The 51595-nt window shown below is 43.1% G+C and carries 86 protein-coding genes; 15 read left to right on the top strand and 71 right to left on the bottom strand.

Translation table 11 applies throughout. The features are described 5' to 3' along the window. Positions 1 to 6 precede the first annotated feature (6 nt). From NIE88_RS19000 to NIE88_RS22885, 4 genes are all read left to right on the top strand, one after another. Positions 7 to 456: a helix-turn-helix domain-containing protein gene (locus NIE88_RS19000; RefSeq protein WP_253064763.1), complete on the top strand. Its 450-nt coding sequence runs from the start codon at positions 7 to 9 to the stop codon at positions 454 to 456. Continuing rightward, a complete protein-coding gene (locus tag NIE88_RS18995) occupies positions 453 to 1124 on the top strand; it encodes an AP2/ERF family transcription factor (protein WP_253064761.1) in 672 nt (223 codons plus the stop codon). Before NIE88_RS19000 ends, NIE88_RS18995 begins: the two co-directional genes overlap by 4 nt. Then, the gene (locus tag NIE88_RS18990; protein ID WP_253064759.1) at positions 1121 to 1423 is read left to right on the top strand and encodes a hypothetical protein; all 303 of its coding nucleotides are present in this window, start codon (positions 1121 to 1123) and stop codon (positions 1421 to 1423) included. Before NIE88_RS18995 ends, NIE88_RS18990 begins: the two co-directional genes overlap by 4 nt. Positions 1424 to 1600: 177 nt before the next feature. Continuing rightward, positions 1601 to 1798 (top strand): helix-turn-helix domain-containing protein, encoded by a 198-nt coding sequence (locus tag NIE88_RS22885; RefSeq protein ID WP_373689461.1) that lies wholly within the window; start codon positions 1601 to 1603, stop codon positions 1796 to 1798. A gap of 41 nt (positions 1799 to 1839) precedes the next feature. Here NIE88_RS22885 and NIE88_RS18985 read toward each other — a convergent pair whose 3' ends face one another. From NIE88_RS18985 to NIE88_RS18765, 45 genes are all read right to left on the bottom strand, one after another. After that, positions 1840 to 2007 (bottom strand): hypothetical protein, encoded by a 168-nt coding sequence (locus NIE88_RS18985; RefSeq protein WP_253064750.1) that lies wholly within the window; start codon positions 2005 to 2007, stop codon positions 1840 to 1842. Positions 2008 to 2032: 25 nt separating this feature from the next. Continuing rightward, positions 2033 to 2848, bottom strand: a complete 816-nt coding sequence (locus NIE88_RS18980; protein WP_253064748.1) for a hypothetical protein — start codon at positions 2846 to 2848, stop codon at positions 2033 to 2035. Between the two features lie 146 nt (positions 2849 to 2994). Beyond that, on the bottom strand, positions 2995 to 3258 hold the full coding sequence (locus NIE88_RS18975) for a DUF6275 family protein (RefSeq protein ID WP_253064746.1): 264 nt from the start codon (positions 3256 to 3258) through the stop codon (positions 2995 to 2997). Further along, positions 3258 to 3647 carry a phage holin, LLH family gene (locus NIE88_RS18970; RefSeq protein ID WP_253064744.1) on the bottom strand — a complete coding sequence of 130 codons (390 nt, stop codon included), beginning with the start codon at positions 3645 to 3647 and terminating at the stop codon, positions 3258 to 3260. The genes NIE88_RS18975 and NIE88_RS18970 overlap by 1 nt, the downstream gene beginning before the upstream one ends. Before the next feature lie 9 nt (positions 3648 to 3656). After that, entirely contained in the window at positions 3657 to 4937 is a 1281-nt protein-coding gene (locus NIE88_RS18965) for a GH25 family lysozyme (protein ID WP_253064742.1), read from the bottom strand. 50 nt (positions 4938 to 4987) lie between these two features. Next, positions 4988 to 5296: a hypothetical protein gene (locus NIE88_RS18960; protein WP_253064740.1), complete on the bottom strand. Its 309-nt coding sequence runs from the start codon at positions 5294 to 5296 to the stop codon at positions 4988 to 4990. Positions 5297 to 5373: 77 nt separating this feature from the next. After that, positions 5374 to 5565, bottom strand: coding sequence for a hypothetical protein (locus NIE88_RS18955; RefSeq protein ID WP_253064733.1), 192 nt, complete (start codon positions 5563 to 5565; stop codon positions 5374 to 5376). Positions 5566 to 5576: 11 nt separating this feature from the next. Beyond that, positions 5577 to 5711, bottom strand: coding sequence for an XkdX family protein (locus NIE88_RS18950; RefSeq protein WP_253064731.1), 135 nt, complete (start codon positions 5709 to 5711; stop codon positions 5577 to 5579). Continuing rightward, the gene (locus NIE88_RS18945; protein WP_253064729.1) at positions 5711 to 6073 is read right to left on the bottom strand and encodes a hypothetical protein; all 363 of its coding nucleotides are present in this window, start codon (positions 6071 to 6073) and stop codon (positions 5711 to 5713) included. Before NIE88_RS18945 ends, NIE88_RS18950 begins: the two co-directional genes overlap by 1 nt. A gap of 16 nt (positions 6074 to 6089) precedes the next feature. Further along, complete coding sequence (locus NIE88_RS18940; protein ID WP_253064727.1) at positions 6090 to 6869, bottom strand: pyocin knob domain-containing protein; 780 nt, start codon at positions 6867 to 6869, stop codon at positions 6090 to 6092. A 14-nt stretch (positions 6870 to 6883) separates the two neighbouring features. Then, on the bottom strand, positions 6884 to 7513 hold the full coding sequence (locus NIE88_RS18935) for a hypothetical protein (protein ID WP_253064725.1): 630 nt from the start codon (positions 7511 to 7513) through the stop codon (positions 6884 to 6886). Further along, positions 7510 to 8658 carry a baseplate J/gp47 family protein gene (locus tag NIE88_RS18930; protein ID WP_253064723.1) on the bottom strand — a complete coding sequence of 383 codons (1149 nt, stop codon included), beginning with the start codon at positions 8656 to 8658 and terminating at the stop codon, positions 7510 to 7512. The genes NIE88_RS18935 and NIE88_RS18930 overlap by 4 nt, the downstream gene beginning before the upstream one ends. Before the next feature lie 11 nt (positions 8659 to 8669). After that, complete coding sequence (locus NIE88_RS18925) at positions 8670 to 9035, bottom strand: DUF2634 domain-containing protein (RefSeq protein ID WP_253064721.1); 366 nt, start codon at positions 9033 to 9035, stop codon at positions 8670 to 8672. Further along, on the bottom strand, positions 9032 to 9379 hold the full coding sequence (locus tag NIE88_RS18920) for a Gp138 family membrane-puncturing spike protein (RefSeq protein WP_253064719.1): 348 nt from the start codon (positions 9377 to 9379) through the stop codon (positions 9032 to 9034). The genes NIE88_RS18925 and NIE88_RS18920 overlap by 4 nt, the downstream gene beginning before the upstream one ends. Next, positions 9379 to 10350 carry a phage protein gene (locus NIE88_RS18915; RefSeq protein WP_253064717.1) on the bottom strand — a complete coding sequence of 324 codons (972 nt, stop codon included), beginning with the start codon at positions 10348 to 10350 and terminating at the stop codon, positions 9379 to 9381. Before NIE88_RS18915 ends, NIE88_RS18920 begins: the two co-directional genes overlap by 1 nt. Continuing rightward, positions 10331 to 10747 carry a phage baseplate plug family protein gene (locus NIE88_RS18910; protein WP_253064715.1) on the bottom strand — a complete coding sequence of 139 codons (417 nt, stop codon included), beginning with the start codon at positions 10745 to 10747 and terminating at the stop codon, positions 10331 to 10333. The genes NIE88_RS18915 and NIE88_RS18910 overlap by 20 nt, the downstream gene beginning before the upstream one ends. A gap of 4 nt (positions 10748 to 10751) precedes the next feature. After that, entirely contained in the window at positions 10752 to 11324 is a 573-nt protein-coding gene (locus tag NIE88_RS18905; RefSeq protein WP_253064713.1) for a phage baseplate protein, read from the bottom strand. Beyond that, entirely contained in the window at positions 11324 to 14827 is a 3504-nt protein-coding gene (locus tag NIE88_RS18900) for a phage tail tape measure protein (RefSeq protein WP_253064711.1), read from the bottom strand. The genes NIE88_RS18905 and NIE88_RS18900 overlap by 1 nt, the downstream gene beginning before the upstream one ends. A gap of 235 nt (positions 14828 to 15062) precedes the next feature. Beyond that, positions 15063 to 15317: a hypothetical protein gene (locus tag NIE88_RS18895; RefSeq protein WP_253064709.1), complete on the bottom strand. Its 255-nt coding sequence runs from the start codon at positions 15315 to 15317 to the stop codon at positions 15063 to 15065. An 83-nt stretch (positions 15318 to 15400) separates the two neighbouring features. Next, positions 15401 to 15805, bottom strand: coding sequence for a phage structural protein (locus NIE88_RS18890; RefSeq protein WP_253064707.1), 405 nt, complete (start codon positions 15803 to 15805; stop codon positions 15401 to 15403). A gap of 23 nt (positions 15806 to 15828) precedes the next feature. Further along, complete coding sequence (locus NIE88_RS18885) at positions 15829 to 16614, bottom strand: fibronectin type III domain-containing protein (RefSeq protein ID WP_253064705.1); 786 nt, start codon at positions 16612 to 16614, stop codon at positions 15829 to 15831. A gap of 167 nt (positions 16615 to 16781) precedes the next feature. After that, complete coding sequence (locus tag NIE88_RS18880; RefSeq protein ID WP_253064703.1) at positions 16782 to 17846, bottom strand: DUF3383 family protein; 1065 nt, start codon at positions 17844 to 17846, stop codon at positions 16782 to 16784. 12 nt (positions 17847 to 17858) lie between these two features. Then, on the bottom strand, positions 17859 to 18335 hold the full coding sequence (locus NIE88_RS18875) for a phage neck terminator protein (protein WP_253064701.1): 477 nt from the start codon (positions 18333 to 18335) through the stop codon (positions 17859 to 17861). Then, complete coding sequence (locus tag NIE88_RS18870; RefSeq protein WP_253064699.1) at positions 18332 to 18691, bottom strand: hypothetical protein; 360 nt, start codon at positions 18689 to 18691, stop codon at positions 18332 to 18334. The genes NIE88_RS18875 and NIE88_RS18870 overlap by 4 nt, the downstream gene beginning before the upstream one ends. 1 nt (position 18692) lies before the next feature. Next, on the bottom strand, positions 18693 to 19217 hold the full coding sequence (locus NIE88_RS18865; protein ID WP_253064697.1) for a hypothetical protein: 525 nt from the start codon (positions 19215 to 19217) through the stop codon (positions 18693 to 18695). Next, on the bottom strand, positions 19217 to 19576 hold the full coding sequence (locus tag NIE88_RS18860) for a phage head-tail connector protein (RefSeq protein ID WP_253064695.1): 360 nt from the start codon (positions 19574 to 19576) through the stop codon (positions 19217 to 19219). The genes NIE88_RS18865 and NIE88_RS18860 overlap by 1 nt, the downstream gene beginning before the upstream one ends. Further along, the gene (locus tag NIE88_RS18855) at positions 19569 to 20513 is read right to left on the bottom strand and encodes a phage minor head protein (RefSeq protein ID WP_253064693.1); all 945 of its coding nucleotides are present in this window, start codon (positions 20511 to 20513) and stop codon (positions 19569 to 19571) included. Before NIE88_RS18855 ends, NIE88_RS18860 begins: the two co-directional genes overlap by 8 nt. 15 nt (positions 20514 to 20528) lie before the next feature. Continuing rightward, positions 20529 to 20756 carry a hypothetical protein gene (locus NIE88_RS18850; RefSeq protein WP_253064691.1) on the bottom strand — a complete coding sequence of 76 codons (228 nt, stop codon included), beginning with the start codon at positions 20754 to 20756 and terminating at the stop codon, positions 20529 to 20531. Between the two features lie 105 nt (positions 20757 to 20861). Further along, positions 20862 to 21731, bottom strand: a complete 870-nt coding sequence (locus NIE88_RS18845) for a phage major capsid protein (protein ID WP_253064689.1) — start codon at positions 21729 to 21731, stop codon at positions 20862 to 20864. A gap of 16 nt (positions 21732 to 21747) precedes the next feature. Beyond that, on the bottom strand, positions 21748 to 22446 hold the full coding sequence (locus NIE88_RS18840; RefSeq protein ID WP_253064687.1) for a DUF4355 domain-containing protein: 699 nt from the start codon (positions 22444 to 22446) through the stop codon (positions 21748 to 21750). 102 nt (positions 22447 to 22548) lie between these two features. Further along, positions 22549 to 22932 carry a hypothetical protein gene (locus NIE88_RS18835; protein WP_253064685.1) on the bottom strand — a complete coding sequence of 128 codons (384 nt, stop codon included), beginning with the start codon at positions 22930 to 22932 and terminating at the stop codon, positions 22549 to 22551. Beyond that, complete coding sequence (locus NIE88_RS18830) at positions 22932 to 23195, bottom strand: PGDYG domain-containing protein (protein WP_253064683.1); 264 nt, start codon at positions 23193 to 23195, stop codon at positions 22932 to 22934. Before NIE88_RS18830 ends, NIE88_RS18835 begins: the two co-directional genes overlap by 1 nt. A gap of 4 nt (positions 23196 to 23199) precedes the next feature. Further along, a complete protein-coding gene (locus NIE88_RS18825; RefSeq protein WP_253064681.1) occupies positions 23200 to 23367 on the bottom strand; it encodes a hypothetical protein in 168 nt (55 codons plus the stop codon). Continuing rightward, complete coding sequence (locus tag NIE88_RS18820) at positions 23367 to 23729, bottom strand: hypothetical protein (protein WP_253064670.1); 363 nt, start codon at positions 23727 to 23729, stop codon at positions 23367 to 23369. The genes NIE88_RS18825 and NIE88_RS18820 overlap by 1 nt, the downstream gene beginning before the upstream one ends. An 11-nt stretch (positions 23730 to 23740) precedes the next feature. Continuing rightward, positions 23741 to 23920 (bottom strand): hypothetical protein, encoded by a 180-nt coding sequence (locus NIE88_RS18815; RefSeq protein ID WP_253064668.1) that lies wholly within the window; start codon positions 23918 to 23920, stop codon positions 23741 to 23743. Next, positions 23880 to 25337 (bottom strand): phage portal protein, encoded by a 1458-nt coding sequence (locus tag NIE88_RS18810; RefSeq protein ID WP_253064666.1) that lies wholly within the window; start codon positions 25335 to 25337, stop codon positions 23880 to 23882. Before NIE88_RS18810 ends, NIE88_RS18815 begins: the two co-directional genes overlap by 41 nt. A gap of 9 nt (positions 25338 to 25346) precedes the next feature. Further along, positions 25347 to 26603: a PBSX family phage terminase large subunit gene (locus tag NIE88_RS18805; RefSeq protein WP_253064664.1), complete on the bottom strand. Its 1257-nt coding sequence runs from the start codon at positions 26601 to 26603 to the stop codon at positions 25347 to 25349. Next, positions 26590 to 27306, bottom strand: coding sequence for a phage terminase small subunit (gene terS, locus NIE88_RS18800; RefSeq protein WP_253064781.1), 717 nt, complete (start codon positions 27304 to 27306; stop codon positions 26590 to 26592). The genes NIE88_RS18805 and terS overlap by 14 nt, the downstream gene beginning before the upstream one ends. 119 nt (positions 27307 to 27425) lie before the next feature. Then, the gene (locus NIE88_RS18795; protein ID WP_253064653.1) at positions 27426 to 27770 is read right to left on the bottom strand and encodes a hypothetical protein; all 345 of its coding nucleotides are present in this window, start codon (positions 27768 to 27770) and stop codon (positions 27426 to 27428) included. Positions 27771 to 27810: 40 nt separating this feature from the next. Next, positions 27811 to 28161, bottom strand: a complete 351-nt coding sequence (locus tag NIE88_RS18790; RefSeq protein ID WP_253064651.1) for a type II toxin-antitoxin system PemK/MazF family toxin — start codon at positions 28159 to 28161, stop codon at positions 27811 to 27813. 66 nt (positions 28162 to 28227) lie between these two features. Then, complete coding sequence (locus NIE88_RS18785; RefSeq protein ID WP_253064649.1) at positions 28228 to 28542, bottom strand: IDEAL domain-containing protein; 315 nt, start codon at positions 28540 to 28542, stop codon at positions 28228 to 28230. 188 nt (positions 28543 to 28730) lie between these two features. Further along, entirely contained in the window at positions 28731 to 29156 is a 426-nt protein-coding gene (locus NIE88_RS18780) for a hypothetical protein (protein WP_253064647.1), read from the bottom strand. Between the two features lies 1 nt (position 29157). Continuing rightward, positions 29158 to 29328, bottom strand: a complete 171-nt coding sequence (locus NIE88_RS18775; RefSeq protein ID WP_253064645.1) for a hypothetical protein — start codon at positions 29326 to 29328, stop codon at positions 29158 to 29160. A gap of 101 nt (positions 29329 to 29429) precedes the next feature. Beyond that, positions 29430 to 29666 carry a hypothetical protein gene (locus NIE88_RS18770; RefSeq protein ID WP_253064643.1) on the bottom strand — a complete coding sequence of 79 codons (237 nt, stop codon included), beginning with the start codon at positions 29664 to 29666 and terminating at the stop codon, positions 29430 to 29432. A 27-nt stretch (positions 29667 to 29693) separates the two neighbouring features. Next, the gene (locus tag NIE88_RS18765) at positions 29694 to 29897 is read right to left on the bottom strand and encodes an XtrA/YqaO family protein (RefSeq protein ID WP_309247057.1); all 204 of its coding nucleotides are present in this window, start codon (positions 29895 to 29897) and stop codon (positions 29694 to 29696) included. An 84-nt stretch (positions 29898 to 29981) separates the two neighbouring features. Here NIE88_RS18765 and NIE88_RS18760 point away from each other — a divergent pair, with 84 nt between their 5' ends. Next, positions 29982 to 30293 (top strand): hypothetical protein, encoded by a 312-nt coding sequence (locus NIE88_RS18760; protein ID WP_253064641.1) that lies wholly within the window; start codon positions 29982 to 29984, stop codon positions 30291 to 30293. Positions 30294 to 30313: 20 nt separating this feature from the next. Here NIE88_RS18760 and NIE88_RS18755 read toward each other — a convergent pair whose 3' ends face one another. The 26 genes from NIE88_RS18755 to NIE88_RS18630 form a co-directional block, all read right to left on the bottom strand. Next, on the bottom strand, positions 30314 to 30616 hold the full coding sequence (locus NIE88_RS18755) for a hypothetical protein (protein WP_253064639.1): 303 nt from the start codon (positions 30614 to 30616) through the stop codon (positions 30314 to 30316). 37 nt (positions 30617 to 30653) lie between these two features. Continuing rightward, positions 30654 to 30821 (bottom strand): hypothetical protein, encoded by a 168-nt coding sequence (locus NIE88_RS18750; protein ID WP_253064637.1) that lies wholly within the window; start codon positions 30819 to 30821, stop codon positions 30654 to 30656. A 29-nt stretch (positions 30822 to 30850) separates the two neighbouring features. Then, on the bottom strand, positions 30851 to 32227 hold the full coding sequence (locus NIE88_RS18745) for a DNA cytosine methyltransferase (RefSeq protein ID WP_253064635.1): 1377 nt from the start codon (positions 32225 to 32227) through the stop codon (positions 30851 to 30853). A gap of 15 nt (positions 32228 to 32242) precedes the next feature. Then, positions 32243 to 32503, bottom strand: coding sequence for a hypothetical protein (locus NIE88_RS18740; protein WP_253064633.1), 261 nt, complete (start codon positions 32501 to 32503; stop codon positions 32243 to 32245). A gap of 112 nt (positions 32504 to 32615) precedes the next feature. After that, positions 32616 to 33074 carry a Holliday junction resolvase RecU gene (locus NIE88_RS18735; protein WP_309247059.1) on the bottom strand — a complete coding sequence of 153 codons (459 nt, stop codon included), beginning with the start codon at positions 33072 to 33074 and terminating at the stop codon, positions 32616 to 32618. A gap of 38 nt (positions 33075 to 33112) precedes the next feature. After that, a complete protein-coding gene (locus tag NIE88_RS18730) occupies positions 33113 to 33364 on the bottom strand; it encodes a hypothetical protein (RefSeq protein ID WP_253064623.1) in 252 nt (83 codons plus the stop codon). After that, complete coding sequence (locus tag NIE88_RS18725) at positions 33361 to 33618, bottom strand: hypothetical protein (protein WP_253064621.1); 258 nt, start codon at positions 33616 to 33618, stop codon at positions 33361 to 33363. The genes NIE88_RS18730 and NIE88_RS18725 overlap by 4 nt, the downstream gene beginning before the upstream one ends. A gap of 4 nt (positions 33619 to 33622) precedes the next feature. After that, on the bottom strand, positions 33623 to 33967 hold the full coding sequence (locus NIE88_RS18720; protein WP_253064619.1) for a hypothetical protein: 345 nt from the start codon (positions 33965 to 33967) through the stop codon (positions 33623 to 33625). Next, positions 33960 to 34190, bottom strand: a complete 231-nt coding sequence (locus NIE88_RS18715; RefSeq protein ID WP_253064617.1) for a hypothetical protein — start codon at positions 34188 to 34190, stop codon at positions 33960 to 33962. The genes NIE88_RS18720 and NIE88_RS18715 overlap by 8 nt, the downstream gene beginning before the upstream one ends. Before the next feature lie 150 nt (positions 34191 to 34340). Further along, entirely contained in the window at positions 34341 to 34775 is a 435-nt protein-coding gene (locus tag NIE88_RS18710) for a YopX family phage-derived protein (RefSeq protein WP_253064607.1), read from the bottom strand. A 13-nt stretch (positions 34776 to 34788) separates the two neighbouring features. Further along, entirely contained in the window at positions 34789 to 35016 is a 228-nt protein-coding gene (locus tag NIE88_RS18705; protein WP_290446594.1) for a DUF3850 domain-containing protein, read from the bottom strand. Beyond that, on the bottom strand, positions 34985 to 35134 hold the full coding sequence (locus tag NIE88_RS18700; protein WP_253064605.1) for a hypothetical protein: 150 nt from the start codon (positions 35132 to 35134) through the stop codon (positions 34985 to 34987). Before NIE88_RS18700 ends, NIE88_RS18705 begins: the two co-directional genes overlap by 32 nt. 178 nt (positions 35135 to 35312) lie before the next feature. After that, positions 35313 to 36170 carry a helix-turn-helix domain-containing protein gene (locus NIE88_RS18695; protein ID WP_253064603.1) on the bottom strand — a complete coding sequence of 286 codons (858 nt, stop codon included), beginning with the start codon at positions 36168 to 36170 and terminating at the stop codon, positions 35313 to 35315. A 159-nt stretch (positions 36171 to 36329) separates the two neighbouring features. Continuing rightward, positions 36330 to 36869, bottom strand: coding sequence for an endonuclease domain-containing protein (locus NIE88_RS18690; RefSeq protein ID WP_253064601.1), 540 nt, complete (start codon positions 36867 to 36869; stop codon positions 36330 to 36332). Between the two features lie 15 nt (positions 36870 to 36884). Then, entirely contained in the window at positions 36885 to 37361 is a 477-nt protein-coding gene (ssb, locus tag NIE88_RS18685) for a single-stranded DNA-binding protein (RefSeq protein WP_253064599.1), read from the bottom strand. 11 nt (positions 37362 to 37372) lie between these two features. Beyond that, entirely contained in the window at positions 37373 to 38074 is a 702-nt protein-coding gene (locus tag NIE88_RS18680) for an MBL fold metallo-hydrolase (protein WP_253064597.1), read from the bottom strand. Next, positions 38071 to 39018 (bottom strand): recombinase RecT, encoded by a 948-nt coding sequence (locus NIE88_RS18675; RefSeq protein WP_253064595.1) that lies wholly within the window; start codon positions 39016 to 39018, stop codon positions 38071 to 38073. Before NIE88_RS18675 ends, NIE88_RS18680 begins: the two co-directional genes overlap by 4 nt. Further along, positions 39015 to 39209: a hypothetical protein gene (locus NIE88_RS18670; protein ID WP_253064593.1), complete on the bottom strand. Its 195-nt coding sequence runs from the start codon at positions 39207 to 39209 to the stop codon at positions 39015 to 39017. Before NIE88_RS18670 ends, NIE88_RS18675 begins: the two co-directional genes overlap by 4 nt. Beyond that, entirely contained in the window at positions 39209 to 41197 is a 1989-nt protein-coding gene (locus tag NIE88_RS18665; RefSeq protein ID WP_253064591.1) for an AAA family ATPase, read from the bottom strand. The genes NIE88_RS18670 and NIE88_RS18665 overlap by 1 nt, the downstream gene beginning before the upstream one ends. A 73-nt stretch (positions 41198 to 41270) precedes the next feature. Continuing rightward, on the bottom strand, positions 41271 to 41495 hold the full coding sequence (locus tag NIE88_RS18660; protein ID WP_253064589.1) for a hypothetical protein: 225 nt from the start codon (positions 41493 to 41495) through the stop codon (positions 41271 to 41273). Continuing rightward, complete coding sequence (locus NIE88_RS18655; protein ID WP_253064587.1) at positions 41492 to 41785, bottom strand: hypothetical protein; 294 nt, start codon at positions 41783 to 41785, stop codon at positions 41492 to 41494. The genes NIE88_RS18660 and NIE88_RS18655 overlap by 4 nt, the downstream gene beginning before the upstream one ends. A 163-nt stretch (positions 41786 to 41948) precedes the next feature. After that, positions 41949 to 42218, bottom strand: coding sequence for a hypothetical protein (locus NIE88_RS18650; RefSeq protein ID WP_253064585.1), 270 nt, complete (start codon positions 42216 to 42218; stop codon positions 41949 to 41951). Then, positions 42215 to 42712, bottom strand: a complete 498-nt coding sequence (locus tag NIE88_RS18645; RefSeq protein WP_253064583.1) for a hypothetical protein — start codon at positions 42710 to 42712, stop codon at positions 42215 to 42217. The genes NIE88_RS18650 and NIE88_RS18645 overlap by 4 nt, the downstream gene beginning before the upstream one ends. Before the next feature lie 134 nt (positions 42713 to 42846). Continuing rightward, positions 42847 to 43137 carry a hypothetical protein gene (locus NIE88_RS18640; RefSeq protein WP_253064571.1) on the bottom strand — a complete coding sequence of 97 codons (291 nt, stop codon included), beginning with the start codon at positions 43135 to 43137 and terminating at the stop codon, positions 42847 to 42849. A 37-nt stretch (positions 43138 to 43174) separates the two neighbouring features. After that, the gene (locus NIE88_RS18635) at positions 43175 to 43891 is read right to left on the bottom strand and encodes an ORF6C domain-containing protein (protein WP_253064569.1); all 717 of its coding nucleotides are present in this window, start codon (positions 43889 to 43891) and stop codon (positions 43175 to 43177) included. After that, positions 43891 to 44124, bottom strand: coding sequence for a helix-turn-helix domain-containing protein (locus tag NIE88_RS18630; RefSeq protein WP_253064558.1), 234 nt, complete (start codon positions 44122 to 44124; stop codon positions 43891 to 43893). Before NIE88_RS18630 ends, NIE88_RS18635 begins: the two co-directional genes overlap by 1 nt. A gap of 148 nt (positions 44125 to 44272) precedes the next feature. Between NIE88_RS18630 and NIE88_RS18625 the strand changes: the two genes are divergently transcribed. The 10 genes from NIE88_RS18625 to NIE88_RS18580 all read left to right on the top strand — a co-directional run bounded on the left by NIE88_RS18625 (position 44273) and on the right by NIE88_RS18580 (position 51430). Further along, positions 44273 to 44614 carry a helix-turn-helix domain-containing protein gene (locus tag NIE88_RS18625; RefSeq protein ID WP_253064556.1) on the top strand — a complete coding sequence of 114 codons (342 nt, stop codon included), beginning with the start codon at positions 44273 to 44275 and terminating at the stop codon, positions 44612 to 44614. Positions 44615 to 44726: 112 nt separating this feature from the next. Further along, positions 44727 to 45611 carry a hypothetical protein gene (locus NIE88_RS18620; protein WP_253064544.1) on the top strand — a complete coding sequence of 295 codons (885 nt, stop codon included), beginning with the start codon at positions 44727 to 44729 and terminating at the stop codon, positions 45609 to 45611. Between the two features lie 15 nt (positions 45612 to 45626). After that, positions 45627 to 46121: an SHOCT domain-containing protein gene (locus tag NIE88_RS18615; protein WP_253064542.1), complete on the top strand. Its 495-nt coding sequence runs from the start codon at positions 45627 to 45629 to the stop codon at positions 46119 to 46121. Between the two features lie 12 nt (positions 46122 to 46133). Further along, complete coding sequence (locus tag NIE88_RS18610; protein ID WP_253064540.1) at positions 46134 to 47303, top strand: DUF4236 domain-containing protein; 1170 nt, start codon at positions 46134 to 46136, stop codon at positions 47301 to 47303. Between the two features lie 118 nt (positions 47304 to 47421). Next, positions 47422 to 47820, top strand: a complete 399-nt coding sequence (locus NIE88_RS18605) for a hypothetical protein (RefSeq protein ID WP_253064530.1) — start codon at positions 47422 to 47424, stop codon at positions 47818 to 47820. Between the two features lie 48 nt (positions 47821 to 47868). Beyond that, positions 47869 to 48348, top strand: coding sequence for a DUF6978 family protein (locus tag NIE88_RS18600; protein WP_253064529.1), 480 nt, complete (start codon positions 47869 to 47871; stop codon positions 48346 to 48348). A gap of 33 nt (positions 48349 to 48381) precedes the next feature. Further along, complete coding sequence (locus tag NIE88_RS18595; RefSeq protein WP_253064527.1) at positions 48382 to 49179, top strand: DUF1828 domain-containing protein; 798 nt, start codon at positions 48382 to 48384, stop codon at positions 49177 to 49179. 107 nt (positions 49180 to 49286) lie between these two features. Further along, positions 49287 to 49895, top strand: coding sequence for an ImmA/IrrE family metallo-endopeptidase (locus NIE88_RS18590; RefSeq protein ID WP_253064525.1), 609 nt, complete (start codon positions 49287 to 49289; stop codon positions 49893 to 49895). Beyond that, a complete protein-coding gene (locus NIE88_RS18585; protein WP_253064523.1) occupies positions 49873 to 50226 on the top strand; it encodes a hypothetical protein in 354 nt (117 codons plus the stop codon). Before NIE88_RS18590 ends, NIE88_RS18585 begins: the two co-directional genes overlap by 23 nt. Positions 50227 to 50299: 73 nt before the next feature. Further along, a complete protein-coding gene (locus NIE88_RS18580) occupies positions 50300 to 51430 on the top strand; it encodes a site-specific integrase (protein WP_253064521.1) in 1131 nt (376 codons plus the stop codon). Positions 51431 to 51595 lie beyond the last annotated feature (165 nt).

The raw sequence follows: 51595 nt of genomic DNA, 5'->3' as shown, positions 1-51595 counted from the left end.
ATTGATTTGAAACTTGATTTAAACAAATTGCCTATTTATTCCGGATCAGAAGCGTCTCTCTTATGGGGAAAAGATCGCTTTTACGTAAAAACTATAATGCAACAACATCCGGAACGATTTCCGAAAGGAACCATCCGAAAAATCGGTAAGACGTGGATTGTTACCCAAGAAGGAATGGAAGAAGTAACTGGACAAAAATTGGAGGGAATACAAATGGTAAACAAGTTACAAGAATTGGTTGGGAAAACATTCACCCCGCACGAACTGGATGAACAAGCTGTAAGAATAACAGGGCTGCCTGCATTTTTCGACCGTAATGGTTGGGAAACAGCGGTTGAGCAAGAATCGTTTGCTTACGAAAAAGGCGATATTGCTTATAATGTCGTATTTGACTTTGTCAAAAAAGCGGATGAAGATAAAAGTATTTTAAAAGTTGCGGACGTTGAACAGCTTTGAGAAAATCAATAGATATAACCGGCCAGCGTTTTGGTCGGCTTATTGCTATAAAAGAAGTGGAACGAAAAAACGCTATACGACGTTATCTGTGCCACTGTGATTGTGGTAATGAAAAGGTATTAACCGTTAAAGAACTGCGTTCCGGGCATACAAAATCATGCGGTTGTCTCCGGAATCGGCCATCTAAAAACCGCAAAAATTTAATCGGAGTGAAATTTGGAAGATTGACGGTTATTAGCGAAACAAACAAATTAGACAAAAATGGGCGCTTAATTTGGCATTGCCGATGCGCTTGCGGTACCGAATTAGATGTTATCGGACATGATTTAACAACAGGGAATACAACATCTTGCGGTTGCAAAGCGCAAGAACATAGAAACAAAATTAATGATTTTAAAGAAGCACATCGGGTTGAAAATGTACTCGTCCCAACCTTAAAAAGAAAAATTAGAGTAGACAATAAAACGGGTGTAAAAGGCGTCTATTTTAATAAACGGCAACAAAGATATGTCGCTCGTATACAGATAAAAAATAAAAATATTTATCTAGGAACCTTTTCTAAGTTGGAAGATGCAGCAACCGCACGTAAAGCGGCGGAAGAAAAGTATTTTAAACCCTATTTAGACGTAGATAAAAATAATGCCACCCCGAAAGGAGATAAAAAATGAATAAAAAATATCAACTTTTCGTACGAACACTTAATCACAACATTAAGGGTAAAACAATGTATTTTAATGACCTCAGCCAACTAATGTATAAAGAATATGGATTCGACACAACTATAAAAGACGGTTTTGAACTCGTAGACAATTATATTCCCAAAGTCGGAGAAGAATGCTATTTTTGTTGGAGGACTCTTAAAGATAAATATGAAACTATTGACGCTATAATTATTACCTTCTTTATCCTAAACTTAGATGATCCGGATAATCCTAAAATAAAAATAAACAGAATATACGCTGATTAAACTGCCCGGTCAATACCGGGGCTTTATTATGTAAAAAGAAAACGGGGAACCGCCGAATAGCAATCCCCCGTCCTCTATGCAGAGAAGATGTTTCATATTAAATTCCATAAATTACTATAAAATGTTACATAAATATACGTTATAATTTTCTTAACTGACCTGAAAGGATATTCATTCATGACACCAGGGGAAAAGCTAAAACAGTTGAGAGAACAACATGATTTATCATTAAAAGAAATGTCCAAATTATTGCATACCACACCCCGAACTCTGTCCGGTTGGGAACGTGGGCAACGCAAGGCGTCTATTTACGCATATATGAAATGCACAGAACTTTTCGATATAGGCCTATCCTATTTCTATACAGATAATTAAGGAGGAGCCTGCTCAGTGTGGGCTCCTCCTTAATTATGCGTTCAATACGACATCATTAACGTTGTGTTGTTCTGAGAGTCATTGGAATGTTCCTTTTTTAACTGTTCTTGAAACTTAACAAAATTAACTGCTTTCTCAACGGAGTTATTAATCCCACTCACAGGCTTTTCAGCGGTCTTTTTTAATTCATCTTTAGACTTGTTAGCCATAATAATCCCTCCTACATAAATTTTACTACTCATTATATTTTTTATCAAAATATAATTTCCTTTTAATCCATTTAAACCCTTCATGTTTTGTGATGGCAGCAATCTCAATTGGTCCACCTACAGTTTGTGCTCCTGGAGAAAATCTTATGTATTTCTTTGTTGTTTGTATATAAAACTCAGCAAGGTCAATTGCATCCTGAATTGGCATTGCTGGCACGACCATCGGAACTTCAAGATTCTGAGTAAGAAATCCCATTACTTTCCCTACAGTATTATCGTCAATTCCACATATTTTTAAAATGGATGGAAGTTCTGGAGCAAATCCTTTAATAAGTCGTACCATTGCCTCTGGTTGCCCACGCCAAGAAGATCCTGTTTCTTTTTCCCCTTGCCTTAGCCATGGATTAGGTTTGCTTCCACTATCGGGTAATGAAATTTCCCATATTTCTGGATAATCTTTATGTGATCCATAGCCGGCAATTTGAAAACCAAGTGCAGGCTTAACTTGCTTATAACAATTATGGTATTTAGATATAATGAATTCGTTAAATCCTCTAGCCAATTGTTCAACAGTATACTCATTAGTATCTATCTTCACGTCATCATTTTCTGTAATGGTTCTTCTATAATCTTTAATCAACGTTCCGATAGAAGCGTCTCCTATGTTCGCAGCTCCAAAAGTAAAAATACCCACAGGCAACTGCTTATGCAAATGAAATACTTTATTAGCATTCTTATATACATGAACAACTTCGCCGTTTGGACCTTGAGAAAATGTAGTTGCACTGTCTGTTGCAAGAACAATTCCATCATTTATTTTAATGGAAACATCAAGGGTCATATCATCACTCTTTTATTATGTAGTTGAGTAAATTTTAGACCTTTTTTCGGGATAAATAAATAGTGTAAACTGTATTATTTATTTTAACATTTATGTATCCCGGCATAGCCGGGTTTCTTGCGTTATGTTTTATCTAAAAACGGGTATTACTTACCAAATCTGGTGTTTACTATCTTTTTATACGCGTCAAAGTAGTACTCTTCATTGTCGCCATTGTAAGTTACCTCAAAATACAATTCATCGGGAAGCGACGTTGCAAGTAAGGCTTTGGCATTCTGAAGCGTCTTGGCAAGCCACACAACATAAACATCTTTTGGTTCGATGGTGGGCCCATTGGCTACTTCCATGTGCTCATTTGTATATTCAGCAACCATCGCTTTAGCTTTAGAAATAAACTTAGGATCATACATTATTTGTCGCCTTCCTCGGTCGATGCTTCCGTCACTGCTACGGCTTTTGCATCCTCAATCTGCTTTTCAGCCGCACCGAGCGATGCCGGAAGTTCGGCATGCAACTCTGTAACTGCCGCTTCCACGTATGCCCTAAGATGCTCGTCCTTGATAAAATACAGCAGTTTCCGCGCGTATGTGGCTAACTGATCGGCAACATACTGATATTTCTGCGTGCCGGTGCCACCGCCCGGAAACAAGCCCTCTGCCGCTTTAACAAGCGTTGCCGCCTTACTCTTAAGCAGTACATCAATCAGCTTCGGCAGACCGACTTTTAAGCCATATGCAACAGCCGCAGTAACCAGTGTGATAATGGCCGGATCAACAACGTCTTTTAAAAATGTGTCCATGATAACACCTCAGTATTTTAATTTCTGCCCTGGGAAAATAAGGTCAGATTTAAGTTTGTTCTTACTTTTCAATGCCTTCACGGTCGTTTTCTTTACCTTTGCAATCGCCCATAAGCTATCACCTTTTTTAACGGTGTAAGGCTGCTTGGTTGCTTTCTTGACTGTTGCAGCGCCACTCAGTTTGATTACCTGTCCAATACGGATCAGATTGACATTCTTAATGCCATTAAGCTTTGCCAGTTTGCTGACCGTAGTCTTATACTTGCTTGCAATCTTGCCCAGCGTGTCCCCCTTGCGGACGGTGTACGTCTTAGCTGCGCTGACAGTCGCTTTAGGCTTCGGTGCAGGCTTAACGCCACTCTTAAGCTTGGACAGCAAGGCAAGGTTTTGGGCAGCCGTACCACGGTATCCGGTAATGCCGTAAGATGCGGCAAGTTTCGCACGCGAAGCATAAGACCACGCCCTACCCTTGGACTTAAGCCAGTTTACTAGGCTTACGCTACCGATCTTTTTAACGACCTTAGTCGGCGTACTGTTTGGCGCTGTGTTCGTGTTGCTGTACTTGCCGGCATAATCCTGACTTACATCAAAATTGCCGCTGATCCCCGCAAACTTGTACGAAGACGACCACTGCCATGCGCCACGGTTGCCGTTGTACCAAGCAGGCTCTTTAGCGCCGCCGTTATAGCGCGCAAGCCACGGGTCAGAGACTGATAGTTTGCTAGGGTCGAGACTAGACTGATAAAAGCTAGATCCACTGTACACGTCTACTTCCGGATAGCCGAGTTGATGCAACTCCGAGATAAATGCATTGGTGTACTCCGTCAACTTGGCTTTACTTGCCGTCTTAAGCTCCACATCAGCCACTACGATGCCGTCCTTAAGCTTGTCAAAGCCGACATACTGTAATTGCTTATCAAACCAGCGTGCTTCACTCTCGGCGTCTGAGACGCTTGTCAGGCGTGCAAAATGGTACGCATTAACCGACATGCCCGCTTGCTTGGCATTAGCGATGTTAACGGATGCGGCAGGGTCAATGTAACTGCTTCCGTCAGACACTTTAACCACCACGCCATCAATACCGCCTGCTTTTAGCGTCTGGTAAAAGCTGAGTGGCAGTCCGCCTTCTTTGTTCCAATGGCTCACGTCGATAAAGTCCACTCGTGGCGCAGCCTTCGCTGGGGCAATAAAAGAGAGCACCAACGCAATCGTTAGTGCCCCCGCAATAAGTCCGTTCAAAAATCGTTTCAAAAAACTTCGCTTCCTTCTATGATATTTTCCCATTTTCATAGGTTCACCCCCTCTCTAATTATGTATAAAAACAGCGCCCCGAAGGACGCTTATCTAAACCACTTGATCAGGTTTGTGATAATCATACTGATCACGGTGAGCAGCACGCCAATGAGCCATCGCCGCGTCGTCTTACGGTCAGCTACTGACTTCTCGGCACGTGCTTTCTGTGTTTTCTGATGTTCTTCGTACTCACTCTCAAATTCCTGCTGCTTATGCTGCGTCTCAATCGCGATTGCCAGTGCCTTCTGTGACCGCTCGTCTGCCGCTTCTATCTTGGCTAAAGACGAATTAAAGCCCTTGATCTCACCTTTTAACTCGGACAATTCCTGCCGGATCTCCATCAGCATTGACAACACCCGGTCATCCCCCACCTGCACGCCCATCACCTACCTATTTTTTAAGCAAAATAAAAAGACCTCAAAGGTCTTATCACTTATTCATAAATTCCGACGTTTTTAAAAGCGCCATCGGAATCAAAATGAAATTCTGTTAAAAATCCATTATAACCAGTAACATTTTTTGTTTTCGTTTTAATAGTCAAAACGAGTTCTTCCTTTCTTGTCTCGATCTTATGTTCAATGCCAAATCCCTCATACAATGTTTTCAGTTTGCCGATATCCGTCATTTTATCCCTCCTTATGCCGCATAATTTTGCCCCGTGATCGTCTTATAATCCTCTGCCGTGATCCATGTCGCTGTGACAAACACCTTCATCTGATCGTTGGTGTAATAGCCTTTCTGATAATACGTTGTTACCCAAGTCTTCCACATTACGAAGCACCTCCCATCTGTGCCATTTGTAGCATGATCGCAGCATTTTGAGTTTGGAGATCATTAATCATTTGCGCCTGCTGTGCAGACTGCAGAAGTAACTGAGCGTTCTGCTGCTGTAATATTTCAACATCAGACGGTTCTCGTTCAATCGGGTCAGGCATGTATTCTTCAAAAATTTCTTCAAATGTTGCTCCTGATGAATTCTTAACTTTGAACTGTTTGCCCTGAGATTGTTCGGCAAAAAATTGATTATAAATTTCATCTGAAATTACAATATCTGAGTCTAATATATCGTTAATTGCATCGTCCTTGAACCCAAATGATCCATCTTGATTGACAGATAAATATTTTTCCCCCACGATTGAAGATCCCCCCTTAATAACCTATAGCAATATATCTTACATCTCTACTTATTGCGTAATCCTGTACAACGCGAAACTGTGAACCGCTTATTAAATTAACTTCTACTGAGCCAACCTTCCCTGAGTTCATGGCTTCGCCGATGGTTGTTGCTACACAAACCAGAGATGTTGTCGGAAAGGATATCGGAAAGTTAGCAGTCGTAACAGTTGACGGGGGGACAGATCCAATTGCCCCCCATTGTATAACCATTCCAGAAGGAAACTTTTGATAGCCGTTTTGATTTGTACTTGCGGCAAAATCGTTTTCCTTATTAACAAGTCGACACCACGGCGACCATTTGCCTGCATCAACACTCGTTTTCTTTCTACTGAATACTTGGTTATTCGTATAAGGCATACACCACTGATATAATTCCACGCCATTCGCAGTTGCGCAAACCTCGTTACGTATATAGTACCAGGAATCAACACCGGGGCTGTTTATAGGGTTCTTAACAATAAAGCTTCCGGCAACCATTAGAGTATTTAGATTATATCCTTCGTCTAGGAGTCGCCCACCGCCATCGTCTTTAGTGAGTGGAAACTGCTGCATAGTCGCCAACTTCGAGGCAATCTCATCTTTCGTGTAGCCATTTTCCTGCAATTCTTTAATTGCTGCAGGTACTAAAAAGAAAAACCAGTTGAACCAATCGGCAGGTGGCTTTGAACCAGCCTGCCATCCATAATCTTTTACGTTTTGCGGTGGCTCCACTCCCGGAGCATTCCACTCTGGTAAGGGTTTTGTAAAGGGCATTCTTCTCACTCTCCTTAAATCGGTAGTTTATAATCGTTATCAGGCGTCATGACTCCGCCAAAAATTCCACCCGTTGTTTGTTCTATATCCGCAAAACCTTCAGAATCACTCTCAACTTCTCCGCCACTGGCAAAAGCAAAGGTGCCTTCAAAATTTGCCCGGGCTACACTTATTCCTCCGGACACAACGTTATTGATGATTTGCATCATTTGGTTACCACTTAAACCAATTCGATTTAGAGCAGCAAGCGGTGCCTTTTGTATAATGATCGTCGCTGGCTCATCATCCCCAGCTTCTTTTGACGACTGAATAGACAAATCAGTTGGCGAACAATTAAGTGTTTTGCAGATCGCTTGAATGATTCGGTCATAGGTGCCGTCAGATTGTCCTTGGACAATTTTCGCGATAATAATTGACCGATAGATTTCATCCGTCATTTGACCGCGCGGCTGAGAAAAGTTTGCGCCGATCAAATCCAATGTCGTACCTTCAGCCTGCTGCAGATCACGCCACAGTTCAACGGTCCTGATCGTATCGGACAAATCGTCAACTTCACCAGAGATCAGACGCAATACTTTACCAATATTTGAATCCGGATCCTCGGTGTAGCGATCAGTGATTTTAGAAATCCAATCTTTGATCATGCGTGGATCACCTCAATATCAGACGACTTAATCTGAGCCACTTCGTTCGGGCCAATGACAACATTTGTGGTACCGAGTTCTTCGTCGTTGCTCCGACCGACTGTGATCGTCACATCATCAATCCCAACCACTGCATAAGCGCAGCTAAACAGGCGCGAATAAATGACATCCTCTCCCATTTTTAAGCCACTAGTATAATCAACAATGTTCTGCTTGATCTGGTCGTCGCCGTCGATTTCATAAGTTGGATTTGTACTTACCGATACCTGCACGGCAATATCAACCTCAGATGCAAAGTCGAATTTGATGGTGTGGACCGTCCCCGAGTCATCAGTCACATCCACAGATTGACTGCCAACAGTCTCAATTCCGGCTGCCACTGAATTGAGCAGAGTGTCCGCGACATCGGCAGCGGTTCCACCAAGCACATACGCATGAACGGATTTTGGTGGATTGCCTGCGCTGTCCGTTTCCATGGTGCTGTTTGTAATCACGTTTGCGGAGCGTACGCCGCTTGTTTCCAATAACTTCGCCACAATCGATGGAAAGGTCGCATTTCCAGTGCTACTACTTCCAGCCACGAGACGTTGCCGAAACTCAACATCCGTTTCCTGATCTCTGCCGCCAGTCGCCGCTTCGGGGTTCGTGACAGAAGTAATATTTGAATCAGGATTCGCTTGCACGGTAATAGATCCTGCCGCCACGTTCGTATCAACGCCAGTATCCACGGATACCGCGTCGACCGTGCCCTTGCCTTCTGCGTCTAACGTCAACTCGGCAATCGTCTCAAACTGGATACCGCTTTCCGTCGCAAACACGGTGCCTTCCTCAACGACATAATTCGGTTGCCCATTAATCGACAACGTGGCATAACTGCTCGCTGCCGGAATCCGACTTGTGCCCATCAGTGTGCTTAGACGATCTAGCTGCACACCCTCGCTCTTGGTAACGAATCCAGCATTATAGACGCTCTCGGCAAGTTCCCATGCAATGGACAGGAACCAGGCAAACAGGATAATCAAAATGCCAAGGAAAGACTTTTCCGACACGTTAACATCTTCGCCCCAAAGTTGCTTCGCTTTGTCCTGCATGTCCGAAACAAGATCAGCATAGCTTTTTTTCTGAAATCCATTTTCATCAAGCATTCAACCACCTCCTAACTTTCAACATCAACGTCTTCAATGCTGACCGTCTCTCCGTCATCCGCCTTAGTCATCGTTAATGAGACACTCCGTGAACGAGCCACCGGGTCATCATTGAACGTGATCTGATCCACCGTCGCAATCCGCTCTTCCTGTGCAATTGCTTCAACAATATCATCATGCGCATCGTCTTGATTCGCTTGTTTCCCAAGCAGATTATCACGATTAAGCCCGAACTCCGTATTCATAAAAAACTCGCCCTGTCGTGTTTTGAGGATTGATTCAACCGACTGAGCGAGTTCCTCGTCGCCTTCTACCATCACAATCTCACCGTTCTTCATAACGAGATCGCCGTTTTCATCTATAAGTGGTGATTTCATGTTTGGATCACCCCCACAACAAAACAGTCCGTCAGATCATGGCTCCGCGTCGAATCAGGATCAAACTTCGCCGAACCATTCAGTTCATCAAGCGCTCGGTCTGCAAACAGCAGCAACACGACATTCCCCGGGGCTACATCACCCACGTGTTTCAGGACGATGGCATCCTCAATAAGCGGCCATTCATCCGCATTGCCATCGTTATCCACAGACATAAACAGAGGCTCCACATCAGCCGTATGAGCCCCTGAATTGTATTTTTTTACAACTGCCGGCGCCGCAACGTGCAACGACAGTTTAATGTTACGGATCAGCGCATCTGTAAATTTTGTGCTATTGGACATTAGATGACGTTCACCTCCGTGAGAAAATCGGTTCCGTCGGAATAGTGTTTCCCACTCTTTGCGCGATACTTACCGTTGGCAGTCTGGCTTTTCACCGTAATAATGCTTGCCGTCGTGATTCGATGTTGCAGTAAGCACTTAACCGTGTAGCCCTTCCCATTTTCATCATCATCAAACGGTTCGGGACTTTCGACAAGGCCGGAATTGCTGTTTAAAGTAAAATGTTCATCGTCGCCTTCCTCAATTGAGCGGATGACCATCTTACCCCGGCGGTAATACATCGATGCCTTGCAATCCTTCACAACCTCTTCCAAATTGTTCTCGATTAGCCCCGTCACCCGGTAACCTTTCTTATACACTTTATTATAGGGAATGGATAACTTAGCAAGTTTAACGCCTAGATCCTTGCACAGCCGCTTGATGATCGTGGTACCGTGCGTCCCTTTGTTAAAAGTAATGACTTTGGTTCGCTTGCGGTATTTCGCAACCTTGACGGTCTTGTATCGGACAATACTGACATATTTCCGGCCGTTTTTGTATGTCACTTTCTTTTCGGGTTTCGACAATTTCACACGCTGTTTGACATAATATTTTTGTGCCGGATCCGACTGAGCAAGCGTGACCTTTTTATTCGAGTAATCCTCGCCTTCCAAAAAAGAAATAGTCGTGATCTTATCCACACCGTCCTTTTTCGTCAGCACGGTCGAGATTCGCCCGCTGGCAATCACTCCATAATCGCCCCGGTACCCCGCTTGTACAGTACAAAGATCGCCCTTATGGATGCGGCCAATTGTATCCTTGGACAGATTATAAATATCGACAGTCGAGGTGTTTGGCTTGGCGTCATCGTCAAACGGGCACTCGAAATGGATTTCAAGCTTGCTGCCGTCAAATGTGGTCGAGTAGTCCCCACTCACGCTGATTTTTGTCACCCGTCCATAAAGCTGTGCATTAGTCGCCACCACGATCATCTCCATCATCCAAGTCAAAGCCGACCGAATCATCCTTATCATCGTCTGTCGGCCCACTGTCGTCCTCAGAATCGTCGGGAAGATCATCAATACATAAAAACACGGTCACACCGAAGTTTTCCCACGTGATGCGCTGCGCCTGCCCAGATTCATCTAGTGGAGTTATAATCTCCGCAGGCATCGTTTCGGGATCATTAAATTCGCTAAACAGCGGCATATTGAGCACTAGCTTTTCACCGGCAACTAGGACGTTCCCCATGACATCGTAAAGAGTCGCGGTGAAGAAATCATGAGATTCGTTGTATTCGATGTCGATAAAAAAACTGTCGTCCTCGGAATCCCACTCGAATCGGAACGGCAGCTGCGTTTTATCTATGTCGATATAGTCATGCTTCATGCAATCACCTGATTCTCATTTTTTTCTTGGTTGGGTATGGAATTTTGCGAGCCGGCCACGGATTCAATTTTTCCAACGCGGAGACGGTTGTTCCATATTTTCGAGCCGTTGCCCAGTATGTCATCCCACGATAGATTTTCACGTACTTCTTACTCGTTTTCTTTTTTACTGTCTTCTTCTTTTTCCCGACGGTCTTTTTCTTGGCTTTGGCCTTCGCCTTAGTGTTCGACCATTTTTCTTTTACGATTCGGATGAACTGTAGCTGAATGCTTACCGCGGATCCATTTGCCACATTTCCAGTCCGTGTATCATCAATACTTGTGATAATCACGTTTTTACATATTGTTCGGCCCGTATAATTCAGCAACGTTCCTTTTCGCATATTGTCTCTTAAATATTGCAGCTCAGCCTTATAACTGCTGCCTGATAATATCCATCCATCAATAGACAATGTTTGGGGTTGCTGTTGAACGTGATCTGTAATCGGTTCGCCCTGATCAAGCGGATAGGCAGTAGCCGTTACGGAGTTACTCAACTTTTCCGTTTCAATATACAGTTTTACTTTTCCGAGTTTCATCAGTAGGCCACCCCCGGATCGTACAGCCCGGCCATTTCTTTGTAATGATCGTCAAGCGCTTCTTTTACGGCTTTTTTCACATTTCCAGTTGTGCTTCCGTCACCCTTTACGGTCACATGGATTTCCGGATGGTATTCCATGGATCGAGATGACCGGTTGTAGGTTGTGGTCTGCGACGTTTCCGGTGTGTAGGCCGAAGTCTGAGCCTGGGCATTCGCTGTACCAGGAGATTGGATCACGCCAAGCGCTTGCCCCAATCGATTAAATAATCCAAGTGATCGCCTTCGCATGGCCGGTTCGGTTGAAATAACGAATTCGGGATACCTGTGTTCCGCAAGTGCTGCAATCTGCGGTGTTCGCACTTCTCCGCCTGAAGCATACCCTTTGTAACCTCCGCCCGATGCCATTGATTTGATGCCGGGAACATTAAACACAGATCCGTAGCGTGATTTGATATAGCGAATGGACGCTGCCGCATTAGCAACCGGGTTCAAGATTCCGCCAAGATTCGGCAATTTGTAGGCGTTAAATGTGCTGCCAATTGTTTGCATCAGTCCCATGGACGGGTGCCCAGCCTTCGCATTGCTATCCCAACGGTTCACTGCATTCGGATTTCCGCCGGATTCCTTCATGGCGATTGTTGTCAGTGGCTGTAGCCAAGAGAGCGGTGTTCCTGTCGCCCCAAGTGCCGCTGTCAGCCAACCCGTAACGCTTTTACTTCCGCCCGATCCGCCACCAAGCATTCCGGAGAAGAAGGATTTGACGTTGTTCCATCCCTGAACAACACCACCGCCAAAATCTTTTAGAACACTCATGCCTAGACTCTTTAAATTGCCAACAGACAGACCATTAATCAGCCCTTGGACAATGTGACCGCCCATTTTAGTAAACACTGTAGACGGCGAATGAATGCCCAAAATGGAGCGGAATTTTTTAACCAAAGCATTCGCCATATCTTTTATTCCGTCAACAGCATGCACAGCCATGTTTTTAATTCCGTTGCCGATCTTACCAGGCAATGATTTGGCACCATCAACAATGTCATTAAATTTGTTGGTGACAGCTTTCCAGATGTCACCCATCAGACTACCGACAGAACTTTTCATTGTGCGAAAGCCACTGGCTACATTTGAACCGATTTTGGGAATGATGTTGAAGATGAAATTCTTTATTCCGTTCCAAATTGCCGAGACCCCCGTCCTGATTCCCTTAACAATGTTCAAGACAGTATTCTTCATCAAATTGAATCCGGCTTTTGCTCCTCCATAAATGGCTGAAACATAACCACCGATAACCCCTTTGATTCCGCTCCAAATCATTCCTAATGATTTTCGAAGATTGTTAAAGATACCGATTGCATCTGAACGTAGATGTTGGAAATCACCCGTAACAAGGTCGAGAATCAGCAAAACAGGACCGAGTATTACGGTCTTTATGCCCAACCACAGCCCACGCATGATGGTTTTTATTCCATTCATGATCGAAGTCAATCCTGGACTCATTGCTTTGAAAACGGTCATCACTGCCGTGATAAAAGGCTTTACAATCGCAATCGCTGTTGAGCTGATTCCATGCCATACAGTGCTTGATAACGAAGCAATCCCACGCATCGCAGATGAAATGCCGGATCTCGCGCCATTATAAGCCGAAACCGCTGTGCTCGAAATGCCATGCAATGCATTTTTGGTAACGCTGACGGTACCACTCCATAGATTGGAAAAGAATCCTTTAATCGGCCACCAGTTTTTAACGATTAGGTATGCTGCGGCAGCTAGAGCGGCAATGGCAGCCACAACAAGAGTTATAGGCCATACAAGAGCAGCCAATGAAATACCAAAAGCTGAAGTTGCCATACTCAACGCACCAAGTGTCATTGTTAAACCAATAGCTGCTCCGCTTGCCAACAAAATCGCCGCCGCCATTGATGTCAATACAATCACTGCTATTTTTAAAGGTGCGGGCAATCGTGTCATAAAATTGACGACATTAGTCAACAATCCCACAAATTTACCAAATGCCGGAAGAATAAGGTTACCATAGACAATACCCATGGTCTCAAGATTGCCTCTTAACTGCTCAACTGAACCTTTGAACGTATCCATCTTCTGTTTGGCTACGTCTGCGGCCTTGATCTTGGACATGGATTTTGCCATGGAATCAACGCCCTTGGCACCCTCTTTATAAAGAATATTGGCGCCTCGAATAGCATCTGAGCCAAACATGGTGTATAGAGCAGCTTGCCTTTGTTCTCCATTCAAACTGTTCAGATGTGTTTTCAGCAATTGTGCGATTGAAGAGAAACTTTTTACTTGTCCATTTGCTTTAAAGAACGCACTGTGAACAGCGCCCGTACCATTTGCAAGTGCAGTAAATTCTTTGGTCGCTTTTGTTGATCCAACCTTGCTGTTCGTTATTTTCGCTGCGAGTTGTTCCATCTGTCGCATCAGTGTACCGCTGTCGTTGGATAAAGGCTTGACTCCATGATCACGAAGCACCTGCATTGCTTTACTAGCATCAACGGTCGTCAAACCTAATTGCTCAAACATTGCCCACTGATCTTTAGTCATTGGATGGAGCCGTGACATCATTGTTTTTAGAGATGTTCCGGCATCCGAACCTTTGAGACCGTTTTGAGCAAATACTGCTAGCGTGGTACTTGTTCCCTTCAATGTCGCCCCAAGACCAGCTGCCACGGTCGCCGACATGGACAATGAATACTTTAATTCTCCGACATCCGTGGCACTCGCGTTCGCTGCACCAGCAAGAATATCTGCTGCTTTAGAAACTGTCATTCCTCGGTCGTGGAAGGTGTTTAGAGCCGTACTTGCAATCTCAGCAGCATCTTTTAAATTTAGTTCTCCTGCCGTGGCTAAGTTTAGAGAACCGGCCAATGCACCATGCATGATTTGATGGACAGAAACACCTGCTTTTGCCAATTCGCCTTCGGCTTGTGCTGCTTCAACAGCACTATATTTTGTTTTTATACCTTGCTGTATCGCTAGATTTTGCAGCGCACCACTGTACTTATTTACTTCTGCAGGATTCATTACAGATTTCGTATTCGCCATCTCTTGGTTAAAATCAGCAGCAGACTTAACTGTATAGCCAACGGCTTTTGCGACTCCATAACCAGCAGCCGTCAATGAAGCGCTGGCCATCATGAGATCGCCCATATTCTGATGAAGCCTTTCGGACAGTGAAGCCGCTTCATTACCCATGCCATGCATGGAATGAGACATATGGTCCATCTTTGTCCGCGCTTCTGTTGCGGTGTTTCCAAGTCCTGAAATATTGCTCTTTGCCGTATTCGCAGCCTTCTGGACTTCATTGATCGCGCTTGATGCACCATTAGACGATGTTTTGACTCCACCCATAGCTTTATCAAGAATGGCGCCCATTTTATCTGCCGTTTTCATCACGTTATCCATCATTTCGTTGATGCGTTTTAACGGCTCCACGTTGCCAAGAATGTTGACTTCGACATTTGTCTCTCTTAAAGCCACCTAACCACCTCCCCCCGATGACAAATAAAAAAAGAGCCTCAGTTCTGCTGAAACTCAATTTTTTGATTGGTCTTTTACTTGCTCAATAGCAATATCTAGCGCGGCATTGCACTCCATTAAGTCGTCCAGAGACATCCGACAGGCTTCTTCATAGCTGATTTTCTCGCTCATGATCGGTCGCCAGAAATACCATTGTTCCCGTGCTTTCCTTTTGTAATAGCCCTTGCTTTTTGGCTTAGGCGTTAAGAAACGTGGCCGCTTCGACCATCAGATCGTTGAAACCGTCATGTTCATCCCAATACGCCCAATTCACTTTCGGCTGCACAACCACGTGTTCCATGAGTGCGCCGTAATATTTTTCTTCATTCATCTGTCCATTGACATCCTTCGCACGGTCACGAAGCTTAACCGCTTCGCGCACGCCGGGATGTTGCAATGTGTATTCCGTTCCCTCAATTTCAACAACTTTTTGTTCACCAAATTTAGCCATGCTTTTCCGCTCCCTTTGACAATTTTTAATATAATTAAAGACGACCTTCTCAGGCCGCCTTCTTTTATTTCTTCTCCGAGACATCAGATAACCGCATAGTCAAAAACGGAAAACTCAAATTCACGGTCTTCAATGCTTTTTGAAAGTTTAACGTCCGCAGGCTTCTTAATTTTCGCCTTTGTTCCCCCAACTTTCTCTTTAATTTCACTGTTCGAAGTCGCCCAGATCGCAATGGTTTTCTTTGCATTTGCCAACTTGTTCAGATAAGAAACTGACGGAGAAGTCTGCGCCAGCGTAAGCTTAATGGTTCCGAGTGGGTTGTTACTGGTTGCAACGCCAACATCACCTTGTGCGGATACCTTTGTGTCAAAATTATCATTGTCTTGAGACGCTTCGACAAGTGAACCGTCCGAATAACCAGTAATCACAACTCCGTCAACGGTCACGGTCACATTATTCGCATCATATTCATGCACTTCATTACTCATTTGTGTTCATCCTCCTTTTTTATTTAAGCTGCAGTAGGCGTAAAGTGAACGGCAAGTGAATCATCCCATGGACTTTGACCAATTGCATTGACTGCCGCAAACTCAATCGAATATTCCGTACCGTTTTCAAGTTCTGCAACTGCACCTGTCAAGTCGGTACCCATATCAACCTGTGTACCCCATGTGGCATCACTTGTCTTTTTCAGACGATAGACATAGCTCGTGATTGCTGATCCACCGTTATCGGTTGGCGCGGTGACGGTATAGTTACCTGATGCGTCACCCTCCTCAACTGTGGCTGTCGGTTTACCTGGTACGGTTGCCGGTGTCGCATGCTGTGTTGTGCCTGCAGCACTTTCGCCCGCTGCATTAACGGCAACCGCCTTAACTTGGTAGTCGGTTCCGTTCGTCAGCCCGGTAATAGATCCAGTAAGCTGATCTGGATCATTGTTGATGGTTGTCCAGTTTTCAGATCCTGAAGCTGTTTTCCAAAGCACCTTAAATCCAGTCAAATCGTTTTGACCGTTGCTCGGTACCCCATCACTCGCACCAGCGGTAAGCGTAAAGTCAATCTTTCCATTGCCAGCTACTATTGCGATTGTCGGCGCATCCGGTATAGAAATCGTGGTAAATTCTGTCGGCGTGTTCATCGGCCCTTCACCTGAAGCGTTCTCAAGTTTCCCACCAACCTCATAATCCGTACCGGGATTAAGATCTTGAAATTGATAAGGAAGTGTTACATCAGACGCGACTTTAGCGAAACCGGCATCCGTTTTCTTTTTTAGATAGATATTTAATTTGTCAGCCATGATTTTCCCCTTTCAAAGAAATGAATTGGAATTCTTTCCGACCGCGCAGACATTAACCGGCCTACGAGCGGCCATTGACAGAGCAGCAATAAAAGCCCCTATTCCCTTACTGGCTAACGGTTGCGGATGTTCCCGTTATGCCACTAACCGTAAAGTTTTGGGGTGCATCAGGGAGTAGTGGTACTTCCGGATCCTGAACTGCTTGACCCTGAACTTCCTTCACTGATTTCGCCGGTGATTGTCGCCTGATGGATGGCACCAGCGAGTTCAAAGCTGAAGGATAGACCGTTATAGGTACGGCTTGCAATGTCCGTTCCATCGACTTCATCACGAGTCTTTGCAGTGATTGTATAGATCGGCTGACCATCTGCATCCGTTGCAATAATTCCATTTGTGAACGCTTGTTGAAGGACGTTGGTTACCTGGCCTTCCAAAATACCAATACCGGTGTTGTCAAATGAGATTTTCTTGGCATTTGATAGTGCGACTTGGATCGAGTGCTCCATATTGACCTTGATCCAGTCTTTGCTATGAATAACATCGATATATTCACCAGAACCCACAATGCCCTCGGATGTTTGTGGAATGCCCGCTTTGGTCACGTAAGCAATTGCTCCATCGCCATGAATGGCCTGCACTTGCGCGGTCGTGAAGTCCTGCGGCGTAATACCGAGCAGCGTTTTAAACTTCCATGTGATACTGCCAACGGTTTGAGATCCGCAAGCACCCACAAGTGCAGCGTCCGGATGTTCATCCGCAACCGGATGATAGAACACAATCGTGCGATCATAAGTTTTAAATGCCGCACGACTGGCTTCGTCCTCAATTTTGACAACGAGGAATTTGATTCCGAGTGCTTCGACTGCTGGTGCCGCTGCAACTTTGTCCTCCTGCTCTGCGTCTGCGAGAATTAAAAATTCCCAATCCTTTTCTGCGTAGGCGGTAATGGCTTCAGTTAGCTTATATCCTGGTGTTTCATCACCATCGGCCGCCGGATCATAATTGGCAATATAAATTAAATCTGGTCGATTACTTCCCTGCGCGAAAATAGCTGAAGCTTTTTTATAAGCATTGGTTGTATCCGCATAATCCGCCTTGATACTGTCCAAATCCGTATAAGATTTAAACGTCGATTCTCCTGGCTTGTTGGCCAAAATTAAAATCCGCCCTAATCCGATCAGGGCAGCCGGTTTTACAAGATTGATAATGACATGTACATCTTGAACTGGCATGTTGTTGCCTCCTTATTGATTTGTATTTATTGGTGTTGAGACTTGATCAATTATTTCAGTGTCATTGTCCTGAACGACATTTGCAACACGGATTCTAAGATCAAAACCAGCTGATCGCTCGGTGTCTACAGTTAAAAAAGTGTCGCGACTTGATGAGTTCGTTGTACTGACTGCGACAATGCCTTGATCGCTTAGCATCTGCCGTACAGATGTCAGCTTAAACAGCGTTGCTGTCTGCATAGCTAAATTAAGAGCCTCTGAATGGCTTTTCGTATGCCAAGTAAATGAAATGACGATTTCAACATGCTCCGTCAGTGAGTTGGCAGTCAACTCTCCTGCACCAATCGGGAGATAGGGTGTGATGACTGTAAATGTGCAGAACGGATACGCAGGCTGCGTGCCTGAGCTATTCGCAACGATTACGGAATAGTTGAGTTTGCTCTTAATAGCGCTGATGAGCGCCGTATTGATGGCTGTATAATCAATCATGATAACCCACCACTATTCTGCGTATCGTCTGACTTAAGCACATATAGATTAAAGTCTGCATAATCACTGAATGGTGTTTTTGACACGATCGTATAATGCACATCCTTATAGTTGATCTTGCTCTGCAAAGGAATGTCCAAATCCGTGTATAAGTTGCGATCATACTGTGTCAGTGCTCCACCACTTTGATAAATCAAAGATTGTGGCAGAGGAACAATGGCTCCATTACCAGGCTCTGGATCGCTTAAGCCTTCCACCCCCTCACCACTGTCGTCATAACGACCCTCCGCTTTGCGTTGTAGATCGAAGCTGACATTATACTTGTCTATTAGCCTCTTAAATGCGTACATCGCCATCTCAATCCACCTCATAATCCATGGCACCAATCAAGTCTCCGGTGTCTACCAGCGGATTGGATGAGCCCTTTTGTGCGACAGTAAACGGATGATTCGGAGGATTGCTGACGTCGCGAGCATATTGCTGCAGCTTTCCTTTAGCTTCCAATCCAATCATATTGAGTAAGATATTGATTGGTATTCTCGTCTGTACTAGTTCCCCGATCAATTCATCTAACTTATTCATTACTTCATCTTCAGCGTTATCCCAACCTGAGCGGATGAAGGAACGTTCTGGGATATTGATGTACCTTGTGTCTGCTCGTAGAAAAAGTCCCTGTGATGCCAGGTATTTACGCATCTTTTCAGATACCGGTATCTTGCATCCGAACTCATGAATTTCAGCGAGATCGCCAATTGAAATGTCGGTACCGCTGTGCGCCTGATCAGACTTAGAACCAACATATCCGATCTTGATCTTATGGTCTTTGTCAAAAGCTTTCAGCAGGTCGTTAATCTTGTTCTGATCTTTAATCTTCACGCCCATTAGATGAACCTCACTTTCCGATACGGCTTCCAAAGGGCATAAACGCGACCGTAACGCGTCGTTGGATCGTCTGAAAAGGATTGGCTCATGCCGCCAATCGACTCAGAGATAATCGCTGCATCCGCAGGATTAGCTGATTGATTAATTTGAATCATCAGTGCGATCCCCTTTTTGACAGATGCGGGCATTGCCAGATTGCCATCCGAATCATAAAAATCTCGATGGCACCAGTCGCACGCTTCCGCAACCGCATCATCGAGATCCGTTTGTAACTTTTTATCTTGACTTGTGTCCTCTTCGCCGATACCTAACCGATCTTTCAATTCAGTCAAAGCCATATAACTATTCGGATCACTCAACGGTTATGCCCCCTTTCTTGCCTTTCTTCAGCGATGGATCAATGCCAACTATTTTGTATAAGGCGATGCATCGGCATCGAATATCATTGGCTGCGTCTCCGGACATCCCCGGGTACTGTGCTTCGACTCCTGGTGCCAGATTAAAAGGTTTATTAACGTCCCGTGTCTGACCTTCCATAGCCACGTGATTTGCTCCCGGACGATGCCGCACGCGGTTGTCGCCCATGTTCATCCAGGACTTTTGCATCTTTACGCCTTGAAAATCGGCATTTGCCGCACTGTCATACGACGCGGTTTCTCGCACGCGGTGCCCTTCAGTACTTGTGATCATGGTCGCTCGATTTAAACTCATGTCAAAGGCTGTTTGCACATCTTTTGCTACTGCTGCATACCCCTTTTTCTCTATGAATCCTCGTTCGAGTGCCGACTTAATGTCATTCACAATCATTTTCCTGTTCCGTTCGAGTGCAGGGGTCAGTTTCAAGCCTTCAATGTTATTTTTCTCAAGCGCCTGAAGCAGTCGATCAATCTGCTTGGATGACTTGCCCTGCATAATATGGATAATCTCCGCATCATGGCTGTTTTTCAATCGAAAATTAAAGCCAAGTGCCTTCTTGACTTCGGTTTCGATCACACTTTTCTGTGCATCGAAGGTGTAAACATAAATTGAGACAAGCAGTCCAACAATTGAACGTCTGTTTTCCGTCTGTAACTTATCCGCCTGTTGCAAGACGAAGTTTTCAAGCTTGGCAATGTCATTCGTCCGCGCAACATCAGAAAAACTTAACTGATCGCTTCCTGCCTTCATGTAAATCCGTGAAAGCCGAGCAATGAGTGCATCAAGTGATTTCCGGTATTGCTTGCCGATATCCTTGATGATCTGATTTTCATTCTTGGTCAGGTAATCGACAAGCTGTTTAATTTGTTCGTCTGTCATCGATTACCACTCCCTTTACTTATCCAACGCTTTAATAAGTGCCTCTTTGTCCAGAGATTGATAATTCTCAATCCCCTTGTCGGCCGCCCGTTTTTTGAGAGCGGAAACTGTCAATTCATCCAGCGAAAAACCCGAATCTGCTTGCTTTTCTAACGAAACATAATCATCATCTTTGAGCAATATTTTTCCCCGTTCCTCAGACACATACCATTGCTTTGCTGTTCGGATATTCTTAATCCACAATCCAATCGCCTCCAATCATCTAACCTTTAATCGCCCCTATTTCCCCATCAGTTGACGGTTGCCGTCGTACCGGTTATCCCGTCAACCGTGAAGTTTTGGGGTGCGTTAGGGCGTAACCGGACGTGCAGCACTGAGAACTGCCAGCGCTTCCGGACGTACCGTTTTTGCACCGTAGAGATGTAAACCTTTTACTGCATCAGCAAAGCGTTTTTCCGGACGATAAGCTTCAACACTGTTGATCTGTTCTGCGTACGACCATGCGATGTTGTGACCAGCGATAATTTTAAAATTATCAAGTACACCTTCAGCAGCGACGACGTGCGGTGCGTTGTTCGATTTCAGCACGTTGAAACCTGCCGCTTGCCCAATCTGACCGTTAAGCAGACGGAGAGCAGAGTTCATATCACCCGTTTTAACAAAGCGGTCATCCTTCAGTAGGAGTCCTTCAAACCATGGCGGAATGACCACAAATCGGCCGACTTCCGGCACATTCTTTTCGTCGAGTGCTGTAGAGAGATCGACAAGATATTCGTAAGCCGTCTGCACAGTTGGCGTTTCCGGCGCCGCATCTGTGCCGATGGTGCTCGCCGCATCCGTGTAGTGACTCGCAATAAACTGATCAGCAAGATTTTTCAATCCCTGAGCCGCGTTTGCCATTGCCTGATCCATCACTTTTGGGGTCTGCTGAGTTTTATCGATATCGTCAACCTGAAAGTTAAAGAATTTTGCTTCCGTGATTTCGAGCTGACGGGTATCGTCGTCCAACGTTTCCGGATCGGTAATATTCGTGTTTTTAGTGTAATCACCGATCGTCGGATCTCCAACTGTATTAATGTTTACTTTATCTCCTGCGGCAGAAATTTCGCCTTCATAGTCTCGATTGATGATATTCGGCTGACCATAAACCAGTGCTTTCTGCAGCGCCTGTAAGAGCCGCGCACTCCAAATCGTAGGAATAAAATTATTGAGTGACATTCAAATCACGCTCCTGTTATTGTTTTAGTAATTTCTGTACTTCGTCCCAGTGCTTGTTGATTTCCTCGGCAGACATTTTCTTCACATCTTCCAAGGTAATCGGCGTTCCTGATCCACCGCTTGCTGGCGGTGTGGTGCCGTTTTGCTTAAACTTCTCGTTCACAATCTTCTGTTCATAAGCCTTCAACGTAGCTTCGAGTTTGCTAAGGTTGGCCGTGGTGGCCTCTTCGTCGTTGCCAAGGAAAAAGTCAACAAGATCAGTCGGTAAACCCTTGGCGCTCGCCGCAGTCAAAGCCTTACTTTTCAGCGCCTCTCTCGCGCGCTGCTTTTCCGAATCCTCAAACTTCTGTTTCAGTTCTCGAAGCGCCTTTTCAGCCGGTGTTTCTGCCGGATACCGTTTGGCAATTTCTTTCTCCAAGATTTCCGGCAAGGATTTCTCTTTGAATGTATTGATGCCTTGCGTCACACGGCTATCCGCAAACGAGTTGAGCCACTTCTTACCGTCCTCACTCTCATTTAGGAACTTCTGCACCGAGTCAAGTGTCAAAGACCCTTGACCGTTGCCCGTTCCTGTTGGAGTAGTCGGCGGTGTTTGTGGCGTAGCAGGTGGATCTCCTGCCGATGGTTGGGTTGTTGCCCCATCCGGTGTAGGATCACCGTTCCTTTCCGCAAAGTATTGCAAATTCAACGGGTATCTAAGTGTCATTGTTTTCATCATTCTTCCTCCTTGCCCTCAGTCAGTTCCAAAGCCCTGATGAGTTCAAATGATTTATGCAGCTTTTAACGTCATCAGCAAAATTGGACAAAATAAAAACGCCTATTCAGCGTTCGTTTGCCTATCTGTTTCAACAAGTGCACGAGCAATCAAATCAATCGCCTGTTCATGTGCTGTGTCAATCATTTCGCTTTCATCGTCAGATGTAAACGGAGCAAAATGCAGATGTAGCAATTCATGAACCAGCGTTTTCTCCATGTCCTGAGGAAATGATTTGTTTGGTTCGTAATCAACCGGATCAAGAATGTGAATCCACGCCAATTTGCTTTGAATATTCCAATGACATTCACCTTGGCAATCATCTAAATCCATATCTCTTGCTCGAATAATGGAAATGGCAACCTCCCAATCTTGTAGACGCAACCTTTTTTTCCATTTTAAGAGTTTCGATTGCAGCTGGTCATCAGACAAAACGACTTCCGCCATCATTCCACCTTCTCATAGGTTTTCTCAAAGATGTCTGGTTTACAAGGGTATCGTTCCCCCTCTACGCCAGTAATGATATAGTCCCCCGGAGAAATGATGTGATCTCCTTCAAGCGTATGGATAAATGGCCGTTTTTGTATCTTTATCTTTTCTCCTCTTACTACCTGCCCAATAGAAACGAATGCGTCTTTAAATCCGTCTTCAAGCCCCGGTCGATACAGTTCAGCTTCAATCACAACTGGTTTCTTACGGTATTTAGGCATATGCTCACTTCCCCCGTAAGGCATCATAGAGGTTGACGTATTCATTAAGTAATCCGGCTACTTCATCGGTCATTCCACTTTCAAGATTAGTTCTAATGGTTTTCCCAAGCACCTTAAATGTTTTCTCTGCATCATCATAGATCGAATAATTGATATCACCATGCTCATTCATTATAATTTCACCTCTGGATTATACAGTTTTGATATACTTTCAAACTCTTTTTGGATAGCCCGTCTAATTATCTTCTGAATATCGTCAACTTCAATATTCACCTTCACGGATAAATCACGTAGTTTTCCATGTGTTTTCTGCGCACCATTGCTAATATCAAAACTCCCGGATGTTTTCGGTCCACAATTGCCAACATCATGTGCGGCATCTTGCCTTCCTTTTTGATATTGCTCTTCCATAAGGAAAGCGATCCAATAAATTTGTTTTGATGTTAAATTTTCAAGGGGTTCTCCAAATCCAAATATTCTTGGAATATGTCGTGAAAATTCTTTATAGTCAAGTTCTGTAGCCTTCGTGCCCATTTTCCTCCACCTCACCTAAATCCATTCATTTTATTGGAAAACTCACCGGTAATATACAATGCTTGGTTTGGTTCAAATCCCTGTTTAATCAGCTCATCATAATATTTCTTCACCATCTGAGCGATTAAATAAAAATTCTCTTTGACTTCGTCAGTCTGCATTTCCTTCTCCAGCTGTTCGTGTGCCTTCATCTTCACCATCCCCTTTGTTTTGATTGTTTGGTAGCGTGTCAGGACCGTAGACATTCTCAGCAGCCCTTATCGCATCCTCACGCATTCGGTCCATTTCTTCCTGTACGTTTGTGACGAATGGTAGCAACCCAAGCCGTGTTTGCTCGCTGACAACACCCTTCAAAGCTACTGAAGCCTGAGCATCTGAAAGAATGTCGTCCGGAAGGTTCCGTTTGAATTGAAAGTCAATCTGTAAGTAATCATCCGGCTGTGCCAGTCGTTTCTTTGCCCATGCCGAGCAAAGCACCTTGAATTGATACCGTAGTCCGGCCGTCATTTTTCGCTCCATCGTGATTGCCTTATGTTCAAGCGCCATGAGTTTATAGCGCATGGCGACTCCTGTAATTGTCGTGCCAAATGAATCATCAGAGAAGTTCACTGACTTAGCAAAGCGAAGAATATTTTCTTCCATTCGATTTAAGCTATGCTCAATAATGTCATCATCCAAGTCCTTGGTCAGATAGTTGACATCTTGATCTTTATCGTCCAGATTAATGACACCGGTCTGCTTCATGTTCTGCTGATCTTCCTCATCCAGGAATGCACCTTTAGCAACGAGATAAGCCAACCGGTACTGCTCAATCTCGTTGCTTACATCGCTTAGCGTGCGGTCATAAGCGTCAATCAGCGGCAGAACCTTCTCGGCATCGCCTTTCATCTCCTGGTTATTCGGAACCCCAAATAATGGACAATAATCAAACATGTGTGTTCGCTTGTCTTTCAGTAAATAATCCGCGCCGTCTTCCGATTCAAAATGATAGACAATTGATCCATCGTAGAAATCCGCATTGTAGATATCGATTTTCTCGTCCGGGTTCGTCCCGTTTCCGCCCCATGAAAAGGTTTTATAGTAGCGCAGCGCATACTTCGGATTCGTAATGTCATCCGTTTCTGAGAGAATAATTGATTCCCACGGATTGACGGTCATGGTTGATTCATTTCCGTCCGGATCAATGTACAAAAGCCGTGCACCGTAGCCACAGATCGTTGCCTTCTTGCCAAGTTCAGAGTCAGCATCTTCAACATTGTTCCGCTTGTTAAAATCAGAAATGGTTTCAGCCAGTCCTTTTTCCTTGTCCGCGTTGTAAGTGACCGGACTGCCAAACAGATAGCCAACTTTCGTATCGGCGATTTCCGCATCAAAAGCATTATTGATCTTGTTATTGACTTTATCGTCAATACGTGCAATCTTCTCGCCCTTGACATCTTCAAATTTAATTGGCTTGCGTGTCAAAATTGGCACTCCGGCAGCAGATGCCTTATAACGCTCATAGAGCCGTACCGTGCGGTCATGATCCGGCTTGTGATCTTCAATCATTACTCGGATAATCTTGCTTGTGATGCCATCTTGCTCAATCAGAGGGATATATTCGTTCATCATTTTCACCTACTTTCTTTTTCTGAAATAGGAGTGTAATACATAACGCGATTCGTCCATCGCATGGTTATTTTCATCTAGCGGTTGATCTTTTTTTGCAGCTGGATCATCCGGTCCAGGATAAGAATAAATAAGCATCTCATTTATGGTTTCTTTGCAATCCTCACAAATGAGATACTCACCGTTCTGAATCATCGTCATGACTGTATTCAGCCCAGCACCGATTTCTTTATCCGCATTCCTAGCGTGCAACTTCCAAAGACGCAACGTATCAATACGGTCCTGCTCAGCGCTGTCACAATAAATAACTTTCAAAGTTGTTCCCAGTTTCTTTTGCCATTCAATAAACCATTTTGCTAAATCCTCGGTGTGCTGCTTCGTCTTATAGAATTCAGCGATCTTAATCGCCTTTACTTTCCCACGAGGAAGCCCGTAAACACCGCCAACCATTGGATCTCGATAGCCCCAGTCAACGCCACCAATAAACCGATAAAATTCATGGTCGTCAAGCATCTTCTGGACTTTATCATGGCTGATGACGTGTTCTTTTTCTTTGAACATGTCATAGACGAGACCTTCGGCCACAACCCACTGACCGAGAATATAGCGTAAATAAAAGACGCCTGAAAACATGCGTTTCAGACGCTCTTTGACTTTCTTGGAAAGTGTTAAGTTGTCATCCATTGTAAAATGCAGAACCAGAAAGTTCTTTTCCTTTGCATGATCAATGATCTCAACCTTGAGCCAGTGTTTCGGATGACCTGGGTTACAGTTAAAAAAATATTTTGCTCCATCAACTGAGCACCGGCCCATAACCTGGTCTACAAATGATTTGGGCATAAGAGCCGCTTCATCCAAATAAGCACCGGCAGCAGTCAGCCCTTGAACCTTGTCCTGAGATTTCTCGTTATCGCCACCAAATAAATAATAGATATTGTTGCCAATCTCAACATGAGGATCATCAGAACGGATGTATTTATAGGCGATACCCTTAGCAACAAGAATCTGAAATAGCGGATTTAGGACGTTACGTTTCAAAGCCCCCATCGTCTTGCCACCAAGGATAAAACTCTCACCATCGAAAGTTTCTAATGACCATGTCAAAAAAGAATCAATCATCGCAATTGTTTTTCCGGCACGGATAGAACCTTCAGCAATTATGCCGTCATAATCAGCATAAGGACTTACACCGGGCAGCCACCAAGTCAAAAGCTTGATTTGTTGATCAGAGAACGGTTTAAATTGGAACCCCTTATTCTTCTTCATGGTTCCACACTTCCGATGCCTTGCCTTTTAGTGCATCAATGTAAGATGAAATATCCGGTTTATCCGGCGTGTTGTCCTTGCGCCTAATATCTGACTTGATATTATCAATATGAGCCTGCATCAATTCGAGCTTCTTTCGCCGCTCGTCCTGCTCGTCAGCAATCGCAACAAACTGTTTAATCAGGGCCCGCAGCTCACCCATTGCCCTACTCTGGGCATTTAAAAAGTTCGCCTGTTTATCCCAAGCGAACTGAATTAAATAACCTTCTTGATCTGTACTGGATTCCGTTGTCGTGGTCTTTGTTTCCTTCTTAGATTTAATATGAAGGTACATATTTTGCATCTTCGTTGTGTCGTTATGATCTTGCACCATCATGATCTTCTGCGCTCGGATGATCGCTGTATATTGGATCATGATCTGATCCCACAATAGATCGGCAGGATCGGCAGCGTTAATTTCCTGCATGATCTCTAATGATTCTGCCGGCAAATATTTCGAGAAAAAACCGAACTTGGTTGCGTTCTGATTGCCAGCAGGGGCGCCGTGACCGGATGCATTCTGATTGCCAATCGGTGCGCCTTTTGTGTGCACCCTTTCTTTTTTGTGTGCACCCTTTTCTCTAATCCACTTGTATCGCTTCTTCCACGACTTGACGGTGTTCAGCGAGACGCCATATTTTTCGGCAATGTCTTTGTATTTCATGCCGGATTGATAATCACGGTAAGCCTTGTCTTTGTTGTCATTCACTCACGACACCTCACCTCCTGGTTGTGGTTTGTTTGTTTTGTGCAAAAGAAAAAGCACCGCAATGGGTGCTCATCTCAATATGTACTTTCAATTTCAATTAATGTTGTTTTTTCGTTCGGTACTAAATATCCATTAAATCCGGATCCATAACGATGAACATATTGTTCTCTTATTGATATAACTTTTACTCTTCTTGTTACATTGCTTATTGCTCCAAATGAATCCAATTCCCTCAGTTCAGATAAAACAAAGCTGTCCTTGTGTTCTTTTAAATAAGATTTTACTTGTCTTTCGGTATAAACCGAACCCTCTTCTAATGTCTTAGGTATCTCATCTTCTTGCACATTACACACCCCTTTTTGTAGAATAGAAGCCTTATTTATTCCGCGAGGCAAGACAGTCCATCCTGATTCCTTCAAATAACAATCCCCCCGAAGGAGTGCCCAATAATATAACGGTTTACTTTTCTATTCCAAAACTTTTTAATACTTTTTCATCTACATCATTTAGATCTTCATCATCAAGGTGATCAATTTTACTTTCTAATCTCTGTTTATCTATTGTCCTGATTTGTTCAAATAATGCTATTGAATCTTCTTTTAAATCATATTTCCCCTTTTTTAGATATAAATGAACAGGTAGATTTCTTTTATCCTGTTCGGTGATTGGTGCAATAATTACAGTTGGGCCAAATTTATTACCAATGTTATTCTGAACAATTAATACTGGTCTTTTTCCGCCTTGCTCACTACCGATATAAGGGTCAAGGTCAGCAATAAATATGTCCCCTTTTTTAATAAGCTCATCCATTTTCCCATCTCCCATTCTGCATAATACCAATATATTCCTCAAAACAGGACAATATTCCTGCAATTATTAATTTTTCTGCAAGACTTTCCATGCCGGAACCCATGAATGAAATTCGCGAATTAGTTCATCAAACCATTCTTTATCCCGTGTCTGAAGTGCCAAGTCAATTAAACTTCCAATATCGTCAGGCGACGGCCCAGCGTAAGTATGTGCACAGATTTTGTCGTAATCGATGTTTAGACACTGTGTTCGTCCGTGGCTATCACTTTTGGTAACTTTAACAGTGCATTTTTTTCTTGTGGAATCGTCATGAATGATATAGCCAATGATTTTATCTCTTTCAAATGCCACACCAACCCAATCACCAATTTTTATTTTCATTATCAAACGCCCACTTCTCCACAAAATAAAAAGCACCGCACGGATGCCTCTGTTCGTATTTATTCAAGCCCCAACGGGGCGCAACGTCTTCTGTTCTGGCCGGAGGGCTTCAACTCTCCGACCTGCCTTCCATGGTACAAGCATAGCACGGATTAATCAATAGCGCAGTATACTCTTGGTATACTCTTTCATCCGTTCGCATCTTTCACAGCTTTTTTATACAACCGATTACTAATTTTTGCGTTGATCTTCTTGACCCAAACGTAACTGTACCCCAATTTGTCTGCAATCTCGACAAGTGACTTGCCCTGAATCTGCATGATTGCCACTTTATAATCAACGCCTTCAAGTTCGCTGATTTTGGTCTCAAGCCGTTTTTTCACATACTCTTTATCTTCCAATACCTTGTAAAGCGGGTTTAATACGGCATCAATTTCATAAATATATTCTAACGCTCGATCAAAGGGCATCGGTGCTTTAAACGCTCGGGTACCCATTTTCCAGTAATACTTCCTCTCAATCTCTAGCTGATGAATCCGCAAATAAAGGCAGTCAATTTCGCCGCAGAGATCGTGATACATTCTTAATGGCAGAAGTTCTGTTGCTTTCGTCATCTTACCGCCCCTTTCTTCTCACGGCGTGATTATGCCGCTCAAAGATTGGTTGATCTACACCCATCAGATTCTCAAGCGTCCGCCGCGACAGATTTTCAGAACGATACCCCTGTTTTCGTGAACGATTATTCTCTACATTGGTTCGTTTTCTGTTATTTTCGGAACGATTCATGAAAATGCCCCCCTTTTGAGCAAATAAAAAGAGGACGCAGAAACAACGGCGTAAACCGTCATTTCAGCGTCCTCAGGCTTTCCTATCTTGGACAAGTATTTTTATTGATGTTCTGCTTGATCAACTATATTTTTTGCTTGAACCAAGCTTAATGGATAATGCTTTTCTCGAAGTTTTTTAATCGTTGCCACTTTATCGTCTGTTTTTAAAAGCGACTCGGCTTCTTTTTTCAAAGCAACCTCATCAAAGGTAACCATCCCTTTAAGCTTTCTGGTCTCTCTTGACTGTAAAAAGTTCAATAGCAACAGGAGCACAGCAAGCGAAATCGCTAATTCCAAACTAAAATCCTCCCATGTGGTTTGATTCTAAAACAGTTCACCATCATCATACTTAATTTTAGCAACTTTTCCCTTTGCTGTCTCTATAATTGTAAAGCCATGCTCAACAGCTTCCGTCACTTTCGCTTTTCCCTGCACGCCATCCAGAATCACAATTAGCACTTTTCCTTGTTCCATTTTCTTCGTGACACTTAAGTCTTGCATATCTATTTTTAATTCTCTTAATCTCACGGTAATCCCTCCGATATGGTAAAATGAGGTATCGGATATTCGGGAGAGATCCCGATTTTTTTATAAAGTAAAGGGTGGCAGCAAATGAAAAAGCATTTAATAATGATCTTACTCATTGCAATATCTGCCATTGTAGCTTGTTATTTTGGCTATAAATTTCAATGGATGGATCACCAGTCGAATAGCATGTTTTGGTACTGGGTTGGAGCTGTGTTATCTTATTTCTTTTCTGTTTTGACTCTCATCCTTGTATTTGTTCATCACTTGATTGATAGAAAATCGATTGAAAAAGCAAATGTAATAATCTTATTTGCACAAGTCATAGGCGTAATTGCATGCTTCGTTGATATCCTATGGACGACATTTATCATCATCGCTTGGCAATCAGGAATGTAACAGTAGTGTCGTACTGCGAATTAGACTTCAATCCAACCCCAATCCATTTTGCATAGTTCTTCATATACGGAAATCATAGCTTCGGGATCGTTACTTTGCAGAACAATTTGTTTTCCGTTCTTGTCGATATAAATTTCAATGTTCTGTTCATATGGTTCATCGGCATACATAAATCGTACATAGCCATCACTGATGTCCTGCACCATTTCCTGCATATCGTCAATCTTGTCAATATCCGTGTGTCCAAGTCTTTCATCGAGAAACTTAGCAATTGCAACTGCGCTATTCACCTTTACAATGTCTAAAATTATTGTGTTTTTCATGTTATTCTCTCCTTCATTTTTGGGTCGAACTATGAAGTTAGTTATTCTTGCATATTTTCGTTTCTAAAATCTCACAGCCGATTAAATTGGGATAATCCTTTTCAAATTTTTCCTTTGCTTTCTTTTCGTTTTTGGCAGAAACAAAAGCTTTTAAGATTATTTTTGGTTGCTTTGGAAAGCAAAATTCCAATTTATAATGTGCCATATGTCCATCCCTTCCTTCGTCTTAGCTGTCTACTCTGCCACAGCCCACTTGTATTTCTTAACGCACAGTTCTGGCATGTTTGATCTAACCAAAGCTTCCACAAATTGTGGAGGAACAGCATTGCCACATCGCGCAACCTGCTTGCTTTTCGTATACGTCTTTCCCTCAAAGTCATGATCAATCACATAATTGTGGGGAAAACCCTGTGCATCAAATAACTCGCGCGGCTGAAGCATCCGCATGCCTACGTCTATAATTTTGTATGGCTCTCCATAAATCTGAACAAGTCCGAAACGATCATGTGATGTCACAGTCCCTAACGGATCAGTCATGGCTTGTCCAACGCTCTGCCCATAATATTTGACTAGAAACGCTTGAACCGCTCCGATATGCTGTGCTCTTGCCGTTATAGTTGGCATTGGCTGGCGAATATCCGAACCAATTCCCGTTTTATAGAATTTTGTGAGAAACGCACAGGTCAGTGCATATCGGTTTGATGTGTCTACCGTCAAAAGCGGACGATCTAGCGTCTGCCCACGCGCTTCGCTGTCGTAACTGTGATATTGGCTAATAAACGATGCCATCACTCGATCATCTTTGATCACAAAAGGTTCAGGATTATTAATAATAAATTTCTCAATTCCTTTCGCAATCCGAATCATCGTATTTTCAACCAATGGCTTTTTTCGTTTGAAAATGCTCTTGCAAGGTACCGACCAATCAATGACCTCTGCCGCTGTCCGCCATGGCTTTTTTATACCAACTTGAACCGTTAATTCTCGCGGATCTGCGTGTGTCGCTTCCGGCCACGTAATCGGTTTTCCGTCACGTCGAGCAACCAAGAAAAATCGTTTCCTGCTCGTTGGCGCCCCATAATCGCACGCTCTCAATTCTTTATAATCAACTTGATAACCAAGCGATCGAAGTGCCTTCACGAATGACTTAAAGGTCATACCTTTCTTTGACGGATCGGGAACCCACTGATTTTTTGAGTTAAACATCAACGGACCCCATGTCTTAAACTCCTCAACATTTTCGAGCATGATTACCCGAGGTTTTACCGATATTGCCCACTTTATTGCGATCCAAGCAAGCCCGCGAATGTTTTTACTTACCGGTTTTCCACCTTTCGCCTTGCTGAAATGCTTGCAATCAGGGCTAAGCCAACACAATCCAACAGGTCGTCCCTCGCATGCTTTCTTAGGATCAACGTCCCAAACGCTCTCACAGTAATGCTTAGTTTCGGGATGGTTTGCCTTGTGCATTGCAATAGCATCGGGATCGTGATTGATCGCAATATCTACGTTCAAACCCGTTGCCAACTCTATACCTGTCGATGCCCCACCTCCGCCGGCGAAGTTGTCGACTATAATTTCACGAAATAAATCAAGCTGCTTAACTGGCAATCTGCTAATCTCCTTTCAAAACAACGATTCCTGATAAAATCCCGTCCGCGCTGCCACCGGGTTAATCCACAAAACTTCAGTTCGTTTCGCCCCGGCTTCTGCTTTAGCTTCGAATTCTTCCATTTTCCAGCCATCTGAAACCAGCTGGTCATAGAGCAGATGATGATAGCCGCTTAAAAGAACCGCCCCCCGAAATGTTCGCAAGCGATCAATGAGTTCGATATGATCCTGCAGCTTCATTTCATGTGCATAATGTCTTTTGGTCCGTGTGCTCAAAATGTAAGGCGGGTCCGCATAGATCAGGACGTCCGGTCGGTCGTATCGATCAATCAGTTTGAGCGCCGGTTGATTTCTTTATCTTGGCAAAATTTGTAGAGCTCCGATTCCTTCATGCCGTCACCTTCCCTGTTCTGATTGGCAGCAAATAATCCAACACAATCCCGTTCCGACTCCATACCGTGACACAATTTTCAACAAACCACCCGTACGGTATTGACTTCCGCCCGCCGTTCGGCACCGCATCAACAAATTTCTTAAATTCCTTGATTGGTAGAATAAAAGTCTCGTTTTGCTTGATAAATCGCACGAGCAAAAAGGCATGTCCGCCACAGTCCCGGTAACGCATCAAATAGCGTGTCTGATGCTCATGCACGTTTGCCAGTGGTAGGCTTGGACGTTTAGTTTCCTTTGCGTCAAAGGCCAACCCTCGCCCGTTCAGGCAGCCGATAAAGTCTACTGTGCTCTTTTCGCTATAGAACGCGCTATTCTTCGTCTTTTTCAGTGGTGTAGCAACTTTCTGTACGACGGCCATTTTCTTAAGCAAATAAGAGCGATTACTAGATTCAATCTCTTCCTCGAATTACATGCCCCGGTTCGCATAGGTGGTCATGAGTTATCCTCCTCTCGAATATCAATCGCTTTTTCTACTTCACGCGGAGCAATCAGGTTTAATATGTCGATTAAAGCTTCGTAGCTGTTCAGTTCATTTTTCAGACGTTCTTCATTCGCTCTCATCCGTTCCACTTCGTCCCTTAGCCAGATATAATCGCCCTGTCTGATCGGCAGTTCTTGGCTATGCCAATGGCCGCCGAAAATAGGATCATTTCGCTTCTTGATTTCTTCCAAGCGATCAGTCATTTGAACACCGCCTTCTCATAGAGTGCTATATTTCGCCGAATCATTTCCAATTCGCTTTCATCTACGATGTCTCGTATCGCAGTATTATTAATGTCAATGCGTTTTTCCAAAGTATCGATAACTTTTCTTAGTCGTTCGACTTCGGAGATGAGCCATTCCATATCCGTGGATGCCAGCGGAGAATAAATATGAACCCATTCCGGTTTGACCATTCCAAAACTTTTTATTCCCCAGCGAACTTTTACTTCTTTCAATTGATCAGGCATCCTGATCACCTAGCCAATCCGCAACATCAGGATGCTCTTTGGCGATGATTCTTACCGCTTCATGTATTCCTTTTCTGTACCCAGTTTGCATATCTGATAACTGATAAAATTTTTTTAATTCATCTTTTAATTCTTCCCTCGCTGACAGCGGATTGACAATCTTCTTGCCGCTTTTTAGGGCTGTGATAAAATCGCTTGCTTGGTCAAGATCATCAGATGTGGGTGTAGTACCCAATGCTCTATATAAGCATTCTGATAACGTACATTCACCTGTATTATTCAATCTTTCCAGCGTATCTACGGCTACTTTTTCATTTAAAACGTATGATTCACTCATCGCTCTCACCCCCACCAATCCATTCAGTATCACTCCATCCACCGACATCATGATCGTAGCGTTCTCTGTAATATCCATCCCCATCATCGTCAGGAACTGGAATCGTATAGCTGTCGAAGGGGCCACCATATGTTGGCACCCATCCAAGATCAGGATGTTCGATTTCCATAAAAAACGGTAATCCAGTTACTGGGCAAATATCAGGATACTTTTGTTCACTCATCGCTCTTGCTCCCTTCCTGATTTTCAAGGTCTCATATCGTTCATGTTCTGGGCACAATCCTCGCACTTGCGGGGATATCCGGTCTCTTCTCCGTCGATCAGACAGCCGCACTGCTCACACAAGACGCCTTCCAGCATCATTTCTGCGTATTCACCCATTTGTTTCGCCTTCTTTCAGCAGATTGGGATTTTCATAGATATTTCCGATAATTTCTGGTTCATCATCCTGTCTCCAAACCCAACCCAATGGATGAAAGTCCGGCCCTTGAAAATCAGAACCATCAATACTTGCCAAGAACCATTGAGCATCATCATCGCTCCATTTGACGATTCCTTTGTACTGCTGGTCATGATCGAATCTGTCAAACACGGTGTAATAGAGAATGTCCCCTTCGTAGATTTCCCGCCCGTTCTTGTCTTTCAAACCAGTGGATTGCATGACTTCTGAATATTCATCATCTGCTTGACCATTAAGGAGATCCTCCATATCCCAATCTTCCGGGATTCCATAGTACCGATATAAATCTGACCATTCGATCATCTGCTCATCCTGCTTGTCATAAATTCGGAACTTTATCTCTCGCATTTTCGATCTCTCCTCACACCAGTCCGAACACAACATAGCCCGGTTTCTGTTCAAAATCCGTTACAAATCCGATCTGCTTCTTGATCTGAAAACCCGTGTACTGTCTGCCTGTCCATTCCTGCAGTACCACGGTGTCGCCTTCATGGTAATGCCGATCGTTATTCCGGATCTCGAAAGGCTTCCTGCCTTCCGCTACCGCCCGAAAATATTCAGGCAGGATCTTGATTTTGTGGGTTGCCATGATGTTCCCCTTCTTTCTGCAGCTGATCCTCATACTCGCAGCCCTTACGATATGCGGCATACGTTGCTAGACCGAAAACCGTAATCGGCGCAAAGATAAAAATTGCTAGAACAGTCATTTCCCCAGCCTCTTTCCGCATCGAGGGCAATACGGTCCGTTCCATCGCTTGATTGAGTGGTGCCGTGAACCCCAATGAATTTTGTATTCAAAACTGCAGCTATCACAATGCATATGTTTGTCAGGCAAGAGGTTTAACACCTTTTCAAATCGGGTTAATGGCAACATCATTACGCCTCCTAAATCTCGCTTAAATACTTTTCCAGATACTCAGCGCGCCGCTTGGCCTCTTCCGGATCCTCCGGTGGCTTGTCCTGTTGGGGCTTGTTCATCCACTCGGGAACGATCTCTTGGTGTTGGTGTTGCCCGTAGTATCTGCCGTTTGTCATTCTTTTTCTTTGTTGTTTAGGCTTGTTCGTTTTTTCTTGTTCGGCGACATATCGATCAAATATTCCTCCCACACAATAATCTAGGGTGTTGATCTGATCCCGAGAATGTTTTGGTCGGTAGTCTCTGAATACTTCTTCTAGCCATTGCATCGCTTTTTCAAGCGGAACTTTTACTAGAATTTCCTCTGCCGCATTTAAATCTTTAGGTGACCAACCAAATCCATTGCCACGTAAATGCACATAGTAATCAAGTAACGCTTTTTTGGAGGATTGCGATATTTGCCCCCGACCACTCAATTCATTTTGAGCCGGCTGAGCACTTTCGGTTCTAGGCAGCCCGTCGTCTTCTCCATCACGCACGCTATTATCAGCAGCGGTGGTAGTAATATCTTTCTTAAGACCTTCTTGATCATTCTTGTTTATAGGTACTTGCTGTTTCCCTGCTGTGTCCTTGCTGTTTCCCTTTTCTTCGTTCGACTGGTATTTTTCCCATTGCAACAAGGATATTAGTGTGTACTGTCTGTTTCCCTTTCCATTGTTTTTGGAAATCATGCCTTGTTTCTCTAGCCACTCTAAAATGTGTCGAATCGTCTTTGTACTTGGTTCGTGAAAAACTGATTGCTCATAATAGCCAACGCCCTTTGCGATGTTCCGAATCGAGGTTAAATGCTGTCCTGGTTTAATTTCTAAGAAGCTACCGTCCCTCATTGGAATCTTCTGAGATGCGTGATTCATTTTGTATTTCAAGTACTGCCATGTTCGATGATAGATAGGGGGCATCAGCCATATGTCACTCTCAAGCTCTTTCCGATAGTCTTTGATGTAGCCATTGATTGCCCCTCACCCCCCTTTGAAAACATAATCACCTTACGAACCGATCAAAGATTCAATCATCGATCCTACATCTGTTGCACACTTTGACGGGTGATTATATATTTCGCTTCCTGTAAATCTCATGACTTTGAATCCTTCCATCTGCAGATATCTATCTCTTTGCTTGTCATGCTGTGCTTGTTCCTTAGTCTTTTCATGAAAATCATGTCCATCGCATTCAATTGCAATGCGAGTGGCATTCTTGTCATTCTCTCGGAATGACTCTGCCACCAAAATATCAATCCGATAATTATGACCGTTCGTTTTGACCCTTGCTTGCAACTGTTGGTAAAATTGAGTCCCATAATAATCATTAATAAAATCGAGAGTTCCTCGTAAATTCATAAACATTAGAAATTCAATGGGTGAGCCACATTCCTTATATTTGTTGGATAAATAGTGAAGTGAAAAACAAACATCTTCATAGATCAAACTTTTTGCTAAATATGGAAGTTCTTCTGTTTTCGTCAACTTTTCTTCAATGGATTTAAGCATTTCTTCCGTATCGCCAAATCGTCCGGTTGTGCGATCCATAAAGTTCGCCTCCTTTTAGAACGGCAGATCATCATCTGAAATATCAATAGGCTTGCTGTCACCTGCGAACGGATCATCAAACTCCGGAACACTCTGAGATTGGCTTGTGCCGGTACTTCTATTGCCACTGCTGTGATTGTCCCCGCTTGTTGATTGACCACTAGAATGCGTGCCTTTCGGCTCCAAGAACTGAACTGAATCGGCGATCACTTCCGTCACATAAACCCGTCGACCTTCGTTATTTTCATAATTTCTTGTTTGGATTCGTCCATCAATACCTGCCAGACTTCCTTTTTGCAGGAAGTTCGCCGCATTCTCTGCTTGTTTCCGCCACACGACAATGGGAATGAAGTCTGCTTCCTGCTCGCCATTGGCACCCTTGAAATTTCGATTGACAGCTAACGTGAAGCTGCAGGTTGCATTTCCATTGGGCGTGTACTTTAATTCCGGATCCTTGGTCAGTCTGCCAACCAAAACCACACGATTGATCATGCAATCACTCCTTATGCGATATAAACAGGCTTACCGGTTAACTCCATAATTTCTCGCTTAAACTGCTCTGCATTGCTGTTGTTATCACTCAAGTGTAGTAACCAGATCTCTTGCACCATCGATAAGTCATTTGCCGATAAAAACTCGTTCACGTGTTCCAAAGAAAAATGTGATCGGAGCAGGCGCCGCTTCATGACTGCTGGCACTCTGCCGGCTTTGATATTCTCATTCAAAATCTCTAGACTGTAATTGGCTTCAACCATCACATGCGTCAAATTCTTAAACTTGTATTTGATGTAGTAGGTATCCGTTGCGAATAATAGTTTCTCGCCGCTTTGATTCATCAGCAGATAGCCTAATGGCTCGCTGACATCGTGCTCCACGTCGAAAGGCATGATCGTCCATGTTCTGAGCTTGAATTGCTCACGCGCCCGAATGGGCTTTACATGATGCCCGGCAATGCCGAGTTTGGTAAACGTGCCTTGGCTTGCATAAAGATCAACCGCTCCTTTCATAACGTCTTTTACTGATTTGCTGTGGTCGCCGTGCTCATGTGTGATTAAGCATCCGGCAACGTCTGACATGTGAAAATCAAAACCCTTTTGAATCTCCCGGTAAGGAATGCCACATTCCAGAAGCAACGGTGTTTGTCCATCCGTGATGCGGTAGGCATTGCCCTTGCTCCCGGAGGCTAAAGCCTTTATGTCAATCAATATCCGGGTCCTCCGGAGGTTGCTGCCTCAAAATCATCAACAGGATCATCGGATACACTTTCTGGCGCTGTGGACAGTGGAGCTTGTTTGTGTTCTTTCTGATCGTTGTTGTGCTTTTCTTCCTGCTTTGGTGCCTCTGTTTGTGGCGTCATATCCACATCGATCACTTCGCCATTGGCATGTTCTTGAATCTCCGCATCCACCTCGGCTTCCTCAATGCGTTTGTCGGAGTCCTTGAAGTGTGTCAAGACTAAGCTGCTGTCATCCGACGCGTTCATAAATCGTTTGCACGCGCGGTTGATGACTGTTTTCTTCGCCATTTCCTGCCGATATTGCTCATGCGTGCTGCCTTCTTTTTCTTGGGTTTGTCCTTTTCCCCACATTTGCGACTTGCTCCAAGCTTTGCGGATTTCGTCGATCGTCATTAGTTCCGTGAAGGCTTCGCCACCCGGAAGTACGATCACGCAATAAGCGCCGATGATCTTGTCTTTGTTGATGTTTCCAAATTGCTGTTTGTGTTTGAGGTTCACAATCTTGCCGTTCTCCATTTCATACGTGACCTCATCACCTTCATAAATCACATTGGCATTGATCTCTTTAGCCTCTGTCACCCGCTTTGTGACGGCCATCGTTCCGAAGTAGGATCGTTGAAAGGTCAGGTTTTTTCCATAGGCGATAAAATAACCTTGCTTCTTCGCCGGGTTCAACCCTTGGACTACCATGTCCAGAAGACTGTTAGCGATGCTGTCTTTCGTACAGGACTGCAATACTGGTGCGTGATTTCTATCCTGCGTCGTCTGCAGAATCAGCCAAGCGCTTTTCATCGCGTTCTCCGGAGAATAATGTGGGGGAAACATTAATTCCCCGCGCTCTTGAAATTCACGGACCTTATTGGCGACAATATCGACCGTGTCTTTTTTGACGATTGCTAGTTCGTTACTCATTGGTCAGCCTCCTCATATTCTTTGACGATCACATGTCGTTCGTCGGCATTGGACTGAATATTCACTCGCCCGGACATGTTCGGTGCATGGCCAGACCGGTTGAAATATAGTATTGCTTGGTCAGCACTCTCGGCATCGACAAGAGCTGTCCGAGTAATTTCCCTTATCTCACGTACTGTATAAAGTCCCATCAGATGACCTCCTGTAGTGATTCTGTATCTTTCTCAATCCGTAACTGCTTGTCCTCTGCGCTAACGATCAGGCTGATCACCTGAGCGTCAATGTCGACTAGTTTCGTAACCGCTTCGCGGTTGTCGATAAAGATCGGTGCAGACAGCTCGTAGAATTCACTCAGCGTTTGGATTATATCTAAGCCAACATTGATCTTTGCCGCATTGTTAAGCGCGTTATATGGCACACCGTTGTACGTCGTCTCGCACACTTCCTGCAGTCCGCCGTTGATCTGTTCGCTGAACAACTTGAACCGTGCCATCTTAAACTTGCTGTTAATACGTTCCTCTAGTAGATCTACTTTCGTCCGGACAAAGACATCTGTGAGATTAAGCTCATATTCGGTTTGCTCAAACGCCTTAGCAAGTTCCTTTTCTTGTGCTTCTAGTTCTGCAATTCGCTTGTCGATCCGGCGCACCTGGTCGAACTTGAGCAACGCCGTTTCTGTGGTTGCCAGTTCCTGCTTCAATGCTCGTTTCTTTTCGTTTTCCGCCATCACCGCATCATCCGTCGATGACTGCAATTCTTTAATTTCGAGTTCAATTGCTTTGATCTGCTTCTGTGTGGCTTGGAAATTCGGATCATCAAAGATAGATTTCATGCCCGCATTAAGATCGTCGATTTCTTTCTTGATTGCATCGAGATCCGGTTGTGCGGCCTTGGCTCGTTCTTCTGCGGCCTGCGCCTCAGCCTTCAACTTTTCTGCTTCAGCATTCAGTTCATCAAGATGTGCTCTAATCGACAGTCCTTGGCGTTTATTTTCTTCAAGATCTTGTGACTTACGGAGATTGAAATGCTTTTCAGCATGTTCTTTCGCAGCATCGATCTGATCTTCCGGCCGCAATTGTCCACATTCTGGGCATACCGTATCATCGGTAAATTCAAATTCTCGGCCGGATATGAGCTGCCATTCATGCCGCATGTCTTCCAACTGATTCCCGTACTTCTGCACGCGAGCAGTATTCGATGCGATTTCTTCCTGCAGTTCCTTCGAACGTCTTAAATCCTTATCAATTCGCGCTTTCAGGCTGTAATATTCGGTGTTCTTGGCATCAATCTGTTTATGCACGTCCGCTTGGAAGTTGTTGTGCATATCCAACTGAATGCCTTCGATCTTGCGAATTTCATTCCGTTTCTCGTCGATTTCTCCGCCCGAACGAATCACTCTAATCTTGTCGTCAATCAGATTTATCCGTTCCTGCAACTCTGTTGTTTTAATTTTCAACTCGTCTTCTGTTTGCCCGTCTAAATCAGGTTTTAAGCCCTCTGCTTCCTTAATCTTCACCGGGATTCGATCAAGCTCTTTGTTGATCGTTGCGCGTTTGCTGGCAATGATCTTCCGCAAATCTTCAATGCTGTGCTCGCCGAGAATGCTTGGAAGCTCGGACAGTTCCTTCTTGCTGGCAATGACTTCCGCATCCGTCAAATCGCCACAGACATTCAGCAGTGCTTTCCGGCGCTGCTTCCAGTTCAGAACTTCATTAAAATACGTTGGTGAAGTCAGGAGCTTGAAAAGTTGTTCATTTTCGTTGACCAGTTCAGACACTGCATCGTCGTACTCTTTTTTCTTTACTGGCACACCATCGATATAATAGTCCGTTGTGTGACCGCTGAACTCGCTTGTTGCACTGCCGCGTTTTTTCGTCCACTTTTCTTTGAAAACTTTCTGTAGTTCAATCGGTCGACCGTCAACCACGAACGATCCGGAAACACCGTGATCCAAGTGGTGCTGTTCCTTGCCTTCTACATCCACCGTCTTCAGTTGGAAATCCTTCTTGTCTTGACTGTCCTTATCGAACAGCAGCCACGTGAATGCATCGAAGATCGTTGTCTTTCCAGTTGCGTTGTCGCCGTACACGTCCACATTCGCGCCATTGGCATCTAAAACAAAGTGCTTAATGCCTTTAAAGTTGCTGAGTTCCAAACGTTTTAGCTCAATTCGTTTCATTTTCGCACCTCCATTTGATTTTTTCGCTCACCCCCTGCTAAAATAGGGGGGATGAAACATTTACAAGTGGTTTTCAATTAAGAGCGCCCTGGCCGGCGTTCTTTTCGTTTGCCAAGCAAATTTCATACAATTTTCTAAGCCGTTTGATTTCACTGTGGTTAGCCTGAGCCATTCCCGCATAAAAGCCTTTTTCTGCATCTGTTTTACTTGCAAGTGATAAGCTTAGAGTTGTTTTTAAATCTTGTTCAGCAAGCGCCTGTTGAAAAATGACAAGCTCAGCAAAATGGCTTTGATTCACTTTCCCACCCCCTCCATTTCAAATTGAGTACGTAGATTGACGAGCTTACTTATTTCAACTGCGGCAATCCCATCGATTAATTCCAAAGCTTCCTTTTTTGCATCTTCCAACTCTTCACTTTCAAGTTCACGCTTTTCAACGTTCAGTCCGTAGCAAGAAACGAACCAGCCTTCGAGACCGATCACTCGATGCAAAACAACACGGAAACCATTTGCTTTCAGGACAAAAAGGTCTGATTCACCAGTTCTTTTCTTCTTATTTCCGTCTGTATCGTCTTGCCAAAAAATCATTTGCTCACCCCCTCCTGCCCACCTGTGCTATAATGTGGGCATATCCTATTGATTTGAGATCCTCATTGCCGTGAGGATTTTCTTTTTGTCAGCCAATCGTCTACAAAGGCGTAAATAATTAGCGAAAATGTAAATCCTGCGATTGTCCACCACTGTCCTGCTGTCAGAGCCATGATTTCATCTGCTCCTTCCGTTTAAGCCATTGCTCCGTGGTCAGAAACGTCTCTGCCGCTTCCTTACGTTTTGCCATGGAAATAATGGTTGCCATGCTGTGTTCTGCGTCGCCAAGCCACTCATAAGCGTCCTCAGGTCGTCCAATTTCAATCAGGTATTTCATGCGTGTGGCGAGCGTGTCCAAACATTCAAGTTCACGTTTCGCTACACCATAGTCCACGGTCAGGAGACGGGTTTTTAATTCGTCGGTTAGGTTCATCGCTGTTCCTCCTCTACATGCTCTTTGTAGCCCTCCAAAAACTCGTTATGGTCAATTCCTGCCGAATCCTCATACACTGCGAAAGCGGCCATGCCGTACATAATCACGTCATAAATTTCATACAGGGGTTCCATGACTTCTTGTTTACTGTTGCGTTTGTAAGCCTTGAAATTTTTCAATGCTTCGATAGCCTCCTGCATATTGGTAAATAAAAGTTCTTTAAGACCGGGCTTCGACATGTCCAATTTCCGAATAAGAGAGAAGGCGTTTAATATGCGATTGCCAGATTGTTTTTGAACGATGGCGTAGCACATGCCCCAATCTCTTTGTGATAGTGCAGGCTCAAGGTAATCCGGTATTCGTGCCTGATTATGCTTGGCCTTACTGATAATTGAGTGGTCAAAATGTTCTTCTTTTGCCAGTTTCCGCATAGATATTCCGGTGCGATGACCATACTCCACAATGGCATCCGCTACTGTTTCAACAGTGGACATTTTTAATCAGCTACCTTTCAACAAACGTGTCTTTTTTGTTTCGATAGGTTCATGGTTTAATAGAATAGTAGTCAGGTAAGGCTACACGGTTATCGGTTATCCCTTTTTGCCGGATTTGGTAGATCCGGCTTTTTTTAAGCAACTTGCGTATGCTCACGAATCCATTGCAGAATGCCCTCGCTCGAGAAGACGACGCGTCCCGAACGTTTCTCTTTATTGCTCCAAATTGCCGGGTAGAACTCTGGGTCATGAGCGATTTCATACATTCTGGTAATGCCAACACTCATCATTTGTGCGGCGACCTTCGTGGGCACGGTTGGAGGATATTGACGATCCACCCGTTCCCTAAGAAACTTAATTTCTTCAACAAGGGGGGCAACGGCTTCATGAACAGCTAATTTAATTGAATCTTCAATGGATGGCATTTGTTTCACCTTCAATCTGGTAGTTTGGTAGATTCATTTAAGCCACCTTCTTTGGAATGAACGCTTCAATGTATCGAACAACATCAGGTAGGTCTTTTCTCAAAACATCTTTATAACTCGGTACAGCGAAACGATCTTTGATTTCTCGATAAATTTCATGGAAAAGTTCTGAACGCCGTTTTTTGTCATATTTCTCAAAATCGCCAACACGACGAGCGACTACTTTTTGAACTTTTCGCTGTTCACCATGATCGAGAGTAATCTGTGTTTCAACTTTTTGATCTACTTGGGTAATAAGTTTTCTAATTTCGTGTTGTTCTGTCTTGATTGCCTGATTATCTTCCACGAGATCGGCAGTCGTGCGAAGTACAGTGACAAGTGCCTGATCTTTGGACAGAGGAACAACTTTTGATTTTCCGGTTCTTAGCTGTTCCAGCAGGTCGTAGATAAAGTCGTAGAATTCATCTGCTTTCGGCTGTTGGCTCCAGCGACAAATTTCATAAATACCTTTTGACGAGTAAATGACCGTTTCTCTTGTTTTTCCGTCAACCGTTACCGTAGCAGTAACCCTTGAAACCCGATCAAGGCGATCTTTGTGAGAAGCATGGAGCTTGGCGATTGCAACCTTTGGATCTGAATATTCAAGTGCCTCGCCGATTTGCTGACGTGTCATGAAAAAGTCTTTGTCGTTTTTGAAAACGTCACAGGTCATAGTTCCAAACTTTTCTGATTTGACTAATTGAATGGATGACATTAGATCACTTCCTTTTCTTTATTGTTTTGTGTATTTATTGCACTGCTTTGTTCAAAAAAAAGCGTCCAATCAAAATTCAAGTAATTGGCTATCCTTTGTGCAACATCTACGCTTGGTCTAAGACCATTTTCAATTTTTGTATAATAGGAGCGGTCTATTCTTGCTTCGCTTGCTACATCCTGTTGAGACAATTGAAGTTTATCGCGCTTGGTCTTAAGAAAATCGTCTTTCAACATGTTCACCTCCTTGTGCAATTTCTACACTTTTTATTATATAGTGCATTAATTGCACAGTCAATACTTATTGTTAACTTTTTGCACATTTATTTTAATGTGCATATTATTCACTTATAATGAACTTATATTGAACGGAGGGACAAAATTGGACTATGGAAAAAGGCTTAAGAGCCTTAGAGATTCAAGAAACCTCTCTCAACAAGAACTTGCAGACAGACTTCAGCTTAATCGTTCAACTTATGCACGATATGAATTGAATCAGACCCAACCTGACCTAGACACTTTGAAAAAAATTGCTGATTTTTATGATGTTTCGGTTGATTACATAATGGAACGAACTGATGTGCGTAATCCCGAAAAGCAACCTGAAGGTCGTTTCTTTTTCAACCTAGATGATGCTACCGAGGAAGACTTAGAAGATCTTGAGGACATGTTTGAAATACTCAAACGCAGAAAACAAAAAAGAGAAAACAAACACAGCGAATGAAACCCACACCATGAGAAAAAGACACTCAAAGAGTGCCGAATTAGGTGTGGGATTTTTATTATTATTGAGGTAGTACATATTTAATAGATAGATATTCATAGGGGGAATTTTAGTGGGAGCCTTTATTGGTTTATTGGGAACTGCGCTCATTGTCATAAGTTTCATCTATTTGCTTATTATCTCAATAAAAAATCTTCACAATAGAAACAAAATAAACGGAGCAAATAAAAAAAGGCTCTTATCCGCAACTGGTATCTTGGTATTAGGCATAATTTTTTTCTCAATCGGTATGGCAACAACTCCTACTGGCTCTGCGGATAATGATGCGGGAAGTAACAGCGAATCATCCAACCATTCGATAGATGCAGAATCAAACGATTCGTCATCAAATGACATAAGCAGCGACAGCTCAGTGTCATTAAGTTCTTCCGACAGTTCATCTGATTCATCATCTGCTGATAGTTCTGCTAGTAAACAGGTAGCGAACGTTCAAAAACCCCAAAATGGCATTGATTTGTCAGAAACTAAAACCACTAAGCCAGTGGCAACTCATAAAAAGCAAACGCAGGATAAAAAAGTTTGTCCCATCGCAGGATTAGGAGATAGTAAAAAGACTTTTGGTAGAGATTACGGAAAAGGCAAAGGCGATTCTGAGATGATGCGTTACAAAAATGATTATATACTTCCAATGTTCTCGGGTAATGCCGCCTTTAATATATTATTGCAATTTGAATCTACTGATAGACCTACTCGATCAAAAAACGAAGCGATCCAAGCTTATCAGGAAATGATTCCATTGGACTCTACTAAAATAAAAGAAAGTTCTGATTCAGAAAATAATCGCGATATAATTGAATACCACAGTGATAAATTGGCAAAAGCAGTCGATAAAGAATTATTCAGTGGTTCAAAGCAAGGAACTTTTATAGCAATTTTACACGAGAATGACCAAGGAAAATATTTCTCTGTGGTACTCGGAACGGGAAACAATCCATGAAAGAAGTGCTTGTCTATGTTTAGAAAAAAGGAACAATCAATTGATGCAAATCTGTATAATAAAATTTTTAAATTCCCGAAGATTCATAAAACCACCGTCGCCATTGATGACAACTTTGTTCATATTTTTCGCAAGGGAGCGAACGCTGCTCTCACAATAGGATTAAGCGGTGAAAAGTCAATTCCAATCTCAAGTATAATGAGTGTACAAATTAAGAAACCTGGTATCGCGACAAGCGGATATATTCAATTTGGCGTCCTCGGTGGTCTTGAGAATCAAGGAATTTTGAAAGCCGTCCGGGACGAAAACTCTGTGATTTTTGTAAAAAAGGAATTAGATCAGGCGTTGGAACTTAAACAGTATGTTGAACAGCTTATTACAAATAAATCAGTATCAGCTCCAAAGCCGGACACCGCAGAACAAATTAAAAAGTTTGCAGAACTACACGACCAAGGAATTCTAACCGATGAAGAATTTGAAGCAAAGAAGCAGCAGTTATTAGGTATTTAAGGAGAAAAAACTATGGGTTTTCGTTTTCGCAAGAGTATCAAAATCGCACCAGGTATCAAATTCAATATCAATAAAAAGAGTGTTGGTATGACGTTCGGAACCAAAGGCGCTCATTACACAATTAATTCCAAGGGAACACGGACAAAAAGTGTCGGGATTCTTGGCACCGGCTTATCCTATGTCGACGTAAAGAACCCAAGCAAGAAAGAATCAAAATCATTAGATGCAGCCTCCCCTACTACTCGAAAAGAGGCAAAAGACGAAAACAAGAAAGGCTGCGGTATAGGCTGTTTGAGTCTGTTAGCAATCATTCTCATAGTCATTGCTCTTGCTAATCTTTTCACTGGACATTTTAATAACTTTTTCGGCGTATTGCTTTTTTCTTCCGTTATTTTAACTATTGCATCAGCGTTCAAACCAACCCTTGCTTTTTGGACGAAGAAGAAAACGCGTGGGCGTGCAGTGATTGGCTATGTTATTTTGAGCATCATTTTTATGCTTGCTGTTGGAGCTACTGCGGGTGAGCAATCGGCATCTGATAAGCAAAAAGTATCCGGAGAATCCACAATTTCAAAACCTGTTGATTCTTCCGAGTCGAGTGTTGCCGACAGTTCTTCAGTTTCTGATTCATCTTCGAGCGAAACTAATTCAGATGAATCAGATTCATCAATTAGCGAGTCAAAGGAGTCAAGTTCATCCTCTGCTAATGCCGATTCATCATCGGAAAAAGAAGATTCCAAGTCGGCTGCTCATATGAATGTGGCACCTTCGAAACCGTCAAAGGAACAAACAAAGAAAACCGAAACAAAGCCTAAAAAATCAGCATCTAAAGCACCTTCTGCATCAAAGAAAACTTCAAAAACAGAAACTAAATCAGCTACAACAAAACCGGCTGAGTCAAAACCCGCACCATCCGTTTCTGTTGTTTCACACGGTTTAAATGTTTCTCCTGGTCAAAATGCGTCCGTAACAGTAAAAGGCGAACCTGGGGCACACGGAAGTATTCAAGTCGTATATAATTCCGGCCCAAGCACTGCTGCTGGACTTGGTCCAAAAACAGCAGATGGCAATGGAAATATTACTTGGGTATGGAAAGTCGGTACAAGGACAGCTCCCGGCGATTATCCGGTTACCATTACAATCGGAGGAAAAACAATTAGCCAAACTCTACATGTTCAATAAAACAAATACGGAGAGAAGACAGAAAACCACACCTTGATTCATACATCCCTCCTCTCCCCCGTTTTGATATTTTGCCGCAAGGCATGATATAGATAAAATTTTTTTGGGGGAAATAAACATGAAAAAGATTCTCAGATTATTTACAGCAGCGCTCTTATCGCTCGGTATTTTGACTGGCGTTGCATTACCGCAAGACATTGTTCCTGCAACATCGCAGAACGTCGCTTACGCAAAGACAGCACCGTTGAAAGTCACAAGTTCCAAGTTAAATGTTTATCGCGGCCAATATGCCTATTTTACGATTAAGGGGAAAAAGAAAACTAAAGGATACGCAACGGTCTATTACAAATCCGGAAAGAGCAAATCAAAAACACTGGGTACCAAGAAGACGAACAGCAAAGGCTATGCAACTTGGCGTTGGAAGGTTGGCACACGGACCACGCCGGGAACATGGAAGGTTTATGTAAAGATCGGCAATCAGACAAAGACGTTGAAACTAAAGGTTCATAAAAGATGATGAAGGGCCCCGGTTGGGGCGTACATAATCAAAACGGGTGATGATAATGTGGAACGTCCATCATTAAGTGAAAAACAAGTAAACCACCTATTAAATCTGTTAAAATTAGTCGCAAAAAAACATATTATTATTAACCTTGGCCCTGGGGAGAGGAATCATTTTGATTTAATAGATGCAGGGAACAACTATAAATTTAGAATTAATTATTTTGTCGCGCGTTCGAAGTTACCCAAAATGTCTATTCATATTCAAGAATTGACGAATAATATCGGCTTGTTTAGGATAAACATAGATCCAATAGGATTTCATAAAAATTCAGACGGCGTTGTTTATGGAAATAGAATGATGCAATATTCATTAAGTGAATGGGATTTAAAAAATGACAGTTGTACCTATTTTAGGGCACTGCCATTGCCTTCAAAGTACTTTCCAATGATTGATTCTCTAATTGATGTATTTCAATCTTTTTTGGAATATACGAATGTTCGCAAAGATGGTAGTATTAATTTTGGTTCAACGCTCTTTTAAAAATCAGTACAAAGAAAAAAGGAGGAGATCAAGTTGCCCAAAATAAAAAACGATGAAATATTGAATCGTTATTTAACGTGGCTAAAAAAGAACATTGTTCTTTCGGAAGGAATGGACGATGCAATTGAGATCTCCTCTCCTTTTGTTGATTTTATGAATGACAATATAAAAATCTATGTCAAACATATGAAGAATGATAAATACATCCTCTCCGATGATGGTTACACTCTTTGGAATCTTAAATCATTAGGTATGATTTTTAAAAAAAATTCTACGAAAGACCATTTTCTTAAATATATAATTAAGTCCAAAAGTTTAAATCTTAGTGATAATGATGAGATTGAGATTATTTCCGACAAGGAAAACATTGGTCAGTCAATTCACTTTTTGATCCAAGGAATAATATCCATTTCTGATTTACTCTTGACACATGAAAAATCAGTTAGATCAATGTTCCTTGAAGAAGTTGAAAAATATTTTGATAAAAACAAAGATAAATTTGACCCGACAAGAGATTTTCTCTTGCGAGGCCGTTCACAATTGGTCCATCAATTTAATTATTTGATGACTACCCGAAGAAGAGAAAAAAAGATTGTCAACATTATCAATCATTTAGATCGGACCCGATTAGAAGTTACCTTGTTGAGTTGGGGAGATACACACGAAGAAAGGATTCGTCTTTATCACGATGATCTAAAAATGGCCGTTATTATTAACGATTCAAAGAAAATTAGCGCTGAGTATATTAGTTCATTACAAAATTACGGTATCACTCCTATTCCTTTTTCAGATAAGGAACTTTTATACAATGAACTTACTTATGTCGAATAATTAAATATTGATATTGAGTTCACGCTTATGCCCTTTACGGGCTTTTCTTTTTGTTTTATAATACGAACAAATGTTCTTTTTTGATTTTAATTGACGAGGTGAGCTCTATGGATTTTCCCTATACACCAACACCATTTGAACGGTGGGTGTCTGATACCCTGATAAATGCAGGTATCCTTAGTCCTTCTGATATCTGTGCAGAGAAGATTTGCAGTGCTTTCGGTATCGAATATACTGCACATTTTGGCATCGCTGGTTCAAAAACAACGGACGACGGTTCTTATATTGTTACGGATAAACGCCTGCATCGTCCCGAACAACACGAACAGTTCATGCATGAACTTGGCCACGTGCTCCGTCATTATGGCGATCAAACCAATATGCCTGACATGTTCCGCAAGTACCAAGAATGCGACGCTGAAGTGTTTGCCATGTACGCGGCCATCCCTCTCCATATGATCGATTTCAGCCGCCCCTATTCATATCAGAGCTTGGCTAATGAATTCAATGTAACGCCAAGATTAGCCTTAAAACGCATAGAAAATATTACGCAAAAAATTATCTGGGAACAGAATCAGCAACAAATGATTTGTGAGCCGAAAGCTGTACCTTACGATATCTCTCAAAAGTCTGCTGAAACGCAACGAATTATGAATCAACTGAAGTCACAATTACAACAAAAAGGTGAATCCTATGAATTCAAAAGTTTATTATGACAGCGACTATGAAGGGAATTTCTATCCGTTGTGGTACACAATTGAAGGTTTGATTGATTGGGAGCAATCAAACTTTTATTTTCCTGTCTCTGCTCCATTTGAGCGCATTGACAGCATTTCCTTTGATGATGGGATCATCGGCTGCTCAGTGCTCGCTCAGGAACTGCTTGTTCGTCCGGACAAACCGAATCAATTAGGCATTAACCTTGATGCTGTCAAAACACGAGCCAGCGAGCGCATTGAACCAGAACAAATTGAGCGATTAATTATCCAGTTATCTGATATGGAAGAATTACTTCATATGGGAAAAGAAATGTTCGAATGGCGTTAAGCATTCGATATGGTTTTCCACTTTCCCTGTTTTGATGATTAGACTACCGTATGACAATGAGGGGGAAACAGACATGCGCGGATATATTCAAAAACGCGGAAATAAATATTCTTTTATCCTTGATCTTGGTCGAGATGAAGAAACTGGTCAACGGAAACGGAAACGTTTCTCGGGTTATTATCGAAAGAAAGATGCTGAAAAGGCAATGGCAGAAGCGATCAATCAGATTGACAAGAAGGATTTTATTGAGCCATCTAATCAAACATTCAAACAATACGCCAACGATTGGATTGAAAGCAAGAAACATAATGTACGTGAGACAACCTATCTGACTTATAAATTTATTTTGGACAAACATATTATTCCGGCGATTGGAACTGCGAAATTGGATAAGATAAAGCCTTATGATCTCGACAGGTTTTATCGCGATATGAAAGAAGATTATGCAGACTGGACTGTGTTTAAGGCTCATACGATCATTAAGATGGTCTTTGATAAAGCGAAGCGGTATAAAGAGATTCGTGAGAACCCCGCTGAACTCGTGGACACTCCAAAAGTGCGAAAACGAATTATGGATTATTGGGATGAAGATGAAGCTAAGAATTTTTTTAACAACAATGAAATCATGAAAAATAGAGAGTATATTGCCTTCCTACTTGCATTTTCGCTTGGAATGCGGTGTGGCGAAGTTCTAGCGCTTAAATTTAGTGATGTGAATTTTAAACGCAAAGAGTTGACTATAAGGAGAATATTACAGAAAAATGGCATGAAGTTAGTTGATATTGTCAAAACGAATTCAAGCAATCGGAAGATTGCCGTTGATGACTACACCTTGAGCATGATCAAGCGTCAGAAAGCTATTGTAGCGGCAGACAACTTAAAAAGTAAGAAAGTATATGAGGACAACGGATTGATCGTGTGTACCACGTTAGGAACGCCTATAAACCCGTCAAATCTTCGTCGAACATGGCAGAAGCTTGTTGAGATATCCGGAAATCGATATATCCGGATTCATGATCTCCGACACACTCATGCTACGCTTCTACTTCAGCAACCAGGAGCCGATATAAAAATGGTCAGTGAACGGTTGGGGCATAAGGACATCAAAATCACGTTGGAAACTTATTATCATGTGCTTCCGGGGAAGCAAGAAAAAGCCGTCGATAACTTTGGCAATTTCTTCTTCCCTGCGCAAGAAAAATAAGCACAAACATTCGATTTAGCGAAGTAAAGGGCACCAATTAGGCACCAATTAGCTTCTGAATAGCAAAAACAGCGAGGCATCGAATAGTCGATAGACCCCGCTGTTATCACGTTTTTCAGTTAAGCTTCCAACTGGACTTGAACCAGCGACCCCTTCCTTACCATG

Origin of the sequence: Sporolactobacillus shoreicorticis (assembly GCF_024125445.1) — a bacterium.
In the GTDB taxonomy this organism is placed as follows: Bacteria; Bacillota; Bacilli; order Bacillales; family Sporolactobacillaceae; genus Sporolactobacillus; species Sporolactobacillus shoreicorticis.
This window is presented reverse-complemented; position numbering and strand designations above follow the sequence as displayed.

Bases quoted from the DNA above. Each gene is read 5' to 3' on its own strand.
- NIE88_RS18990 (WP_253064759.1), top strand. From the start codon at position 1,121: ATGAATAAAAAATATCAACTTTTCGTACGAACACTTAATCACAACATT.
- NIE88_RS22885 (WP_373689461.1), top strand. From the start codon at position 1,601: ATGACACCAGGGGAAAAGCTAAAACAGTTGAGAGAACAACATGATTTA.
- NIE88_RS18985 (WP_253064750.1), bottom strand. From the start codon at position 2,007: ATGGCTAACAAGTCTAAAGATGAATTAAAAAAGACCGCTGAAAAGCCT.
- NIE88_RS18980 (WP_253064748.1), bottom strand. From the start codon at position 2,848: ATGACCCTTGATGTTTCCATTAAAATAAATGATGGAATTGTTCTTGCA.
- NIE88_RS18975 (WP_253064746.1), bottom strand. From the start codon at position 3,258: ATGTATGATCCTAAGTTTATTTCTAAAGCTAAAGCGATGGTTGCTGAA.
- NIE88_RS18970 (WP_253064744.1), bottom strand. From the start codon at position 3,647: ATGGACACATTTTTAAAAGACGTTGTTGATCCGGCCATTATCACACTG.
- NIE88_RS18965 (WP_253064742.1), bottom strand. From the start codon at position 4,937: ATGAAAATGGGAAAATATCATAGAAGGAAGCGAAGTTTTTTGAAACGA.
- NIE88_RS18955 (WP_253064733.1), bottom strand. From the start codon at position 5,565: ATGACGGATATCGGCAAACTGAAAACATTGTATGAGGGATTTGGCATT.
- NIE88_RS18950 (WP_253064731.1), bottom strand. From the start codon at position 5,711: ATGTGGAAGACTTGGGTAACAACGTATTATCAGAAAGGCTATTACACC.
- NIE88_RS18940 (WP_253064727.1), bottom strand. From the start codon at position 6,869: ATGCCCTTTACAAAACCCTTACCAGAGTGGAATGCTCCGGGAGTGGAG.
- NIE88_RS18935 (WP_253064725.1), bottom strand. From the start codon at position 7,513: ATGATCAAAGATTGGATTTCTAAAATCACTGATCGCTACACCGAGGAT.
- NIE88_RS18930 (WP_253064723.1), bottom strand. From the start codon at position 8,658: ATGCTTGATGAAAATGGATTTCAGAAAAAAAGCTATGCTGATCTTGTT.
- NIE88_RS18925 (WP_253064721.1), bottom strand. From the start codon at position 9,035: ATGAAATCACCACTTATAGATGAAAACGGCGATCTCGTTATGAAGAAC.
- NIE88_RS18920 (WP_253064719.1), bottom strand. From the start codon at position 9,379: ATGTCCAATAGCACAAAATTTACAGATGCGCTGATCCGTAACATTAAA.
- NIE88_RS18915 (WP_253064717.1), bottom strand. From the start codon at position 10,350: ATGATCGTGGTGGCGACTAATGCACAGCTTTATGGACGGGTGACAAAA.
- NIE88_RS18910 (WP_253064715.1), bottom strand. From the start codon at position 10,747: ATGAAGCATGACTATATCGACATAGATAAAACGCAGCTGCCGTTCCGA.
- NIE88_RS18905 (WP_253064713.1), bottom strand. From the start codon at position 11,324: ATGAAACTCGGAAAAGTAAAACTGTATATTGAAACGGAAAAGTTGAGT.
- NIE88_RS18895 (WP_253064709.1), bottom strand. From the start codon at position 15,317: ATGGCTAAATTTGGTGAACAAAAAGTTGTTGAAATTGAGGGAACGGAA.
- NIE88_RS18890 (WP_253064707.1), bottom strand. From the start codon at position 15,805: ATGAGTAATGAAGTGCATGAATATGATGCGAATAATGTGACCGTGACC.
- NIE88_RS18885 (WP_253064705.1), bottom strand. From the start codon at position 16,614: ATGGCTGACAAATTAAATATCTATCTAAAAAAGAAAACGGATGCCGGT.
- NIE88_RS18880 (WP_253064703.1), bottom strand. From the start codon at position 17,846: ATGCCAGTTCAAGATGTACATGTCATTATCAATCTTGTAAAACCGGCT.
- NIE88_RS18875 (WP_253064701.1), bottom strand. From the start codon at position 18,335: ATGATTGATTATACAGCCATCAATACGGCGCTCATCAGCGCTATTAAG.
- NIE88_RS18870 (WP_253064699.1), bottom strand. From the start codon at position 18,691: ATGGCGATGTACGCATTTAAGAGGCTAATAGACAAGTATAATGTCAGC.
- NIE88_RS18865 (WP_253064697.1), bottom strand. From the start codon at position 19,217: ATGGGCGTGAAGATTAAAGATCAGAACAAGATTAACGACCTGCTGAAA.
- NIE88_RS18855 (WP_253064693.1), bottom strand. From the start codon at position 20,513: ATGACAGACGAACAAATTAAACAGCTTGTCGATTACCTGACCAAGAAT.
- NIE88_RS18845 (WP_253064689.1), bottom strand. From the start codon at position 21,731: ATGTCACTCAATAATTTTATTCCTACGATTTGGAGTGCGCGGCTCTTA.
- NIE88_RS18840 (WP_253064687.1), bottom strand. From the start codon at position 22,446: ATGAAAACAATGACACTTAGATACCCGTTGAATTTGCAATACTTTGCG.
- NIE88_RS18835 (WP_253064685.1), bottom strand. From the start codon at position 22,932: ATGGCGGAAGTCGTTTTGTCTGATGACCAGCTGCAATCGAAACTCTTA.
- NIE88_RS18830 (WP_253064683.1), bottom strand. From the start codon at position 23,195: ATGCCTAAATACCGTAAGAAACCAGTTGTGATTGAAGCTGAACTGTAT.
- NIE88_RS18825 (WP_253064681.1), bottom strand. From the start codon at position 23,367: ATGAATGAGCATGGTGATATCAATTATTCGATCTATGATGATGCAGAG.
- NIE88_RS18820 (WP_253064670.1), bottom strand. From the start codon at position 23,729: ATGGGCACGAAGGCTACAGAACTTGACTATAAAGAATTTTCACGACAT.
- NIE88_RS18815 (WP_253064668.1), bottom strand. From the start codon at position 23,920: ATGAAGGCACACGAACAGCTGGAGAAGGAAATGCAGACTGACGAAGTC.
- NIE88_RS18810 (WP_253064666.1), bottom strand. From the start codon at position 25,337: ATGAACGAATATATCCCTCTGATTGAGCAAGATGGCATCACAAGCAAG.
- NIE88_RS18805 (WP_253064664.1), bottom strand. From the start codon at position 26,603: ATGAAGAAGAATAAGGGGTTCCAATTTAAACCGTTCTCTGATCAACAA.
- terS (WP_253064781.1), bottom strand. From the start codon at position 27,306: ATGAAATACAAAGACATTGCCGAAAAATATGGCGTCTCGCTGAACACC.
- NIE88_RS18790 (WP_253064651.1), bottom strand. From the start codon at position 28,161: ATGGATGAGCTTATTAAAAAAGGGGACATATTTATTGCTGACCTTGAC.
- NIE88_RS18785 (WP_253064649.1), bottom strand. From the start codon at position 28,542: ATGAAAATAAAAATTGGTGATTGGGTTGGTGTGGCATTTGAAAGAGAT.
- NIE88_RS18780 (WP_253064647.1), bottom strand. From the start codon at position 29,156: ATGACGAAAGCAACAGAACTTCTGCCATTAAGAATGTATCACGATCTC.
- NIE88_RS18775 (WP_253064645.1), bottom strand. From the start codon at position 29,328: ATGAATCGTTCCGAAAATAACAGAAAACGAACCAATGTAGAGAATAAT.
- NIE88_RS18760 (WP_253064641.1), top strand. From the start codon at position 29,982: ATGAAAAAGCATTTAATAATGATCTTACTCATTGCAATATCTGCCATT.
- NIE88_RS18755 (WP_253064639.1), bottom strand. From the start codon at position 30,616: ATGAAAAACACAATAATTTTAGACATTGTAAAGGTGAATAGCGCAGTT.
- NIE88_RS18750 (WP_253064637.1), bottom strand. From the start codon at position 30,821: ATGGCACATTATAAATTGGAATTTTGCTTTCCAAAGCAACCAAAAATA.
- NIE88_RS18730 (WP_253064623.1), bottom strand. From the start codon at position 33,364: ATGACTGATCGCTTGGAAGAAATCAAGAAGCGAAATGATCCTATTTTC.
- NIE88_RS18720 (WP_253064619.1), bottom strand. From the start codon at position 33,967: ATGAGTGAATCATACGTTTTAAATGAAAAAGTAGCCGTAGATACGCTG.
- NIE88_RS18715 (WP_253064617.1), bottom strand. From the start codon at position 34,190: ATGAGTGAACAAAAGTATCCTGATATTTGCCCAGTAACTGGATTACCG.
- NIE88_RS18710 (WP_253064607.1), bottom strand. From the start codon at position 34,775: ATGCGAGAGATAAAGTTCCGAATTTATGACAAGCAGGATGAGCAGATG.
- NIE88_RS18705 (WP_290446594.1), bottom strand. From the start codon at position 35,016: ATGGCAACCCACAAAATCAAGATCCTGCCTGAATATTTTCGGGCGGTA.
- NIE88_RS18700 (WP_253064605.1), bottom strand. From the start codon at position 35,134: ATGACTGTTCTAGCAATTTTTATCTTTGCGCCGATTACGGTTTTCGGT.
- NIE88_RS18695 (WP_253064603.1), bottom strand. From the start codon at position 36,170: ATGAGGGACGGTAGCTTCTTAGAAATTAAACCAGGACAGCATTTAACC.
- NIE88_RS18690 (WP_253064601.1), bottom strand. From the start codon at position 36,869: ATGGATCGCACAACCGGACGATTTGGCGATACGGAAGAAATGCTTAAA.
- ssb (WP_253064599.1), bottom strand. From the start codon at position 37,361: ATGATCAATCGTGTGGTTTTGGTTGGCAGACTGACCAAGGATCCGGAA.
- NIE88_RS18675 (WP_253064595.1), bottom strand. From the start codon at position 39,018: ATGAGTAACGAACTAGCAATCGTCAAAAAAGACACGGTCGATATTGTC.
- NIE88_RS18670 (WP_253064593.1), bottom strand. From the start codon at position 39,209: ATGGGACTTTATACAGTACGTGAGATAAGGGAAATTACTCGGACAGCT.
- NIE88_RS18665 (WP_253064591.1), bottom strand. From the start codon at position 41,197: ATGAAACGAATTGAGCTAAAACGTTTGGAACTCAGCAACTTTAAAGGC.
- NIE88_RS18655 (WP_253064587.1), bottom strand. From the start codon at position 41,785: ATGATTTTTTGGCAAGACGATACAGACGGAAATAAGAAGAAAAGAACT.
- NIE88_RS18650 (WP_253064585.1), bottom strand. From the start codon at position 42,218: ATGAACCTAACCGACGAATTAAAAACCCGTCTCCTGACCGTGGACTAT.
- NIE88_RS18645 (WP_253064583.1), bottom strand. From the start codon at position 42,712: ATGTCCACTGTTGAAACAGTAGCGGATGCCATTGTGGAGTATGGTCAT.
- NIE88_RS18640 (WP_253064571.1), bottom strand. From the start codon at position 43,137: ATGCCATCCATTGAAGATTCAATTAAATTAGCTGTTCATGAAGCCGTT.
- NIE88_RS18635 (WP_253064569.1), bottom strand. From the start codon at position 43,891: ATGTCATCCATTCAATTAGTCAAATCAGAAAAGTTTGGAACTATGACC.
- NIE88_RS18615 (WP_253064542.1), top strand. From the start codon at position 45,627: ATGTTTAGAAAAAAGGAACAATCAATTGATGCAAATCTGTATAATAAA.
- NIE88_RS18610 (WP_253064540.1), top strand. From the start codon at position 46,134: ATGGGTTTTCGTTTTCGCAAGAGTATCAAAATCGCACCAGGTATCAAA.
- NIE88_RS18605 (WP_253064530.1), top strand. From the start codon at position 47,422: ATGAAAAAGATTCTCAGATTATTTACAGCAGCGCTCTTATCGCTCGGT.
- NIE88_RS18590 (WP_253064525.1), top strand. From the start codon at position 49,287: ATGGATTTTCCCTATACACCAACACCATTTGAACGGTGGGTGTCTGAT.
- NIE88_RS18585 (WP_253064523.1), top strand. From the start codon at position 49,873: ATGAATTCAAAAGTTTATTATGACAGCGACTATGAAGGGAATTTCTAT.
- NIE88_RS18580 (WP_253064521.1), top strand. From the start codon at position 50,300: ATGCGCGGATATATTCAAAAACGCGGAAATAAATATTCTTTTATCCTT.